Origin of the sequence: Streptomonospora wellingtoniae, from assembly GCF_031845375.1 — a bacterium.
Lineage (GTDB): Bacteria > Actinomycetota > Actinomycetes > Streptosporangiales > Streptosporangiaceae > Streptomonospora > Streptomonospora wellingtoniae.
Genome location: NZ_JAVREK010000001.1, coordinates 1 through 57,671 on the forward strand (window position 1 = coordinate 1; position 57,671 = coordinate 57,671).

General features: G+C 72.2%; 50 protein-coding genes and 1 tRNA gene (1 of these 51 running past the window's edge). 17 read left to right on the plus strand and 34 right to left on the minus strand.

Annotation, left to right across the window (positions count from 1 at the left end; genetic code table 11):
* Positions 1–172: 172 nt before the first annotated feature.
* The 9 genes from RM446_RS00005 to RM446_RS00045 all read right to left on the minus strand — a co-directional run bounded on the left by RM446_RS00005 (position 173) and on the right by RM446_RS00045 (position 13,131).
* Positions 173–2,386, minus strand: a complete 2,214-nt coding sequence (locus tag RM446_RS00005; protein ID WP_398694221.1) for an AAA family ATPase — start codon at positions 2,384–2,386, stop codon at positions 173–175.
* 167 nt (positions 2,387–2,553) lie between these two features.
* Positions 2,554–7,371: an SbcC/MukB-like Walker B domain-containing protein gene (locus RM446_RS00010; RefSeq protein ID WP_311542916.1), complete on the minus strand. Its 4,818-nt coding sequence runs from the start codon at positions 7,369–7,371 to the stop codon at positions 2,554–2,556.
* A 131-nt stretch (positions 7,372–7,502) separates the two neighbouring features.
* Positions 7,503–8,747 carry a TIGR02678 family protein gene (locus RM446_RS00015; protein WP_311542917.1) on the minus strand — a complete coding sequence of 415 codons (1,245 nt, stop codon included), beginning with the start codon at positions 8,745–8,747 and terminating at the stop codon, positions 7,503–7,505.
* A 141-nt stretch (positions 8,748–8,888) separates the two neighbouring features.
* Positions 8,889–9,563, minus strand: coding sequence for a DUF2397 family protein (locus RM446_RS00020; protein WP_311542918.1), 675 nt, complete (start codon positions 9,561–9,563; stop codon positions 8,889–8,891).
* Positions 9,564–9,838: 275 nt separating this feature from the next.
* On the minus strand, positions 9,839–10,369 hold the full coding sequence (locus RM446_RS00025; protein WP_311542919.1) for a hypothetical protein: 531 nt from the start codon (positions 10,367–10,369) through the stop codon (positions 9,839–9,841).
* Between the two features lie 229 nt (positions 10,370–10,598).
* A complete protein-coding gene (locus RM446_RS00030; RefSeq protein ID WP_311542920.1) occupies positions 10,599–10,874 on the minus strand; it encodes a hypothetical protein in 276 nt (91 codons plus the stop codon).
* Positions 10,875–10,927: 53 nt separating this feature from the next.
* Entirely contained in the window at positions 10,928–11,221 is a 294-nt protein-coding gene (locus tag RM446_RS00035) for a hypothetical protein (protein ID WP_311542921.1), read from the minus strand.
* Between the two features lie 355 nt (positions 11,222–11,576).
* Positions 11,577–11,849, minus strand: a complete 273-nt coding sequence (locus tag RM446_RS00040) for a hypothetical protein (RefSeq protein WP_311542922.1) — start codon at positions 11,847–11,849, stop codon at positions 11,577–11,579.
* Between the two features lie 1,200 nt (positions 11,850–13,049).
* Positions 13,050–13,131 (minus strand) — tRNA-Tyr (locus tag RM446_RS00045).
* Positions 13,132–13,395: 264 nt separating this feature from the next.
* On the opposite strand from RM446_RS00045, the gene RM446_RS00050 reads away from it, so the two are divergent.
* Positions 13,396–13,893 (plus strand): YajQ family cyclic di-GMP-binding protein, encoded by a 498-nt coding sequence (locus tag RM446_RS00050; RefSeq protein WP_311542923.1) that lies wholly within the window; start codon positions 13,396–13,398, stop codon positions 13,891–13,893.
* A 122-nt stretch (positions 13,894–14,015) separates the two neighbouring features.
* Here the strand turns inward: RM446_RS00050 and RM446_RS00055 are convergent, their stop codons facing one another.
* Positions 14,016–14,879: a M48 family metalloprotease gene (locus RM446_RS00055; RefSeq protein ID WP_311542924.1), complete on the minus strand. Its 864-nt coding sequence runs from the start codon at positions 14,877–14,879 to the stop codon at positions 14,016–14,018.
* A gap of 633 nt (positions 14,880–15,512) precedes the next feature.
* Between RM446_RS00055 and RM446_RS00060 the strand changes: the two genes are divergently transcribed.
* The 5 genes from RM446_RS00060 to RM446_RS00080 all read left to right on the plus strand — a co-directional run bounded on the left by RM446_RS00060 (position 15,513) and on the right by RM446_RS00080 (position 21,669).
* A complete protein-coding gene (locus RM446_RS00060; RefSeq protein WP_311542925.1) occupies positions 15,513–17,360 on the plus strand; it encodes a 2-oxoacid:acceptor oxidoreductase subunit alpha in 1,848 nt (615 codons plus the stop codon).
* Positions 17,361–17,433: 73 nt separating this feature from the next.
* Entirely contained in the window at positions 17,434–18,423 is a 990-nt protein-coding gene (locus RM446_RS00065; protein ID WP_311543262.1) for a 2-oxoacid:ferredoxin oxidoreductase subunit beta, read from the plus strand.
* A 234-nt stretch (positions 18,424–18,657) separates the two neighbouring features.
* Entirely contained in the window at positions 18,658–20,199 is a 1,542-nt protein-coding gene (locus RM446_RS00070; protein ID WP_311542926.1) for a fatty acyl-CoA synthetase, read from the plus strand.
* A gap of 120 nt (positions 20,200–20,319) precedes the next feature.
* Positions 20,320–20,982: an SDR family oxidoreductase gene (locus RM446_RS00075; protein WP_311542927.1), complete on the plus strand. Its 663-nt coding sequence runs from the start codon at positions 20,320–20,322 to the stop codon at positions 20,980–20,982.
* Positions 20,983–21,132: 150 nt separating this feature from the next.
* Entirely contained in the window at positions 21,133–21,669 is a 537-nt protein-coding gene (locus RM446_RS00080) for a hypothetical protein (protein ID WP_311542928.1), read from the plus strand.
* A gap of 200 nt (positions 21,670–21,869) precedes the next feature.
* Here RM446_RS00080 and RM446_RS00085 read toward each other — a convergent pair whose 3' ends face one another.
* A complete protein-coding gene (locus RM446_RS00085; protein ID WP_311542929.1) occupies positions 21,870–22,358 on the minus strand; it encodes a potassium channel family protein in 489 nt (162 codons plus the stop codon).
* Positions 22,359–22,608: 250 nt separating this feature from the next.
* Between RM446_RS00085 and RM446_RS00090 the strand changes: the two genes are divergently transcribed.
* The 5 genes from RM446_RS00090 to RM446_RS00110 all read left to right on the plus strand — a co-directional run bounded on the left by RM446_RS00090 (position 22,609) and on the right by RM446_RS00110 (position 27,485).
* A complete protein-coding gene (locus tag RM446_RS00090; protein ID WP_311542930.1) occupies positions 22,609–23,148 on the plus strand; it encodes a pyridoxamine 5'-phosphate oxidase family protein in 540 nt (179 codons plus the stop codon).
* 117 nt (positions 23,149–23,265) lie between these two features.
* A complete protein-coding gene (locus RM446_RS00095; protein ID WP_398694224.1) occupies positions 23,266–24,105 on the plus strand; it encodes a helix-turn-helix domain-containing protein in 840 nt (279 codons plus the stop codon).
* 265 nt (positions 24,106–24,370) lie between these two features.
* Positions 24,371–25,405 (plus strand): iron-siderophore ABC transporter substrate-binding protein, encoded by a 1,035-nt coding sequence (locus RM446_RS00100; RefSeq protein ID WP_311542931.1) that lies wholly within the window; start codon positions 24,371–24,373, stop codon positions 25,403–25,405.
* Entirely contained in the window at positions 25,402–26,442 is a 1,041-nt protein-coding gene (locus RM446_RS00105; protein ID WP_311542932.1) for a FecCD family ABC transporter permease, read from the plus strand. Before RM446_RS00100 ends, RM446_RS00105 begins: the two co-directional genes overlap by 4 nt.
* Complete coding sequence (locus RM446_RS00110; RefSeq protein WP_398694225.1) at positions 26,439–27,485, plus strand: FecCD family ABC transporter permease; 1,047 nt, start codon at positions 26,439–26,441, stop codon at positions 27,483–27,485. The genes RM446_RS00105 and RM446_RS00110 overlap by 4 nt, the downstream gene beginning before the upstream one ends.
* 151 nt (positions 27,486–27,636) lie before the next feature.
* Here RM446_RS00110 and RM446_RS00115 read toward each other — a convergent pair whose 3' ends face one another.
* Positions 27,637–28,386 (minus strand): TetR/AcrR family transcriptional regulator, encoded by a 750-nt coding sequence (locus RM446_RS00115; RefSeq protein ID WP_311542933.1) that lies wholly within the window; start codon positions 28,384–28,386, stop codon positions 27,637–27,639.
* Positions 28,387–28,471: 85 nt separating this feature from the next.
* On the opposite strand from RM446_RS00115, the gene RM446_RS00120 reads away from it, so the two are divergent.
* Both RM446_RS00120 and RM446_RS00125 read left to right on the plus strand, forming a co-directional pair.
* Positions 28,472–29,437, plus strand: a complete 966-nt coding sequence (locus tag RM446_RS00120) for an ATP-binding cassette domain-containing protein (RefSeq protein WP_311542934.1) — start codon at positions 28,472–28,474, stop codon at positions 29,435–29,437.
* Entirely contained in the window at positions 29,434–30,219 is a 786-nt protein-coding gene (locus tag RM446_RS00125) for an ABC transporter permease (RefSeq protein ID WP_311542935.1), read from the plus strand. Before RM446_RS00120 ends, RM446_RS00125 begins: the two co-directional genes overlap by 4 nt.
* An 84-nt stretch (positions 30,220–30,303) precedes the next feature.
* Here the strand turns inward: RM446_RS00125 and RM446_RS00130 are convergent, their stop codons facing one another.
* Complete coding sequence (locus RM446_RS00130) at positions 30,304–31,062, minus strand: hypothetical protein (protein ID WP_311542936.1); 759 nt, start codon at positions 31,060–31,062, stop codon at positions 30,304–30,306.
* Positions 31,063–31,256: 194 nt separating this feature from the next.
* Positions 31,257–31,919: a peptide-methionine (S)-S-oxide reductase MsrA gene (msrA, locus tag RM446_RS00135; protein ID WP_311542938.1), complete on the minus strand. Its 663-nt coding sequence runs from the start codon at positions 31,917–31,919 to the stop codon at positions 31,257–31,259.
* 103 nt (positions 31,920–32,022) lie between these two features.
* Here msrA and rarD point away from each other — a divergent pair, with 103 nt between their 5' ends.
* On the plus strand, positions 32,023–32,988 hold the full coding sequence (gene rarD, locus RM446_RS00140; RefSeq protein WP_311542939.1) for an EamA family transporter RarD: 966 nt from the start codon (positions 32,023–32,025) through the stop codon (positions 32,986–32,988).
* Positions 32,989–33,116: 128 nt separating this feature from the next.
* Here rarD and RM446_RS00145 read toward each other — a convergent pair whose 3' ends face one another.
* The 18 genes from RM446_RS00145 to RM446_RS00230 form a co-directional block, all read right to left on the minus strand.
* Entirely contained in the window at positions 33,117–33,788 is a 672-nt protein-coding gene (locus RM446_RS00145) for a hypothetical protein (RefSeq protein ID WP_311542940.1), read from the minus strand.
* Between the two features lie 225 nt (positions 33,789–34,013).
* On the minus strand, positions 34,014–35,027 hold the full coding sequence (locus tag RM446_RS00150; protein ID WP_311542941.1) for a polyprenyl synthetase family protein: 1,014 nt from the start codon (positions 35,025–35,027) through the stop codon (positions 34,014–34,016).
* Positions 35,028–35,165: 138 nt separating this feature from the next.
* Complete coding sequence (gene nuoN, locus RM446_RS00155) at positions 35,166–36,806, minus strand: NADH-quinone oxidoreductase subunit NuoN (RefSeq protein WP_398694267.1); 1,641 nt, start codon at positions 36,804–36,806, stop codon at positions 35,166–35,168.
* A 109-nt stretch (positions 36,807–36,915) separates the two neighbouring features.
* On the minus strand, positions 36,916–38,487 hold the full coding sequence (locus RM446_RS00160) for an NADH-quinone oxidoreductase subunit M (RefSeq protein ID WP_311542943.1): 1,572 nt from the start codon (positions 38,485–38,487) through the stop codon (positions 36,916–36,918).
* Complete coding sequence (gene nuoL / locus RM446_RS00165) at positions 38,488–40,434, minus strand: NADH-quinone oxidoreductase subunit L (RefSeq protein ID WP_311543265.1); 1,947 nt, start codon at positions 40,432–40,434, stop codon at positions 38,488–38,490.
* Positions 40,435–40,457: 23 nt separating this feature from the next.
* A complete protein-coding gene (gene nuoK, locus RM446_RS00170; RefSeq protein ID WP_311542944.1) occupies positions 40,458–40,757 on the minus strand; it encodes an NADH-quinone oxidoreductase subunit NuoK in 300 nt (99 codons plus the stop codon).
* Positions 40,745–41,695, minus strand: a complete 951-nt coding sequence (locus RM446_RS00175) for an NADH-quinone oxidoreductase subunit J (protein ID WP_311542945.1) — start codon at positions 41,693–41,695, stop codon at positions 40,745–40,747. Before RM446_RS00175 ends, nuoK begins: the two co-directional genes overlap by 13 nt.
* Positions 41,692–42,240, minus strand: coding sequence for an NADH-quinone oxidoreductase subunit NuoI (gene nuoI, locus RM446_RS00180; RefSeq protein WP_311542946.1), 549 nt, complete (start codon positions 42,238–42,240; stop codon positions 41,692–41,694). The genes RM446_RS00175 and nuoI overlap by 4 nt, the downstream gene beginning before the upstream one ends.
* Positions 42,233–43,597 (minus strand): NADH-quinone oxidoreductase subunit NuoH, encoded by a 1,365-nt coding sequence (nuoH, locus tag RM446_RS00185; protein ID WP_398694227.1) that lies wholly within the window; start codon positions 43,595–43,597, stop codon positions 42,233–42,235. The genes nuoI and nuoH overlap by 8 nt, the downstream gene beginning before the upstream one ends.
* Entirely contained in the window at positions 43,594–46,122 is a 2,529-nt protein-coding gene (locus tag RM446_RS00190) for an NADH-quinone oxidoreductase subunit G (protein WP_311542947.1), read from the minus strand. The genes nuoH and RM446_RS00190 overlap by 4 nt, the downstream gene beginning before the upstream one ends.
* A gap of 52 nt (positions 46,123–46,174) precedes the next feature.
* Positions 46,175–47,473 (minus strand): NADH-quinone oxidoreductase subunit NuoF, encoded by a 1,299-nt coding sequence (nuoF, locus tag RM446_RS00195; RefSeq protein WP_311542948.1) that lies wholly within the window; start codon positions 47,471–47,473, stop codon positions 46,175–46,177.
* Entirely contained in the window at positions 47,470–48,174 is a 705-nt protein-coding gene (gene nuoE, locus RM446_RS00200) for an NADH-quinone oxidoreductase subunit NuoE (protein WP_311542949.1), read from the minus strand. The genes nuoF and nuoE overlap by 4 nt, the downstream gene beginning before the upstream one ends.
* Positions 48,171–49,469, minus strand: coding sequence for an NADH-quinone oxidoreductase subunit D (locus RM446_RS00205; RefSeq protein WP_311542950.1), 1,299 nt, complete (start codon positions 49,467–49,469; stop codon positions 48,171–48,173). Before RM446_RS00205 ends, nuoE begins: the two co-directional genes overlap by 4 nt.
* Positions 49,466–50,245, minus strand: a complete 780-nt coding sequence (locus tag RM446_RS00210) for an NADH-quinone oxidoreductase subunit C (RefSeq protein WP_311542951.1) — start codon at positions 50,243–50,245, stop codon at positions 49,466–49,468. The genes RM446_RS00205 and RM446_RS00210 overlap by 4 nt, the downstream gene beginning before the upstream one ends.
* Positions 50,242–50,802 (minus strand): NuoB/complex I 20 kDa subunit family protein, encoded by a 561-nt coding sequence (locus tag RM446_RS00215; protein ID WP_311542952.1) that lies wholly within the window; start codon positions 50,800–50,802, stop codon positions 50,242–50,244. The genes RM446_RS00210 and RM446_RS00215 overlap by 4 nt, the downstream gene beginning before the upstream one ends.
* 87 nt (positions 50,803–50,889) lie before the next feature.
* On the minus strand, positions 50,890–51,249 hold the full coding sequence (locus RM446_RS00220; protein ID WP_311542953.1) for an NADH-quinone oxidoreductase subunit A: 360 nt from the start codon (positions 51,247–51,249) through the stop codon (positions 50,890–50,892).
* 151 nt (positions 51,250–51,400) lie between these two features.
* The gene (locus tag RM446_RS00225) at positions 51,401–52,711 is read right to left on the minus strand and encodes a geranylgeranyl reductase family protein (protein WP_311542954.1); all 1,311 of its coding nucleotides are present in this window, start codon (positions 52,709–52,711) and stop codon (positions 51,401–51,403) included.
* Between the two features lie 389 nt (positions 52,712–53,100).
* Positions 53,101–53,811 (minus strand): demethylmenaquinone methyltransferase, encoded by a 711-nt coding sequence (locus RM446_RS00230; RefSeq protein ID WP_311542955.1) that lies wholly within the window; start codon positions 53,809–53,811, stop codon positions 53,101–53,103.
* 286 nt (positions 53,812–54,097) lie between these two features.
* Here RM446_RS00230 and RM446_RS00235 point away from each other — a divergent pair, with 286 nt between their 5' ends.
* Positions 54,098–55,357 carry a hypothetical protein gene (locus RM446_RS00235; RefSeq protein ID WP_398694268.1) on the plus strand — a complete coding sequence of 420 codons (1,260 nt, stop codon included), beginning with the start codon at positions 54,098–54,100 and terminating at the stop codon, positions 55,355–55,357.
* A 58-nt stretch (positions 55,358–55,415) separates the two neighbouring features.
* Here RM446_RS00235 and RM446_RS00240 read toward each other — a convergent pair whose 3' ends face one another.
* Positions 55,416–55,856 (minus strand): DUF4229 domain-containing protein, encoded by a 441-nt coding sequence (locus tag RM446_RS00240; RefSeq protein ID WP_311542957.1) that lies wholly within the window; start codon positions 55,854–55,856, stop codon positions 55,416–55,418.
* Between the two features lie 377 nt (positions 55,857–56,233).
* On the opposite strand from RM446_RS00240, the gene RM446_RS00245 reads away from it, so the two are divergent.
* Together RM446_RS00245 and RM446_RS00250 are read left to right on the plus strand one after the other, a co-directional pair.
* Entirely contained in the window at positions 56,234–56,434 is a 201-nt protein-coding gene (locus RM446_RS00245) for a BldC family transcriptional regulator (RefSeq protein ID WP_040275033.1), read from the plus strand.
* 117 nt (positions 56,435–56,551) lie between these two features.
* Positions 56,552–56,902 (plus strand): PLD nuclease N-terminal domain-containing protein, encoded by a 351-nt coding sequence (locus tag RM446_RS00250; RefSeq protein WP_311542958.1) that lies wholly within the window; start codon positions 56,552–56,554, stop codon positions 56,900–56,902.
* Positions 56,903–56,963: 61 nt separating this feature from the next.
* Here the strand turns inward: RM446_RS00250 and ccsB are convergent, their stop codons facing one another.
* Positions 56,964–57,671 carry the 3' portion of a c-type cytochrome biogenesis protein CcsB gene (gene ccsB, locus RM446_RS00255; protein WP_311542959.1) on the minus strand. It continues 345 nt past the right edge of the window, so the window shows 708 of its 1,053 coding nt (coding positions 346–1,053); its start codon lies off the right edge, out of view — the gene reads right to left on this strand; the stop codon is at positions 56,964–56,966.

A 57,671-nucleotide genomic window follows, 5' to 3' on the forward strand; every position in this document is an offset into this window, starting at 1 on the left:
CCCGGGGCCGGGGCCCTGGTGGAGCGGTTGGAGCCGTCCAAGGGCAAGCGGGGCGCCTACCGGGTACTCAAACGCCATCTGATCGATGTGATCTACCGGGCCATGGTCCGGGACCGGGCGGGGTGGGACCATGCCGCGATCGAGCATCATCTCGCCGCTTGACATAGAAGGGTCAACGGCGATGTGCCGCCCTCTGCGGGTTCTCCACCCCGGGCTGGGGTGCCGCGGGCGCCCCCGCGGCACCGCGGTCCTCCGCGCCCCCGGGGGGCCCCGCCTCGCCCGTCCGGCCGGACTCGGCGACCCACACGTTGGACATCGCGTCGCGCTGGATGCGCCGGATGTCCGCGGGCAGGCCGATCCGATACAGCGCGTCGGGCAGCCGCGTGTCGTGGGTGAAAACCACCAGTTGGCGGTGGCGGCCCACCTCGGCCAGGACGTCGGCCAGCCCTTCGACCGTCTCGGTGTCCATCGCCTGCACCGGGTCGTCCAGCAGCAGGAAGCCGAAGGGGTTGTCGGGCACCGTCGTCCGCGGCAGGCAGATCGACAGCGCGAGCGCCTGGAACTCCCCCTGGCTGAGCAGCCCGGGCGCGTTGCCGTCGTTCTCGGTGCCGTCCACGGCCACGTCAACCGCGACGCGGCGCCGCGCCCCCCGGCCCACCAGGCGCAGCGCCTCCAGGTCGATGCGGCGCTCCTGGCGCAGCCGGTGCCACACCTGCTCGGCGTGCGAGGCCAGCGGACGCAGCCGCTCGGCGCGAATCTCGCGGGCGATCGCGGTCAGCCACTCCAGGCCGCGCTCGGCCGGGCCCAGGGTCTCCGCCGCACCGGCCGCGGCCCGGGCGTCGGCGACCCACGCGCCCAGCTGGTCGGCCAGTTCCGCCCACCCGTCGGTGGGATCGTCCAGCTGCTCCCCTGCGGCCTTGCGCGCGGCGACGGCGGTCGAGCGCAGCCGGCGGCCCACGGTCTCGATGTGCTCGGCGAGCTGGGTCAGGTCGCTTATCTGCGCACCGGCCTCCCATTCCTCCCACACCCGGCCGAGCTCGCTGTCGGGCGGCAGCCACGAGGGCATCGGGGCCATCAGGAACCGGGCCTGGTCGCGGGCGCTCTCGGCACGCTCGTAGGCCGCCGAGGCGTTCGCCGCGATCGGTTCCAGGCGCCTGATCTCCGCGCGGGCGCGCTGCTCCCACTCGGGGCCGAACGCGCCGCCGGTCCCGCATGTGGGGCAGTCGTCCTCGGAGGGATGGCGTTCGCGGTGCTCCATGGCGCGGCGAAGCAGGTCCACGACGCCGCGCGCGTGGTCGCCCTTGGTGCCGGCGGCCATCGCCAGCTCCATGGCGGCGCCCCGCAGCTCGTTGACGACGTCGGTGAGCAGGCCGCGCTCGGGCACCGACAGCCGGCGCAGGCGGCGCAGCACCACGTGCTGCCGGCGGTCGGCCGGGCCGTCGTCGGCCGCGATGGACGCGAGCCGGTCGAGATCGATCTTCTCGGCGCCGAGCAGCTCCGCGGCCGTGCGGGCGCGCCGGTCGTCGCTGGCGTGCAACCGCTGCACGAGGTAGCCGTGCTCGTGGCCCGGGCGGTCGCGCTGCTTGGCGAGGCGGTCGCAGGACTTGGCCAGGCGGCGCTCGGCCGCGGTCAGGTCGGTCAGGCCCAGCAGGGCCGTCAGCGTGTCGTAGAGCTCGGCGGCGCGGCCGGTGACGGCCCGGCCGAGTTCGTCGTAGGACAGGAACGGCCGGTAGCGGGAGAGTTCGGGGTCCCAACCCAGGCTGCGCAGCGGGGCGGTGGTGCCGTCGGGCGAGACCACCTCGCCCCGCGCCGAGCGCACGCTCTCGCCGGTCCAGGCGCGCGTCACGCGCGTGGGCCCCGGATCGGCGGGCGACTGCAGCTCGACGGTGATCTCGGTGCGCTCGTCGAAGTGCAGATTGCGCCAGCCGTCGCGCCAGTCGGCCGGCATGGCGTCCCAGCGCAGGTTGCGGCCGGTCAGCGCGGCCTCGGCGGCCTCGGCGAAGCTGGACTTGCCCGAGCCGTTGCGGCCCACGATGACCGTCAGGCCGGGCCCCGGCGGGAACTCCAGCGCGCTGGGGCTGCCGATGCCCCGGAACCCCTGGACCTCGATCCGGCGCAGGAAGCTGCGGCCGCCGCGGGCAGCAGCGCCGCCGGGAACCGGCTCGGCGCCCTCTCCCGGCGGTTCGGGCACCTCTTCGCCGCGGGCGCAGGCGGCCACCGCCTCGTCGCCCTGCAGGGCCGCCCACACCCACCGTCGCGCGGCGGGATCGAGGCCGGACTCGGCCAGGCGGTCCAGGAGGGAACGCGCGGCGTCCGCGCTGCTGTCGTACCGGCGCGGGGCAGCGCCGGTGGAGGTCCCAGGACCCGTCGTCACTGTCCTCACCACACCCGCTCAGTTGTTGGCCACGCACAGCAGACTAGGACAGGACGGGTCAAAGCAGTAGCGCGGCCCGTGAACGGCGCAGGTGCAGCGCTGTACCCGCCGATCCGCAGCGGTCATGGGAGCCGCGCGCGGGCACCGGTGACCGGGCGGCCCGGCCGGCACGCGCACCCTCACACCCCCACGAGCCTGCGCCTGCTGCCGTCCCAGGTGAAGTGGAGGGTGGCGATCCCCGGCACGGCCGGATCGCGCAGGCACTCGTAGATGTGCAGGCTCGGCACGCTCTCGAAGCACCCCCAGACGCGCTCGGAGGTGAGCACGAAGTCCAGGTCGAGCTCGACCAGCAGTCCCAGCAGGCGCCCGTGCGTGGGCTCGTCCACCTTGGCGAAGGCGTCGTCGAGCAGGATCAGCCGCGGCGCCACCGGGGCCTGGGCGGCGAGCGAGCCGAACTGCGCCGCCGCGGCCGCGAACAGCACCAGGTAGGCCACGACGCGCTGCTCGCCCTGGCTGAGGGCGGTGCGGTGGCTCAGCCGCCGCTCGCGGCCAGGGTGGGCGGCGTCGGTCACGTAGACGGTGAAGGCGAACCAGGACCGGTAGTCCAGGGCGGCGCGCAGCTGGGCGCCGCCGGTGGCGGTGGGGTCGAGGCGGCGGATCGCCTCGATGCAGCGCCGCAGTGCGTCGCGCAACCGCGTGGTCTCGACGCGGGTGCGCTGCTCGGGCGGGCGGGCCAGCAGCGGGACGACCGCCTGGATGTCCTCGTCGGCGTCGGGGGCCAGCTGCCAGTCCAGGCGCACACCCAAGCCCTGGGAGGTGGTGGTGTCGCCCAGGACGTCGTTCATGGTCGAGATGAGCGCGCGGGCCTCCTCGATCTGCCGGCGCAGGTGGCCGGCCAGCTCGCCGAGCAGGTGGCGCTCGAAGGCCTCCTCCTCGCGCAGCAGCGCGTCCTCCTCCGCCGCGGCGACCGCCTCGTCCAGGTGCCCGGCGTAGCCGGTGATGTCGTGGCTGCCGTCGTCGCAGTGGACGGTGAGCCGTTTCAGCCCGGCGGGCTCGGTCAGCTCGGTCCAGGCGCCCACGGCCTCGCTGGCGGCGAGCATGCCGTGCAGCTCCTCGCGGCGGCGCAGGATGCCGCTGTCGTCGAGCTCTCCGTCGGCCGCGGGCTCGGGGTCGAGATTCTCCTTCAGCGAGGCCAGCAGCGCGTCGAGGGCGGCGACCCGCGCGGCGAGCGCGTCGTGGTCGGCCTCGGCCGCGGCCTCGGCGGGGTCGCCGGCCGCCTGCGGCTCCCCTTCCTTCCCGTGCTCCTCCTCGGCTTGTGCGGCGCGGTCGGGCTGCGGTTCCGCTTCGGCTTCCGGCCGCTCGGACGGTTCGCTCACGGCGTCTGCCACCGCGGCCTCCGGGGCAAGATGCCCGGCCACGGCTTCGAGCCCGGCGGCGGCCAGCAGCGCGGGGTCGGGGCCGCCGTCGTCGCGGGCGAGCATCGAGCGCAGTACGCGGCCGGAGTCGAGAGCGCGGCGGGCCTGCTCGGCGCGTTCGAGCACCGCGGTGTCCAGCCGGGTCTCCGCGCCTACGCGGTCGTCGCGGGCGCGCTGGGCCTCGCGCTCGACCCCGGGCAGCCGGTCGGCGGCGTCGTCCATCCGCTCGCGCACTTGGCCCACCGCACCGGAGATCTGGTCGGGAGCGGCTGCGCGGGCCCTGTCGGTGAGCTCGATCTCGCGCCGCACGGTGATCATGTCGGTGATGGCGGCGGTGCGGGCGTCCTCGGCGAGGATGCGCCCGGAGCGGGCGTCCTCCCAGGCGGCGCTGTGGCCGCGGTAGTCCTCCAGCAGCACCGCGAGCTCGTCGAGGTCGCTGTGGGCGGCGGCCAGTTCGGTGCGCAGCCGCTCCAGCGCGGTGCGCGTGGCGGCGAGCTCCGCGGGGCCGGTGGACAGGCCGCGGCGGTCGGCGGGGTCGGCCAGCTCGGCGCGGCGGCTCAATGTGGTCTCGCGTGCCTGGGCGAGCTCGTCGCACGAGGCGTTGTGGGCACGCTGGGTGCCGGCCAGCCAGGCGCGCGCGTTGTCGAGGGCGGACCAGGCCGCGAGCACACCCGAGGGGTCGGGCAGCGCCCTGTCGGTCTCGACGAGGGCTGCGTGCATCCGCTCGATGTCGCCGCGGCGTTCCCCGGCCTCGGCGAGCAGGGCCTCGGCTATGGCGATGCGGCGGTCGATGTTGGCGAGGGTGCGGTCGCCCGTCTCGGCGCGGGCCTGCTTGCCGATGTACTCGGCGCCGGACTTGCTGTGGGCGCCGGAGGCGGCGCCCAGGCGCCACCGGCCGTCCAGCGACACGGCGCTGGCCGCGGGCGGCGGGCTGTCGCGCCGGTGGCGGGGCTCGGGCTCCTCCTCGCCGGGCGGCGGCAGCAGCCCGACGGAGTCGAGCAGCGCCGAGACCGCCCCGCTGGTGACACCGCCGGGGACGGGGTCGACGGGCACGAGTACGTCGCGCAGGCTGCGGCCCTTGACCGGACGGCCCGGGGCCAGCAGCAGGTCGCGGCTGGTGCCGTCGGTCAGCGAGCCGTCGGCGGCGATCCACCCGGACAGCACGCCGGAGGCCTCCAGCGCCGCCTCCAGCCCGGCGCGGTCCTCGTGGGAGAGATCGGAGGCGAAGTCGACGGCGAGGTAGAAGGGGGCGCCCGCGGCGTCGTCGCGGCCCGCGGTGGCCCAGGCGGGGCGATCGGGTGCGATGTGTCCGGAGGCCGCGCTGCGGCGCTCGGAGAGCTCGTCCAGCTCGGTCGAGAGCTCCCGCTCCTCGCCGACGGCGGTGTCGCGGCGGGTGCGCAGCTCGCGCAGCAGCGGGTCGACGATGCCGTGGGCGTGGCGGGCGACGCGTTCGGGCACGTCGGCGTCGAGGACGCGCAGGCTGTCCTCCAGCGGCAGCTCGACCAGCGACTCCAGCTCCGCCAGCTGCGCGCCCAGGTCGGCGTCGGGTGCGGTCTCGCGCAGCCCGGCGCACCAGCCGCGGACCCGATCGGCGTAGTCGGCGCTGGCGGCGCGGACCGCGTCGATGTCGGTCTGCTCGCGCTCACGGGCGCGCTCCAGGGCGGCCTCGGCGGCCTCGGCCTCGCCGGCGAGCGCGGCCTCGCGCTGCTCAGCAGCGGTGCGGCGCTCGGCGCGTTCGGCGAGGTCGGCGACCGCGGCCTCGCGCTCGGCGGCGCTCTGGTCGGCAGCGGACAACCGGTCGTGCAGCTCGGCCAAGCGCGAACGCAGGTCGTCCGCGTCGACACCGGTGACCGGTTCGCGCTCGACGGCCTGCTCCAGGCCCTCCAGGTTCACGCGGGTGACGCTCTCCCGCGGTGCGAGCGTGGTCGGTACGGGGTCCGGCACCTGGCCGAGGCAGCGGGGGTCGACTCCGGCGGTCTGGGCGGTGGTGCGCAGCCGCTCGTGGAGGCCGCCGAGCGCGTCCAGGGCGCGTCCGATCGCCGCGATGTCGGCGCCGACGCGGTGCTTGGCCTGCTCCTCGTTGGTGTTGGCGTAGCCCGCGGCGGCCGACGCGGCCTCGGCGGCGCGGATGTAGGCGGAGACCGCGGCGTCGCGAGCCTGCTGTTCGAAGTCGGACGCATGCTCGGGGGCGTCGCCGCTCCTGGAGAGGGTGGCGGCGTCGGAGGCGGCGGTGTCACGGGTGCGGCGCAGCCGGTCGCGCTCCTCCTGCACGGTGCCCTCGGCCGTGACAAGCTCCTCCAGCTCGCCGGTGAGCCGCTCGACCTCGGAGTCGCGACGGCGGTAGGCCTCGACCTGCTCCCGGACGGCCCCGGACTGGATCCGCAAGGCGCGGTGCAGGTAACCGCGGTAGTCGCCGAGGAATCCGGCGACCTGCTCGCGCGCCGTGCGCAGGGCCTCCAGCCGCGTGCGGGCCTGCTCCAGGTCGGTGATGTTGCGCGCCATCTCGTCCAGGACGGTCTCGTCCATGGGCGGCAGGGCCTCGGCGAGCACGGACACGAGCTCGCCCGCCTCCAGGCGCTCGCCGATGGTGGGCCGGCGCAGCCGGTAGAGCAGGTGGATCAGGTTGCGGTAGCGCACCGGGTCGTCGATGCCGAACAGCTCCCGCATGACGCGCGCCCGGTAGTCGACGGGGGTGTCGTAGCAGTTGCCCGGGCCGACCTCGGTGCGCAGCCGGTCGATGGGCATCGGGCGGCCGTCGGAGACCAGCGGGAGGTCGGTGCCGGCTTCGCGTTCGGTGATGAAGAACACGCTGCGGGCGTCGGTCCCGGGGGACGCGGTCACGGCCGCACCGAGGGTGATGCGGCGGGGGCCGGGGGCGTCCGCGTCGGCCCGGCCGCCCGCCTCGGCCGGGGCGGCGCCGCCGGAGCGGGTGAACTCCACCCACAGGTAGCCGAGGGTGGCCGTGGGGCCGTCCTGCTCAGCGGGTTCCGCAGGGTCGCCGGCGCCGGCGGCGGGGTCGGAGGGGTCGGCGCCGCGCCGCCGGGAGGTCTCGCCGTCGCGGCCCTCCAGCAGCAGCCAGCGCAGATTGGTCCGGCTGCTTCCGGTGGTGTCCAGCCGGCGGGCGTCGCCGTCGAGCAGGAACGGCAGCAGCATCTCCAGTGCCTTGGACTTGCCGGCGCCGTTGCGGCCGCGCAGCAGCAGGCGGCCGTCGGCGAAGTCGAAGACGTGGTCGTCGTAGTGCCAGACGTTCTGAATCCCGGCGCGGTTGAGCCGGTAGCGGCCGCTGACCGCGTCGCCGCCCCGCTCGCTCGGCCCGGTCGCGGGTTCGGCGGCGCCGCCGCCCTCCGCACGCGTGGCGGCGGGGGTGCCGGCCGCAGGCGTCGGCGCGGCGGCACCGAGCAGGTCGCCGGCGGGGACGGACCCGGCGGCGCGCCCCTGCTCGCCGGGCAGGCGTGCGGCGTCCCCGCTGCCGGACCCGTCTACCGGTGGGGACTCCTGGGCGCCGATGGCGCCGCCCGGCCGCTCGTCGCCGCCGCCGGGCGGCGACGGCTCCGTTCGCCCGTGGGCGTTGGCGACGGTCATCGCCCGTCCTCCGCTCTGTACCGTCTCGCGCACCGCCGGAGGCTCCGGCGGCGGGCGATGCTGACATTCTTCCGGATGCCGCGAGTGCCCGGCGTCCGCTCCCCGCCTCGCGGGGAGCCCGGGCCGCCCGGTCATCGCCCGGTGCCCGCCGGCACCTCCGCGGAGCCCGCCTGGGCGGGGGGTGTCGGCGGAGCACCGGAGGGCCGCCCGCAGTAGCGCGCGGCCGCGGCCCGCAACCGCCACCCGGAGCGCGGTGCGCCCGGGGGATCGGTGTGGTGGAGCAGGGCGGTGTCGTACAGCAGTCGCAGTGCCCGGGCCGCGAGGGTATCGGGGTCCGGCTCATGGCGCAGCGCCGAGCGGGCGCCGTGGCCGGGCCGGGCCCCGCCGTCGGCGTCGAGCACCTCGGCGAGTTCCGCGGTCAGCACGTCTTCGGGCACCTCCACCCCGCTCTCGGGCACGTGGGCCGGGGCCAGCCTGGCCACCAGGCGCTCCAGCAGCAGCAGGGCCGCCTGGCCGACCGGATCGGCTCTGGGGAACGCCGAGACGCCCTCGGCCGCGGCGTCGGCGGACATGATGAGGGCGACCCCTTCGGCGCGGACCTCGGCATCGCAGCCGAGCAGCTCGCCGAGCTCGGCCGCCGCCCGCCACTGGTGGTTAGCCAGTCGGCGGCGCTGGCGCTCGGTGAGGTCGGCCCGGTAGACGACGGCGGTCTCGGCGAGGGCGCGGCGCAGGGCGATCTCGCCCGCGTCCTCCCCCGCGGGGTCGGCGGCGTCGTGCTCGTCGACGAAGGCGCGCGCGTCGGCCGCTGCGTGCGGCGGATGGGCGACCACGCGGCGCACGGCCTCCTGGCGCACTGTGAGCACCACCTCTTCGGCCGGGTCGTCGGCGTAGGCTGCGAGCGCCCCTTCCTGCTCGCCGATCGCGCCCCATTCGGCGAGCTTGCGCAGCGCGGCGCTGAAGGCCCGGCGCTCGGCCATCCGCTCGCGCGGGTCCAGGGCGAGCCCGGCCTCAACGGCGGCAGCGCTGACGTCGTCGGCCAGGCGGGCCGCCGTGAGCGTTTCGGGGGCCTCCACGAGCACGGCCAGGCACAGCGCGAGGTAGCTGTAGGTGCGCGGCGTGAAGTCGGCGCCGCTGGGCCGGGTGAGGGGGCGGGCGGCGGGCCGCGCGAGCCCGGTCTTGGCCAGGCGGGCATGGTCGGCGGCGACGGTCAGCTCGTAGCCGAGGACCCGCCGGAAGCGCTGGATGAGCCAGTCCGAGTGGGCGCGGATGAGGGCGAAGTCCTCGGGATGGGTGCGGTCGGTGACGATCGGGGCGGCCAGCAGCCGCCGCGCGGCGGCCTGACGCTCCCCGGTGAGAGCGAAGTCCTCTGACGTCACGGGCGTCGCCACCTCCTTCGTCGGGTTCTCCGTCGCTGTTCGTGGATTGCTCGTGCCCGCTGTCCCGCGCGTCGCGGCCGAGGGGCGGTCCGAAGGGGCGGTCGGCCGACGCGCTCGTACCGGGAGCCCCGGAGGAGCGTCTCAGGCCTCGCGCGCGAACGGCAGGGCGGTGCCGGAGGCGGGTGTGGGGCTGTGGTGGGTGTCGGAGGGTTCGCGGGAGGCGGCGGCTTCGTCGGGCTCGCCGGCGGCGTCGAACGGGGTCACCCGCAACCGCAGTCCTTCCAGGCTGAGGTCGCCGCCGGAGCCGCGGAGGGTGATGGAGGCCTCGGGGTCGTGGCGTACGTGCAGGCGGATGCCGAGCTCCAGGTCCCCCGCCGAGACGGCGCGGCGTGTGGCGTCGCCGGACCCCAGAGCGGCGGTGAGCAGTTCCATCAGGACCTCCATGGCGGGATTGGAGAGCCGGATGCGGGAGTCGCCGCCGGTGGCCTCGGCCAGCACGCGGTGCAGCTCCTGGGCGGCCGAGCGGCGCCAGTGCACGGAGGACTCGGCCGCGTCGCGCAGCCGGGCCCGCTGCTCGGCGTGGTCGCGTACGGCGTCGGCCGGCAGTGCGCTGGCCAGCCGCGCCGCGGCGACACTGGCCAAGGGTGCCTCCCACCAGCTGACCGTGGCACCGGCGGGCTCGTCGCAGGGGCCGCCGAGGTGGGTGGCGCCGTGGACCGCGAAGGCCGCGGTGTAGATCTCGTCGGCCGAGCGGGGGTCGGCATCCTCGAACCAGGCCGCCAAGCGCAGGAGGGCGGCGCGGCCGTGCCGGGGCACCGGCCCCTCCGCACGCGTGCGCCCGGACCGTCGTCCCCCGGGGCCCGGGGCCTCGCCGCCGGGGCCCGCCGCAGTCACCTGTTCCGCTGAGACACCCACAACTCAGCAGACTAAAGACCCCCGGCCACCAACGCGGACGGAACCCGGCGATCCGGGGCTGCGAACAGGCCAATCGTACTCCTGTGACCTGCAAATACTCCGAGATCTGCAATTCTTGGCCGGCGCTGCCGAGAACCGGTCGGCCCGAGGGCGCGCGGGCGGCCCGCAGCGAGGGCTCACCATGCGGTGGGCAGCATGAGCCGGCCGCTGCCGACGTCGCGAACGCGGCCGCGCATCTCCTCGGGGAAGCCGCTGCGCCCGGTGAACGTGTAGCCGGTGTAGAACGCGGTCCCGTCGACCGTCTCGGCCCCGCTTAGTTCGACGGTGACGGGATAGGGGGAGTCCTGGCAGTCGGGCAGGCACCACGTGCCCTGCACATCGCCTTCTGCGACAGCGGGGCCGCCGCCCCAGGCCAGCCACTCCAGCCCGGTGAAGGTGGTCGACTGCGAGGCGACGAGGTTCTCAGGTCGCTGGTCGGCCTCGCCCTGTTCGTTGCCGTGGGTGTTGAAGACGTAGACGGTCTCGGGCGCCGTAGTCGGGTCGGCCTCGGCATCCATGCCCGCGGTCGCCGACGGCGGCGGCCGCACGGGCTCTTCGCGCTCGGCACCGTCGTCCGCTTCCGGAGCCGCTCCGCATCCGCCGAGCAGCGCGAACACGCACATCGCCGCCCCCCGCACGGTGAGGGCGGCCGGTTCTGCGACTGGCATGGCACCTCCGGACTACTCGTGCTCGCGACGGCGCCGCGGCCCACAACGACCGGATCACCGCGCCGCCGTCCCGGGAGGGGGCAGGGAGGCCGGGCGTGCTGTACGGAGCACAACCGCGAGGCGCTCAAGACCTGCCCCGGCCAATGCCAAAGTGGCAGCCGTCCGGCCGGGACGCCGGGAACCCGGCCGCACAGGGCGGCCGGGTTCCCTCACGCGGGGCGCGGACTGGTCAGAGCAGGTCACCCAGGTCCGCAGAGACCTCGAGCAGGCCATCGGCCACGGCCTCGGCCTCGGCTTCGGCCTCGTTGTCGTTGACGTTGAGGTTCTCGCTGGTGGCCTCGGCGTTGGCCTCCTGGGTCTGCTTCTGAGCGTTGATGATGGTCACCGGCGGCTGCTCGTCGTGACCATTGCCGCTGTAGTCGCTGGCGTGGGCGGGGGCGGCGGACAGCGCCATCCCAATTGCAGCACCCGCGACAAGACCGGCGACACTGAGCTTACGGAACATGAAACCCTCCCTAAAAGGAACCAAGAAAATCAGGATGTGGTGCGGATCAGGAATCAGATCTCGGGAGCCGGGATCTCTTCCTCAGCGGGGCCGATGATGATCTCGATCAGGCCACCGTCCTCGGCCACGGCCTCGGCCTCGGCCTCGTTCTCGTTGACGTTGGCGTTCGCGCTGGTGGCCTCGGCTTCGGCCTCCTGGGCCTGCTCTTGAGCGTTGACGATGGTCGCCGGCGGCTGCTCGTCGTGACCATTGCCGTTGTGGTCACTGGCGTGGGCGGGGGCGGCGGACAGCGCCATCCCGACTGCGGCACCCGCGACAAGGCCGGCGACACTGAGCTTGCGGAACATGGAAACCCTCCATGAAAACGAATTGCATAAGAGACGTGAATCGTCCCCTACACGGATCTTGCTAGACCTAAGGGAATTCTTCCAAGGCGGCACACCGGGCGCCCGGCATTGATATCTCCGCCGAGCCGCACCCAAGCGATAGTTCCGAAGGAGAATGGATTCGTTCTCCGGTGTACAGCGGCCGGAAACCCTCGTTCGGAAATTCGCGACTTCCGGGAAGCCCTAGGCGGACAGGCAGTCGAACGTGTGGCAGCGGTGGCCGCATGCCGAGAGTCCAACTGTGACCCGTGCCCCGCTCAGAGCGGAAGGGCCGGCCCCTCGAACGGTGATGGACGAGGGGCTCTTCAGAGCAGCGTCAGAGAAGGCCCAGGCTCACGTCGAGGCCCAGCAGGCCCCCGGCCTCGGCCACGGCCTCGGCCTCGGCCTCGTTCTCGTTGACGTTGACGTTCTCGCTGGTGGCCTCGGCGTCGGCCTCCTGGGTCTGCTCCTGCGTGTTGATGATGGTCACCGGCGGCTGCTCGTCGTGACCATTGCCGCTGTAGTCACTGGCGTGGGCGGGGGCGGCGGACAGCGCCATCCCGACTGCGGCACCCGCGACAAGACCGGCGACACTGAGCTTACGGAACATGAAACCCTCCATGGAAACGAACGCGGAAATGCCCCGAAATCGCCTTGAAGTGCGGGGCCCTCTCATGTCGACCGGACCGCGCGAACAGGCACCGATATTTCACGGTCTACCACCCGGACCGAATGGGAACGGAACCGGAACCGCTCCCGGTATCCGACCTGCCCGCACTGATCGATCGACCCTTGACCGGGATGAATCCGTCGGATCCCTGAACACCCCCTCAATGGCGACAGCCCTCCGAAGGGCCTCTGAACGGGCTGCTCAGAACCCGACCGGAACTCAACCCCCGGCCGACGGTCACAATCTTTACGGTCACTCGGATCGCTGTCAACAACAAAACCCACGACTCCAATATGTCCGATTCGCGCCATACCAAGCAATTTATTCAGCTAGATGTGGAGATGGCGAAAGGTAATTTGAGCACAATATTCCGCACCCTTGTGACTCGGTATAACTTCACCGAAGCCTCCTTGATTGGAGCGATTCGGCGCTTGAGTCGAGGCTGCGAGCGCCCACTGCGAAGCTCGCGATGTTTCTCCAGGTCAGCGGGTTCCGCGATCTTCGAGTGACCGAAGGCCGGCGAGGATCCCATGCGGCGCGGCGATCCGGTCGGGCATGCGTGGGCGCCGACCGCGAAGGCGTTTTTCCGGGCGTGTCGTACCTCCGGCACCGGCCGGTGGAAGCCACCCGGACCGCGCACCACCGGATTGGCCCACGCGGCGAGCTTCGCGAACGCCGCCGAGACATGCCGCTGGACCACCTGGACGCACGACCCGGTTCATTCGGCTTGTTCGCGGCTTTGCTGACCGCGGACCGAAACGTCGACGGCAGTCGTCCATCGCGGGTGAGTGCTACCGGCGCCGGAACTCGACGGACCCGGAAAGGCAATGGACCGGGACCGGCCCGTCCCACTGTTTGGCCTGGTCCCACCCGCTGTGCACGGTGTCCGCTTCTTCGGGGCAGCGCCAGCTCGACGGCGCACAGTCGCACCGGATTCGGCCGCTCCCATAGAGCGATGAGGGGTCCCAGGGCGACACGCCCGCAATGAGCGGCCAGTCGTGGCAGCTCGCAGCGGGCTCGATGCCGACACCGAGAACCTTCGTCGCGCTTTCTTCGCGAGCGGCCGAACACAGCGGAACGCGGCCGGACGCGAACGGCCCCTGACCGCGGATACGCGGATCAGGGGCCGTTTCTCCTGGGTGGCAGGTGAAGGATTCGAACCTTCGAAGGCTGAGCCGGCGGTTTTACAGACCGCTCCCTTTGGCCGCTCGGGCAACCTGCCTGGGCTGCGGCGGCTCCTCGCCGCGACGCATCAGTGAGAATAGCGGACATCCGCCCCCGATACGAAATCGGTTCTGCGGGCGGGGACCTCGCGGCGCGCGGAGCGGGCGGTCGCGCGGGTGGCACACGCCGGGTCACGGCGTACCGGGCTAAGCTCGGTGCCTGTCGCAGCCCGACCCTCCGGTACCCGGTGCTGCGCCGACGAGTACGCGGGCCGCGGACGGCGCGGCCCAGAAACCGCATTTGTTCGAAGGTGTGAGCGCACGTGGCCGCTGAATCCAGTTTCGACGTCGTGTCCAAGCTCGACCGGCAAGAGGTCGACAACGCGCTGAACCAGGCAGCCAGGGAGCTCTCGCAGCGCTTCGACTTCAAGGGCACCGGCGCCACCGTCGCCTGGCAGGGCGAGCAGGGGGTCGAGGTCCGCGCCAACGCCGAAGAACGGGTCAAGGCCGCATTGGACGTGTTCAAGGAGAAGCTCGTCAAGCGTGGCGTCTCGCTCAAGGTCCTCGACACCGACGGCGAGCCCAAGGCTTCGGGCAAGGAGTACCGGCTGGCGATCGCCCTCAAGGAGGGCATCTCCACCGAGGACGGCAAGAAGATCTCCAAGATCGTCCGCGACGAGGGCCCCAAGGGCGTCAAAGCCCAGATCCAGGGCGACGAGCTGCGCGTCAGCTCTAAGAAGAAGGACGACCTGCAGACCGTGCAGACCCTGCTCAAAGAGAAGGACCTCGACATCCCCCTGCAGTTCACCAACTACCGGTGACCCGGTCTCCGGCGCGGGGCGGGCCGGCGCGCCCGCTCACCCCTCCCGCGCCTCCTGCGCCTCCCCGGAGCGGCCGAGGGGCGCACACGCGCCGGAGCGGTGCCGCGGGGGCGCCGTCGCGGCTACTCGGCACCCCAGCGGCGGGCGAGGCTGCGCAGGCGGCTGATGCGCTCCTGGACGGGCGGGTGCGCCGCGAAGAGCTTGTTCAGGCCCCGCCGCGGGAACGGGTGGGCGATCATCAGGTGGCCCGCCGCCAGTAGCGGGCGCTCGGGCGGTAGCGGATGCGTGCGCGTCCCGACGTCGATCTTGCGCAGCGCACCGGCGAGCGCCAGCGGGTCGCCCGTCAGCTCGGCGGCGGCGCGGTCGGCGCGGTACTCGCGCGAGCGGCTCACCCCCAGCCGGATGACGCCCGCCGCCAGCGGCCCCAGGGCCAGGAACAGCAGCGCGCTCAGCAGGCTGGGGACGTCTTCGTCCTCGGAGTCGCCCAGCGGCAGCAGCAGCGCCAGCGCCGTCAGCGAGGTGATGGCCGCCGCGATCGCGCCCGCGACCGAGCACAGCAGGGTGTCGCGGCTGCGTACGTGGGCCAGTTCGTGGGCGATCACGCCGCGCAGCTCGCGCTCGGTGAGCGTGCGCAGCAGACCGGTGGTGCAGCAGACGGCGGCCCGGCGGGGGCTGCGGCCGGTCGCGAACGCGTTGGGCGCCGGCGTGGGCGAGAGGTACAGCCGCGGCATCGGCTGGCGGGCCTGCGTGGCCAGCTCGCGCACGATCCGGTAGAGCTCGGGCTGCTCGATCTCGCTGACCGGGCGGGCCCGCATAACACGCAGGGCCATGCCGTCGCCGAAGAAGAAGACGACCGCGTTCAGGCCGACGACGGCGACGATGCCGATCTGCAGCCCCTGCGCGCCCGCCAGGATCCAGCTCACGACCACGACCAGAGCCGAGACCCCGCCGAGCAGGGCCGCTGCGCGGATCGTGTTGAGCTGCACGGCTCACGGCCTCCCTTGGTTCCCGGGCCCCCTCCAGGCCACTTCTGGGTAGCAAACGCGCGAATCGATCCCGGTCGTTCCCGTTTTGCCAGGCGAACCCGCCGCAGCCGGCTTCCGGACCGTCGTCCTGGCGCCCCGCGGGCCGCCGCAACCCGCTTCCGCGGCCGCATGTGTGCTGATCGGGCCGCTCCGGCTGTGATATCGCCCACTCGCTGCGATGGCGCGGGGAGCGACCGCCTATAGTTGCGAGAGTGGCCGCTTTCGCTTCGACGCCCGCCCGACCGGTAGCACCGCTCACCGGCAGGCGGCACGTGGACCTCGTGCGCATCGCACGCGAGCCTTGTTGTCCTTGACACAGCGTCATTCCACGCACCGGCCACCGCCGACCGAACGGTCCCCCGGCGAAGAAGCCGGGGCCGCTCGGATCCCCGTTGCCCCGTCGGCGGGCGCGCACCGCGCACCCACTCCGGAGCAGCCCCACGGCCGCGCGCCGGTGCCCAGGCCAGGTCCCCGCTCGAAATCCCGTGTCCGGCCACCCTCCGGCCCCGCCGGTGCACACCATGGTGGTGAGGACTCTGCCAACCTGAACCGCCGACCCCGTACGGCGGTTCAACGAGGAGGTCGTCGATCCCCGTGACCAAGCAGGTCCAGCAGATCGATCGCGTCATCATCCGCTTCGCAGGCGACTCCGGCGACGGCATGCAGCTAACCGGAGACAGGTTCACCCAGGAGACAGCGTCCTTCGGCAACGACCTGTCGACCCTGCCCAACTTCCCTGCGGAGATCCGCGCCCCGGCGGGCACCCTGCCGGGCGTGTCCAGTTTCCAACTCCACTTCGCGGACCACGACATCATGACCCCCGGCGACGCCCCCAACGTCCTGGTCGCCATGAACCCCGCCGCGCTCAAGGCCAACGTCGACGACCTGCCGCGCGGCGCGACGGTCATCGTCAACACCGACGAGTTCACCAAGCGCAGCCTGGCCAAGGTCGGCTATGAGGCCGACCCGCTCGCCGACGACTCCCTGTCGGAGTTCAAGGTCAGCCGAGTGCCGCTGACCTCGATGACGGTCAAGGCGCTCGAAGAGTTCGACATCTCCAAGAAGGACTCCCAGCGCGCGAAGAACATGTTCGCGCTCGGGCTGCTCTCGTGGATGTACAACCGGCCCACCGAGGGCACACTCGGCTTCCTGAAGTCGAAGTTCTCGGGCAAGCCCGAGATCCTGGCCGCCAACGTCGCCGCGTTCGAGGCCGGGTGGAGCTTCGGCGAGACCACCGAGGACTTCGCCGTCTCCTACGAGGTCAAGCCCGCGAGGCTGCCCTCCGGCACCTACCGCAACATCACCGGCAACGCGGCGATCTCCTATGGGCTGGTCGCCGGATCGCAGCTGTCGGGGCTCCCGCTGTTCCTGGGCTCCTACCCCATCACCCCGGCGTCGGACATCCTGCACGAGCTCTCCCGGCACAAGCACATGGGCGTGCGCACGTTCCAGGCCGAGGACGAGATCGCCGGGGTGGGCGCGGCGCTGGGCGCCGCGTTCGGCGGTTCTCTGGGCGTCACGACCACCTCGGGTCCGGGCATGGTGCTCAAGGCCGAGTCGCTGGGCCTGGCGGTGATGACCGAGCTGCCCCTCCTGGTGATCGACGTGCAGCGGGCCGGACCCAGCACGGGCATGCCGACCAAGACGGAGCAGGCCGACCTGTTGATGGCGATGTTCGGGCGCAACGGCGAGTCCCCGGTGCCGGTAGTGGCACCGCAATCCCCATCGGACTGCTTCGACGTCGCGATCGAGGCCACGCGGATCGCGTCGAAGTACCGCACCCCGGTGATCGTCCTCTCCGACGGCTACCTGGCCAACGGCTCCGAGCCCTGGCGCATCCCCGCGGTAGCGGACCTGCCCGACCTGTCCGTGGACTTCGCCTCGCCCTCCGAGGACGGCGGCGAGTTCCGGCCCTACGACCGCGACCCCGAGACCCTCGCCCGCCCGTGGGCGGTGCCGGGCACGCCCGGGCTGGAGCACCGCATCGGCGGCATCGAGAAGAGCGACGGCACCGGCAACATCTCCTACAGCCCGGCCAACCACGACCTGATGGTGCGCTCCCGCCAGGCCAAGATCGACGGGATCGCGCGGGACATACCGGAGCTGGAGGTCGACGACCCCACCGGCGACGCCGAGGTCCTCGTCCTCGGCTGGGGAGGCACCTACGGGTCGATCGGCGCAGGCGTGCGCCGCGTGCGGCGCGCCGGCGGGAAGGTGGCCCAGGCCCACCTGCGCCACCTCAACCCCTTCCCCCAGAACCTGGGCGCGGCACTGCGGTCCTACGACCGCGTGCTGGTGCCCGAGATCAACCTCGGCCAGCTTGCGATGCTGCTGCGCAGCAAGTACCTGGTCGACGTCATCGGCTACACGAAGGTCCGCGGCCTGCCGTTCAAGGCCGAAGAGCTGGCGGGCGTGGTGCAGGAGGTCATCGACCGTGTCTGAGAGCAACGGGAACGGCGCGGGGGCGGGCTTCAAGAGCCTGCGGCTGGTCCCGCGCACCGACACCGAGTACAAGATGAAGGACTTCAAGTCCGACCAGGAGGTTCGCTGGTGCCCCGGGTGCGGCGACTACGCCATCCTGGCCGCGTTCCAGGGCTTCCTCCCGGAGCTGGGGGTGCCCCGGGAGAACATCGTCATCGTCTCGGGCATCGGGTGCTCGTCGCGGTTCCCCTACTACCTGAGCACCTACGGCATGCACTCGATCCACGGCCGTGCGCCCGCGATCGCGACCGGGCTGGCCGCCAGCCGGCCGGACCTTTCGGTGTGGGTGATCACGGGTGACGGCGACGGCCTGTCCATCGGCGGCAACCACCTCATCCACGCGCTGCGCCGCAACGTCAACATCAACGTGCTGCTGTTCAACAACCGCATCTACGGGCTGACCAAGGGGCAGTACTCGCCGACCTCGGAGGCGGGCAAGGTCACCAAGTCCTCGCCGATGGGGTCGCTGGACACGCCGTTCAATCCGGTGTCTCTGGCGCTGGGCGCCGAGGCGGGCTTCGTCGCGCGCACCGTCGACTCCGACCGCAAGCACGTCACCAGCGTGCTGCGCGCGGCCGCCGACCACGAGGGCGCGTCGTTCGTCGAGATCTACCAGAACTGCCCGATCTTCAACGACGACGCGTTCGAGCCCCTGAAGGACCCGGGCGAGCGCGACATGCGCCTGCTGCGCATGGAGCACGGCGAGCCGCTGCGCGTCGGCGGCGACCGGGGCGTGGTGCAGGGCGACTACGGCGAACTCCAGGTGGCCGACGTCGCCGAGGTCGGCGAAGACGCGCTGCTGCGCCACGACGCGCACCGCGCCGACCCCGGGTACGCCTTCGCGCTGTCCCGCATGGACTACCCCGCGTTCGAGCACGTGCCGATCGGAGTGTTCCGCGACGTGGACCGGCCCACCTACGACGGCCGGATGGCCGAGCAACTCGCCCAGGCCCGGACCGAGCGCGGCGGGCAGGACGAACTGGCCGCGCTGCTGTCCAGCGGCGACACCTGGACGGTGGACTGAGGCCGGGCCCGCACACGGGCCGGGCGAAGGCGGGGCGGCCGCGCTGCGGCGCGGCCGCCCCGCCTTTCCGCCTCGCGGCCTTGGGTCCCGGAACGGCGCAGCCCCCGCCCGCGGGTCGCGCGTACACAGGTGCGGTTCGCGTCTGGCCTCGCGGTGGTTCCGCGGCCTAGGTTGGTTCGTGCGCCGTGCCGCAGGAGGGGCGGCGGGGCGCCCGACACGGCTGCGGGAGGCGGTATGGGAGCCGGGGACTCGGCACTGACCAGAGCGAGCACGGTCGACGGCGTGCTGCGCAGGACCGCGGCGCGGGTTCCGCACCGCGTCGCGCTGCGCTTCGGCGACCGCGAGTGGACTTTCGCCGAACTCGACCGGGGCGCGACGCGGGTGGCGGCGTGGCTGCTGGGCCTGGGTCTCACCCGCGGCGATCGGGTGGCCGCCTACGGCCACAACTCCGACTCCTATCTACTGGCGTTCCTGGGTTGCGCACGGGCCGGCCTGGTGCACGTGCCGGTGAACCAGAACCTCGGCGGTGCCGAGCTGAGCTACCTGCTATCGCAGTCGGGCAGCATCGTGGTGCTGGCCGATCCCAAGCTCGCGGGGCGCGTCGAGGAGGTCCGCTCGCAGATCCCCGCGCGCGAGGTGCTGGCTCTGCGCGGGGCCGAGGAGTCGGTGCTGGAGGTCGCGCGCGATCCCGACGCCCCCGACGAGGTCTTCACCGACGTCGGCGACACCGACGTGGTCCAGCTGCTCTACACCTCCGGCACCACGTCCGCCCCCAAGGGGGCGATGATGACCCACCGGGCGCTGGTGCACGAGTACCTCAGCTGCCTGCACGCCCTCGACGTCTCCGAGGGCGACCGGATGCTGCACGCCCTGCCGCTGTACCACTCCGCCCAGATGCACGTGTTCCTGATGCCGGCGGTCGCGGCGGGTGCCTACAGCGAGGTGGTCGAGACCCCGGAGCCCGCCGACCTGCTGCGGCGCATCGAGGCGAACGGCATCACCTCGTTCTTCGCGGCCCCCACGGTCTGGGCGGCGCTGTCCAACCACGCCGATTTCGCCACCCGCGACCTATCCGGACTGGCCAAGGCCTACTACGGAGCGGCGATCATGCCGGTGCCGGTACTGGAGCGGATCCGCAAGCGGCACCCGGGCATCGGCTTCTACAACTGCTTCGGCCAGAGCGAGATCGGTCCGCTGGCCACGGTGCTGCGGCCCGAGGAGCACGTCGAAGGCCGCATGGAATCCTGCGGGCGCCCTGTGCTCTTCGTCGAGGCGCGCCTGGTCGACGATCAGGGCGCCGACGTCGCGCCGGGCGAGCGCGGCGAGATCGTCTACCGGTCCCCGCAGCTGTGCGAGGGCTACTGGGACAAGCCCGAGGAGACCGAGGAGGCGTTCCGCCACGGGTGGTTCCGCTCGGGCGACATCGCGCGGCGCGACGCCGAGGGCTACTTCACGATCGTGGACCGGGTGAAGGACGTCATCAACACCGGCGGAGTACTGGTGGCGCCGCGCGAGGTCGAGGACGTGCTCTACCGGCACCCCTCCGTCGCCGAGACGGCCGTGATCGCGGTGCCCCACCCCGAGTGGGGCGAGGCCGTCACGGCGGTGGCCGTGCTGAAGGGCCCGGCCACGGAGGACGAGCTGATCGCGTTCGTACGCGAGCGGCTGGCGGGGTTCAAGACCCCCAAGCGTGTGCAATTGGTCGACGACCTGCCGCGCAACGCCAGCGGCAAACTCCTCAAGCGGGTGCTGCGGGAGCGCTTCGCAGCCGAGTGAGACGCGCTGCTCCCGGCGCGCGGTGCCCGCCCGCGCGCCGGCCCCGCCCGTGCGCGGGTCCTTCGGTGCGGCGCCGCGGGGCCGCATGCCGCATCCGGTCGCAGCGCATAGCCTGCGGGTATGCGTATTGTCATCGCCGGAGGACACGGCAAGATCGCGTTGCGGCTCGAACGGCTCCTGGCCGCACGCGGTGACACGCCGGTAGGCCTGATCCGCAACCCCGCCCACGCCGCCGACGTGCGCGAGGCCGGCGCCGAACCGGTCGTGATCGACCTGGAGGACACCACCGTCACCCAGCTCACCGAGAGGGTGATGGGTGCCGACGCGGTGGTCTTCGCGGCGGGCGCCGGCCCGGGAAGCGGCGCGGAGCGCAAGGCGACGGTCGACCGGGACGCGGCCCGGCTGCTGGCCGACGCGGCCTCTCTGGCCGGTGTGCGGCGCTACATCATGGTTTCGGCGATCGCAGTGGACGAAGGGCCGCCGCCCGGCTCGGAGCCCGTGTGGGCAGCCTACGTCGAGGCCAAGCGCGCCGCCGACGACGAGCTGCGCCGGCGGAGCCTGGAGACCGACTGGACGATCCTGCGCCCGGGGCGCCTCACTGACGGGTCCGGAACCGGGAGGGTGTGGCTCGCGCCCAAGGTGGAGCGGGGGGAGATCCCGCGCGAGGACGTCGCCGCGGTCATCGCCGCCCTGCTCGACGAACCCGCCGCGATCGGGCGGGTTCTGGAGTTGGTGGGCGGGTCCACGCCGATCAGGGACGCGGTCGAGGCGCTAGGAGCGTAGCCGTTCCGGGACTTCTGGCTAGAAGCCCCTCAAAGAAGGCATCATGGGTGCGGACGTGCCCGGCGGAGCGGCTCCTCGGCTGTCGCGAATGGCCGGCGACGAGCAACGGGCAGGCGAGTGCCGCACAGAGCAGATAGGTACGGTTGACAAATGAGCGTCACGCAGGTCGTGAGGGACAGCACCGTCGTCGAGCACGCGAAGGTCGCCGCGCAGCAGAAGCGCCGGATGTTCATCGTGCAGCTGGACATCAACAGCTACGACGAGGCGTCCAGCAAGGTCCGCCCCGGCCTGACCCGCATCCTCGAGGGGATCGAAGAGGCCGGGTGGCGGCTGGAGCAGATCACGCCGAGCGCCGGCGAGGACGGGGAGTCCTCACGGCTGTGCATCTTCCGGCCCGACGCCGGGGGCGGCGCGCAGCCGCCGGGCGGCCAGCACGCCGCCGACCACAGCACGGGACAGCAGCAGGCCTACCAGCAGCCCACCGGCGGCCAGCAGCAGGACCCGTACGCGGGCTACCAGTACCAGACCGGGCAGCAGTACAGCCAGGGCTACCAGCAGTACCAGCAGCAGTACCCGGGCTATGGGCAGCAGCAGTACCCCGGTTACGGACAGCAGCAGCAGCCGGGGTACGGGCAGCAGCCCGGCTACGGGCAGCAGTACCCGGGCTACGGCCAGCAGGGCTGGTAACCCGGAGTACGGCGGAATCCGCGCCGGTCCGACGCCGTTGCGCGCCCCGCGCTCCCGGAAGCGCCGCTTCCGCAGCCCGCGAGGCGTAGGCGAGACTTCCGTTCTGCGCCGAAGGCCGGATCTACGCATTTATGAGCAGAATAAGGCCCGGGCGCGACGGCCGCCCGGGCCTTCGCGTTGGAGCGCTGGCCGACACGCTCTCAGCCACGGTCCAGCCTTCGTCGGCGCTGGCGGGCGGTCTCCATGACGAGGCGTAGAACGGCGCCGATCAGCAGCAGGTTGAGCAGCATCTGGGACGTGACCAAGGCGCGGGCCGTCTGTGTCAGCGGGACGATGTCGCCGAATCCGACTGTCGCGAACACGGTCACCGCGAAGTACAGCGCGTCGATGCGGTTCAGCCGCTCGGTGAACGCGGCCGGGTCCGCGGCGGAGTGGAGTACGTAGACCGCGGCCCAGCCCAACAGGTAGACCGCAGCGAGCAAGCCGAGCGCCGCTCCGGCACGCAGCTCCGGCCGGGGCGCGCGTGAGACCGCGTGGACCTGCCAGACGACGAGGACCGCGAACAGCAGCAGTGCGCCGATCGAGCGCAACATCAGGTGCCGGTCGACCGACGGGGTCAGCGGTGCGAGTGCGTAGACCGCGATCAGGGCGACATCGGCGATGGCCGTCACCAGCACGTCCTTGACCATCGGCCACGGGCTCCGGCGCCGAGAGGGGTCCGGACTACCCGGCGCACCGGAGTGACCGTCGCCGCCTCCACCGAACGCGTTCACCCCACCAGTCCACCACCCGCTGCCTCGACCGCGGTGGCCGCCACACCGAGGCGGGGGATGCCGACCGCGCAGCTCACGCGAACGGGGGGACTCCGCCCTAGCGCTCGGCGTCGTGTTCCCGCGTTCCTGACGGACTATGTCAGGATTCCGGTGCAGAATCGCGCACATGTACGAGACCCGCACCGAACTCGGCGACCTCCAGGAACTGCTCGACCGCTCGCTGGGCGCCGCGGGCGCCCACCTGCGCTCGATCTACCAGGCCGACGGGGAGAGCCCCAACACCCTCACCGCCGAGCAGCTCGCCCGCGCACTCACCGGGATGAGCACGCTGGCGGTGTCGACGGTGGCGGCCTCAGGCGAACCCCGCGTCAGCGGGGTCGACGGGCACTTCCTGCACGGGCGCTGGATCGTCGGCACCGAGCGGTCCTCCGCCAAAGCCCGCCACCTGGCGGCGCGGCCCGCTGTCAGTGCCGCCCACATCCGCGGCGACGACCTGGGCGTGTTCACCCACGGCACGGCGGTGCCGATCACACCGCCCGAGGCTGCCGACGCGGAGGCCGCGGGCTGGCCGCCCGTTCTGGAGCACCTCGTGGCCCACTACGGCGAGACACCGATGAACTGGGGGGACGTGATCTACTACCGCATCGAGCCGCACTGGATGACCGCCTACTGCGCCGACCCGGCCAAGGTGCTCACCGAACCGTAGGCGCCGCGCGCGCCCGCGCCCGCCGCAGCGCCCGCTCGGGCGGCGGCGCCGGCAGGCGCGGGTGTGCAGGCCGGGCCGCCTTCAACCGGTTTCCGAGCGGCTCCTAGCCTGGATGACGTGGCCGAACGAGACATCGCGCCGAGTACGGCGGCTCCGCTGCGCGATGCCGGGGCGCCGCAGGACCGTGCGACCGACCGGCGCAGGCTCCCCCTGTACGGCGCCGGCGAGATCGACGTGCCGTTCGTCGTCCAGAGCTCGGTGGAGACCATCCCCGGCGACACGTTCTGGGAGGTGCATTCGCACCCGACGCACGAGCTCCTGTGGAACGAGCGGGGCGCCTCGTCGGCGGCCATCGGCGGGAGGGTCTGGACCATCACCGCGACCGCCGCCCTCTGGGTACCGGCCGGCACGCCCCACTCGGGGCGGGCGCCGGCCGGTATCCGCCATCGCGCCGCGCATTTCGCCTTCGACGCGGTGCCGTCGATCTCCGACGTGCCAGTCGCGGTGGAGCTCACCACGCTGCTGCGGCTGCTGCTGGACCGGCTGGAGGCCGAGCGCCTGTCCCCGGGCGCGCGTGCGCGGACGGAGGCGGTGGTGCTCGACCTCCTCGTGCCCGCCCGCCACGAGCTCACGCTGCGGATCCCGGACTCGCCGATGCTGGCACCCATCGCCGCCGCCGTGCGCGACGACCCGAGCGACGCGACGACGCTGGCCGTGTGGGCGTCCCGGCTCGGCGTCAGCACACGCACCATCACGCGGACCTTCCGCTCGGAGACCGGTCTCGGGTTCAGCCGGTGGGTGGCCGCGGCGCGCATGCAGCAGGCGGCCGCGATGCTCGCGCGCGGCGACAGGCTCGACGAGGTGGCCGAGCGTGTCGGATACCACTCGGCGAGCTCCTTCGGCGCCGCCTTCCGGCGGAGCACGGGGATGAGCCCGGGCCGGTTCCGGGCGCAGTGACGCGGCATCGCGGGACACGCGCGCGGCGCGTGTCCGCTCTGCGATGAATGCTGTCGTTTCTGCGCGATTGCGCACCCGACACACACGCCTCTAACTTTGGCTAGGCAAACCTAAGCTCTCTATCGCAGCGGTCGCGCGATCGAGCGCCGTAGCGAGACCTGCCGTCCGGCCGGCCCTCCACCTGACGGGACGTCTCACAGGCGCGGCAGGCGGGAGAACCGGGCGGGGCCACGCCGCGCGGCCCGCCACGACCGGGAAGGAAGCCATGCCCCGCGTTTCACGGCTGTTCGCACTCGCCACGGCCGCACTGCTCGCTGCCGGGACCGCAGCCTGTTCTTCGCCGTCTTCCGACGAAGCGCCGGGTGGATCCGGCGGCTCCGGCGACTGGAGCCCCGTCACCGTCGAGCACGCGTTCGGCAAGACCACGATCGAGACCGAGCCCGAGCGCGTCGCGACGGTCAACTGGGCCAACCACGAGGTTCCCCTGGCCCTGGGGGTGGTTCCGGTCGGGATGGCCGCCGCCGACTTCGGCGACGACGACGGCGACGGGGTGCTCCCCTGGGTCGAGGAGCGCCTCAAGGAGCTCGACGCCGAAACGCCCGAGCTGTTCGACGAAACCGACGGCATCGACTTCGAGGCCGTCGCGGACACCGAACCGGACGTGATCCTCGCCGCCTACTCCGGACTGACCCGGGACGACTACGACACGCTGAGCGAGATCGCCCCCGTCGTCGCCTACCCGGAGACCGCTTGGGGCACCCCGTGGCGGGAGCTGATCAGGATGAACAGCAAGGCCGTCGGCATGGCCGACGAGGGCGAGAAGCTCGTCACCGACCTTGACGAGCAGATCGGCGAGGCGGTCGCCGAGCACCCGGCGATCGAGGGCGAGTCGGCGATGTTCTTGACGCACGTCGACACCACGGACCTCAGCGAGGTCAGCTTCTACACCGCCCACGACACGCGCGCCATGTTCTTCGAGGACCTCGGGATGGAGACCCCGGAGAGCATCGCGAACGCCTCAGCGGAAACCGACGAGTTCTCCCTCACACAGAGCGCCGAACGAGCGGACGCCTTCGACGACGCCGACATCATCGTCACCTACGGCGGCGACGAACTCGTGGACGCCCTGGAGGACGACCCCCTGCTGTCGCAGATGCCGGCCGTGGAGAACGGCGCGATCGTCAACCTTCCCGGTGACAGCCCGCTGGGCACGGCCGCGAACCCGACGCCGCTGTCCATCTCGTGGGTCCTCGAGGACTACCTGTCGCTCCTGTCCGAAGCCGCCGACGCGAAGCCGTGACGGCGGGCGCCGCGCCCGCGGCGGGCGCCGCCGCCGGACGGCGCCCGCCGCGGGGCACTCCCCTCTGGCTGCTCGTCCTGTCCGGAATCCTGGTCGCGCTCGCGGCGACGTCGGTCACCGTCGGCTCCCGCGACGTCGAGTGGGCCGACGTCCTGGCGGCCCTGTCCGGCTCGGTCGACGGCTTCGACCAGGCGGCGGTCGCCAAGCGGATCCCCCGGACGCTCCTCGCCGCCGCCGCGGGCGCCGCCCTCGGCGTCGCGGGGGCGGTGATGCAGGGGGTGACCCGCAACCCGCTGGCGGACCCGGGGATCCTCGGCGTGAACATGGGAGCCTCGCTTGCCGTCGCGTCGGGCATCGGCTACTTCGGCCTGACCTCGGCGACCGCCTACACCTGGGTGGCGATCGCGGGCGCGGGCGCCACCGCCGTGTTCGTCTACGCGGTCGGGTCCATGGGGCGGGGCGGAGCGACCCCGCTCAAGCTCGCCCTCGCCGGAGCGGCGACCTCGGCCGCCCTGGCCTCGTCCATCAGCGCCGTCGTGCTTCCGCGCGGCGACATCGCCGACAGCGTCAGGTCCTGGCAGATCGGCGGTGTCGGCGGCGGCACGTTCGACAGCATCGGACGGGTCCTCCCCTTCCTCGCAGTCGGCTTCCTGGTCTGCCTGCTGTCGGCCCGCCGCCTCAACCTCCTGGCCCTGGGCGACGACGTCGCCGCGGGCCTGGGGGCGCGCGTCGCGGTCGCGCGGACGACGTCGGCCTTCGGCGCCGTCGTGCTGTGCGGGGCGACCACCGCCGTCACCGGTCCGATCGGCTTCGTCGGCCTGGTCGTGCCGCACGTGTGCCGACTGCTCGTCGGCGTCGACCACCGGTGGCTGCTGCCGTTCTCGGCAGTCGGCGGCGCCGTCCTCCTCACGGCGGCCGACGTGGTGGGCCGTATCGCGGCGCGGCCCGGAGAGGTCGACGTCGGCATCGTTACCGCTCTGGTGGGCGGCCCGTTCTTCATCTACATCGTCCGCCGTCAGAAGGTTCGCGACCTGTGAGCACCCCCACCGCCGAGACCACCGGGACAGGCGTCGGCCCCGTCCGCAGGCGCAGTCTGCGCCGGAGGCGGACCGTGATCACCGTCCTGGGCGCCCTGATCGTCCTCGTCTTCGCCGCGACGCTGATGGTCGGGCGGACCTTCTACCCGCCCGGCGACGTCCTGGGTGTGGTCGTGGGACAGGACGTGCCGGGCGCCTCGTTCACCGTGGGACGGCTGCGGCTGCCGCGGGCCGTGCTCGCGGTGGCGGCGGGCATGTGCTTCGGTCTGGCGGGCGTCACCTTCCAGACCATGCTGCGCAACCCGCTCGCCAGCCCCGACATCATCGGAATCAGCTCGGGAGCCAGTGCGGCGGCGACCTTCGCGATCGTGGTGCTCTCACTCGACGGGACCGGGGTCTCGGTCTTCGCGATCGCCGCCGGACTGGCCGTGTCCCTGGTCGTGTACGTGCTGTCGTTCAAGCGCGGGGTCACCGGCACCCGGCTCATCCTGATCGGCATCGGCATCGCCGCCATGCTCGACAGCGCCACCGCCTACATCCTCGACCGCGCGGCCCGGTGGGACCTGCTGGAGGCGATGCGCTGGCTCACCGGCAGCCTCAACGGCGCCGGCTGGGAGGAGACCCTCCCGGTCGTCGCCGCGCTGGCCGGAGTCGGGCCCGTACTGCTGTCCATGTCACGCGACCTCACGGTGCTCCGGCTGGGCGACGAGGCCGCGTCGGCTCTGGGCGTCCGCGTCGACCGGACCCGGCTCATCGCCACCACGGGGGCGGTGGGACTCATCGCCTTCGCGATCGCCGCGACAGGACCGATCGCGTTCGCGGCCTTCCTTTCGGGCCCGATCGCGGCGCGGGTCCTCGGGCCGAACGGCTCCCTGCTCGCCCCCTCCGCGCTTGTCGGCGCCCTGCTCGTGCTGGTGGCCGATCTCTGCGGGCAGTTCGCCTTCGGCACCCGCTACCCGGTGGGGGTCGTCACCGGTGTGCTCGGGGCGCCCTACCTCGTCTACCTGATCGTGCGCACCAACCGCGCAGGCGGGGCCCTGTGAACACCTCCGGCGGCGGGCCATTGACAGCAGGCTGCCCGCCGGTTTCGCCCCAGCCCGTCGGTCGTGTAGCCATCGTGAGAGAAAGCGATTTCCGTTTGCGATGGCTACCCGATCGGCGGGGTTCGGCGGCTCGGGAACGGTGATCCTCTGGCTACCCGGACGCGTGAGCGAGGACGCCGTCGACGATCCGGGCCAGCCCGAACTCCAGCTCCCGCGCGGGTGAACCGGCCGCCTGGTAGGCCTCGCCGACGACCTGCCCGACCCGGCCCGCCAGCGGGTAGGACCGGCCCGCCATCAGCTCGCCGAGTGCCGGGGAGTTGGCGTCCCACCACTCGCGGTCGGTCACCCCGGACTCCTGCTCGGCCTGCCGGACCCGGTGTTCGGCGCGGGCGATGCTGCCGGCGAAACCGACCAGCAGCGCCACGGTCTGGTCCATCTCGATGTCGCCGAGTCCGAGCCCGTCCACCGCCGAGAGCTGCCACTCGTACCGGTCGGCCGCGTGGGGGCCGAGCCACGCCCGCACGCCGGCGACGTCGAGCAGCCAGGGGTGGGCTCGGCAGTCGTCGTACTGCACCCGGGCGACGAGTTCGAGCCGCCGCCGCGGGTCGTCGGGGAGCTCGGGCAGGGCGGTGCGGCCGAGCGCCTGATCGACCATCAGCACGACCAGGTCTTGGCGGCTGGGCACGTAGGTGTAGAGCGTCATCGGCGCCAGGCCGAGCCGCCCGGCGAGTCCGCGCATCGTCAGGGCGTCAAGGCCTTCGGCGTCGGCGAGCCCGATCGCCGCGTCCACCACCTCGTCGACCGAGAGGCGCTGCTTGGGGCCGCGGCGGCGCGGGGGCTCCTGCCCGGGGGCCGCGTGGCGCCAGAGCAGGCGCAGCGAGGGGTCGGGGTCTCGGGTCACGGCACCCCACCCTACTTCTTCGTACGCCGTACAGAGTTCATGTTACACTCGGCCTCCAATATTCCGTACGACGTACAAAGTTAGGATGGCCATGACCGGCGCCACGCCCCTGCTCGCCCGCGGGTTACACAAGCGCTACGGCCGGACCCGGGCCCTCGACGGCCTCGACCTGGAGGTCGCACCCGGGACGGTGCACGCCCTGCTCGGCCCGAACGGGGCCGGCAAGAGCACCGCGGTCAACGTCTTCACCACCCTCACCCGCCCCGACTCCGGCGATGCCCGCGTCGCCGGACACGACGTGAGCCGCTCTCCCCGCGACGTGCGCGCGGCCATCGGCCTGGTCGGCCAGACCAGCGCGCTGGACGAGAAGCTCCACGGGCGGGAGAACCTGGTGATGTTCGGCCGACTGCACAACCTCGCCAAAGGGCATGCCCGCGCCCGCGCCGGCGAGCTGCTCGACGCCTTCGGGCTCTCCGCGGCGGCCGACCGCAAGGTCTCCACCTACTCGGGCGGGATGCGCCGCCGAATCGACATCGCTGTCGCCCTGGTGACGCGGCCGCGACTGCTCTTCCTCGACGAACCGACCACCGGCCTCGACCCCCGCGGTCGCAACGAGGTCTGGTCGGCCCTCAGGCGGGTGGTCGGCGAGGGGACCACGATCCTGCTCACGACCCAGTACCTGGACGAGGCCGATCAGCTCGCCGACCGGCTCACCGTCCTCGGCGCCGGCCGGGTCGTCGCGGAGGGCACCTCGGCGCAGCTGAAGGGCTCCCTCGGCGGCGACCGCGTCATCGTCACGCCGCGCGACCCGGGCGAGCTCCACCGGACCGCCGAGGTGCTCGGCGGGACACCGGACCCCGAGACGCTGCGCGTCACCGTCGAGGCGGGGCCGGCCGGCGGCACCGCCGCCCTGGTGGCGGCGGTGCGCGCCCTCGACGCCGCTTCCGTCGACGTCGACGACGCCGTCCTGCGCCGCCCGACCCTCGACGAGGTCTTCCTCCACCTCACCGAAGGCGGCGACGCCGCCGAGCACGAAGGAGCCCTGCGATGACCCTCCAGAGCCTCCGCCACGGGTGGGTCCTGACCCTGCGGGACCTCAAGCACTGGCAGCGCGAACCGTGGGCCCCCGTGGTCGGGATCGCCTTCTCGGTGATGCTGCTGCTGATGTTCGGCTATCTGTTCGGCGGCGCGATCGACCTGCCCGGCGGCGGTGGCTACCTCCCCTACCTGCTGCCCGGCATGTTCGCCCTGGCCATGCTCTTCGGCGTCGAGAGCACGATGGGCGCGATCACCGAGGACACCAGGCGCGGGATCACCGACCGGTTCCGCTCCATGCCGATCTCCGCCGTCGGCGTCCCGCTCGGCCGTGCGTCAGCCGACCTGATGAACTCCGCCGTCCAGCTCGCCGTGCTGATGGCGGGCGGGCTGGCCATCGGCTGGCGCATCGACGCGTCGATCGGGTCGGCGCTCCTCGCGGCGGGACTGCTGCTGTGGCTGCGCCTGGCGGTGCTCTGGGTGGGCGTCTACCTCGGGTTGGCGATCCGCGGCGAAGGGGCGCTGGTGACGGTCCAGGTGCTGGTGTGGCCGTTCGGATTACTGTCCAACGTCTTCGTGGCTCCCGAGACGATGCCGGGCTGGCTCGGCTTCCTCGCCGGCTGGAACCCGGTGTCGGCGACCGCGGCCGCCTGCCGGGAGCTGTTCGGCAACCCGACCGGGACCACCGGCGGCGTCCTCGCCGAGCACGCGGTGGCGCTGGCCTTCGCTTGGCCCGCACTCCTTCTGGCGGTGTTCGTTCCGCTCTCCGCCCGGGCCTACCGCAACCTCGCCCGCTGAACGGCCCTTGCGAGGAGGCCGTCCGCGCGGCGGGCCGGCGCTCCCGCCGCGTGCGGCGGCGCTCGCCGGGCCCGGGCCGGCCGATCAGCTCCGCGGCCGTGTGCGGGCCGCGTTCCGCAGGCCTGCGGACGCGCTCCGCAGCGCCGCTCGCAGCCTCGCCCGGCGCTCCCGGCGGCGGTGGGCTCCTGCGCCCACCGCGCCGGTCGGGCACAGCCGGCACAGCTCCGGCACGCGGCTGCGGTGCTCCAACCAGGCGGCCGCCTCCGCGTCGATCCAGCGGGCGGCCTCGAAGACCCTGCGCGCCTCGAAGGGGACGTCCACCCCGAGCATGGAGTCGTGGTGGGCGAGGCGGTTGCGGAACGCGCGGATGCCGTCCAGCGCTTCGTACACCTTGCGGCGCCGCCCCGGCGCGTTGGGGAACGCCCTGTGCAGGCACTCCCGCCACAGGTCCGCGTACTCGGCGCCGAGCAGCCCCGACCAGTAGCCGAAGGTGAGCCCCGCGACGATCTGGTCCCGGGACTCCTTGCCGTCCTCCCGCAGGCGCTGACGCACGGACCGCACCGGTGCCGCGGCGCCCTCGCCGCCCGGAAGCGGCATCAGGAACCACGGGATCCCGCGCTCGTCCTCGCGGAAGTGGCGCCGGAGACAGGAGTCGACGGCATTGCGCAGCAGCACCTCGACGTGGCCGACGTCCTCGAAGGCCGCCGCCGCGATGCGCGTGCTCCACTCGTAGAGCGCGAGCGCATCGCCCTTGTCGCCGCCCGCCCTGTCCAAGTAGGGAGCCATGCGGGGCTCCGAGAGCCGGTTCCAGACGATGCCGGCATCGTGCTCGGGGTGTGGCATGCCGAGAGAGTAGCCCACGGCCCCCCTGACCGCCCGTCAGGCAGCGGGGCGACGCGGGATCGGGGATCGGTCGGATCCGCGTCCCGCGCGTGCGCGGGCCGCTCCTGCTCCTGCACGTGCAGACCCGGCATCCCGCCCGCCGCGGAGTGCGCCGGACGCGATCGAATGCCTGGCGCCGCCCGCGGCTGTCCTAGCTAGCCCGTGCGGGCGACTCCCACCGGGCAGGTGGCGCCGGTTCCCCCGAGGCCGCAGTAGCCGTTGGGGTTCTTGGCGTCGGAAAGGTACTGCTGGTGGTAGCCCTCGGCGAAGTAGAACGGGCCGGCGGCGGCGATCTCGGTGGTGATCGTGCCGTGGCCGGACCCGGTCAGCACCTGCTGGAAGGCTTCGCGCGAGGACTCGGCGGCGGCCTTCTGGCCGTCGCCGCGGTAGAGGATCGCGGAGCGGTACTGGGTGCCCAGGTCGTTGCCCTGGCGCATGCCCTGGGTGGGGTCGTGGCCCTCCCAGAAGACCTTGAGCAGGTCCGTATAGGAGATGACGCGGGGATCGAAGACCACCCGGACGGCCTCGGTGTGGCCGGTGCGGCCGCTGCACACCTCTTCATAGGTGGGGTTGGGCGTGTGGCCGCCGGCGTAGCCGACGGCCGTGGTGACGATGCCGTTGCCGGCGCCGATCTCCCAGAAGGCGCGCTCTGCGCCCCAGAAGCAGCCCATGCCGAACTCGGCGATCTCACTACCCTCGGGGTAGGGCGGAGCCAGTGGCGTGCCGAGCACCTCGTGGCGCTCGGGCACCGGCATCGCGGCGTCCCTGCCGGGCAGGGCCTGCTCCGGAGTGACCATGGTCATCTGCTTGCCGAACATGTCTCCAGGCTACCCGCGGGGCGCTCCTCCGGGCGGTCGAAGGCGGCCCGATCCGAGCGGATTCGGATGCTCATCGGATGAATCCTGGCCTAGTCTTGCCAGCGTGCCTGATTCCAATCGCGGTGTACTTCTCGGGGCCGGCGCCTATCTGATGTGGGGCCTGTCCACTCTCTACTGGCCGCTGGTCTCCGCGGCCGGAGCCACCGAGGTGATCGCCCACCGCATGGTGTGGTCCCTGCTGACGGTGCTGGTGCTGCTGGCGCTGCGCGCGCACTGGCGGTGGCTGGCCGCCCTGCTGCGCCGGCCCGACCGGCTGGCGATGCTCGCCGGGGCCGCCGCGGTGATCTCGGTGAACTGGGGGCTGTTCGTTTACACGGTCAACAGCGGGCAGACGAGCCAGGCCGCACTGGGGTACTTCATCAACCCACTGGTGAGCGTACTGGTGGGGGTGCTGTTCTTCGCCGAACGGCTTCGCCGCGCCCAGGCGGCGGCGGTGGCGTTGGGCGCGGTGGCCGTGGCGGTGCTGAGCGTGGCCTACGGGGGCGTGCCGTGGCTCTCGCTGGGGATGGCGTTCTCGTTCGCCACCTACGGCGCTCTGAAGAAGCTCGCCGGGATGGCCGGGGTGGAGAGCCTGGCCGCGGAGACGCTGCTGCTGTTCCTGCCCGCCGTCGGCTACATCGTGTTCCTGCAGGCGAGCGGCGCCGGAACGTTCACCGCGGTGTCCCCCTGGCACAGCGTCGCGCTGGTGGGGTCGGGGGTCGTCACCGCACTCCCCCTGCTCGCCTTCGGCGCGGCCGCCCGCCGGATCCCGCTGAGCATGCTGGGGCTGCTGCAGTTCATCGTCCCGGTGATGCAGTTCCTGTTCGCCTGGCTGCTCTTCGCCGAGGAGATGCCGCCCAGCCGCTGGGTCGGGTTCGCGATCGTGTGGTGCGCGCTCGTGGTCTTCGTCACCGACATGCTCCGCCACAACGCCCTCAGCGCACGCGCGGCCCGCGGCGCCGAACGGTCCGACCGCACCTCAGGGGAGCCGGGGGTCCCGGCCTCCGCGGCCGAACGCCGGGAGCCCTAGCGGGCCCGCCGCGGGGCCAAGACGCCGCGCCGCCGACTCACGCCCGATCGCTCGCCGACCGCGGAGCCCGGGGCCGCGGCCGGCGAGCGGGAGCGCCGCCGCCCTGCCCCGGGCCGGAAGTCCCGGTTTCAGGCGCCGGTGCCCTGCTGGTGCCGCGAGGGCGGAGCCGCGTCCCAGCCCCACTCGTCTCCGAGGAGCCTCGTCGGTTCACTCCGGCCGCTCGGCTCCCACATCGGCCGCGGCGCCTCCTCCGCCTGGCGTACCGCCGCGCTCGGGGCGCTGCGGGCGAGCGCGGCGTCCGATCCGGGCCGCTCAGCCGGTGGAGCGGACCTCTCCGTCGGAGCAGCGGACCTCTCGGTGGGAGGGCCGGGGCTCTCCGTCGGCGGAGCCGGCCTCTCGGCCGGCGCGCCGGCCCGCCCGGCGGGTTCGGGCCGCGCGTGCCTGCCGCGCGGGCGCTCGTACTGCTCGGGAACGCGCTGTCCCGGGATCTCCGGACTCAGTCCGTAGTGCGCATAGACCTGGTCCTCCTGCTCCACCGATATGTGCTGGTCGACGTCGAAGCTCGGCGCGCTCTTGATCCTGCTTCGCGACCACGGCACCTGCAACGCGTCGTAGACCATCTCAGCGCCGGACAGCGGCACGAGATTCTCGCGCGAGCCGAACAGGCCCGTGCGCACGGTGATCCACTTGGCCGCGTCGGTCTGGTCGTCGTAGAAGACCTGCCCGATCTTGCCCACTGCCGCGCCGTCCTTGTCGACCAGGCGATGCCCGATCACCTGCTGGGTCCCCTGCGGTGCCACGGCGACTCACTTCCCCCCGTATCGCCTGCGAGCGTGCTCGGCCCAGCGCAGCGCGCGGCTGCGCATCGGGGCCGCCAGTCGGCAGATTCCCGCAAGTGAACAGGACATGCAAGGACACGGGGGGACATTGCCGACAGATGACTGATTCGGTACCCGCGCTTTGCGCCCCACCGCTCCGACCGCCCGGCGAGGCGGCCGCCCGTCCGAGGCGGAGGGGGCGCCGGGTCAGCCGGAGCGGAGCACGGCGTAGTCGCAGAGGGCCTCGAAGGCCTCGCGCGTGCGGCCCGACGGCAGGGTGGCCAGCTCCTCGCGGGCCTGGTCGGCCCACCGGCGGGTGGTGGCGCGTGCCTCGTCGATGGCGGTGTGCGAGCGCAGCAGGCCGAGCGCCTCCTCGGTCTCGGGCTCGCTCAGCGCGCGGCCGAGCAGCTCGCGCAGCCGCGTGTCGGCGGCGTCACCGGTGGGTTCCGGACGCAGCGCGTAGAGCATCGGCAGGGTCAGCACCCCTTCGCGCAGGTCGGTGCCGGGCACCTTGCCCGACTCGCTGGACTCACCCGCGACGTCCAGGATGTCGTCGGCCAGCTGGAAGGCCATGCCCAGCGCGTCGCATGCACGGGTGATGGTGCTCGTGACCTCCGGCCCGGCACCGGAGAACATCCCGCCGAACTCAGCGGAGGACGCGATCAGAGAGGCGGTCTTGTCGGAGATCACCCGCAGGTAGTGCTCCAGCGGATCGGTGCCTCCCTGGGGCCCCGAGGTCTCCAGGATCTGGCCCTGCACCAGGCGCCCGAAGGTGCGCGCCTGCATCCGCACCGCGTCGGTGCCGAGGTCGGCCAGGATCTCCGAGGCGCGGGCGAAGACGTAGTCTCCGGTGAGAATCGCCACGCTGTTGCCCCACCGCTGGTTTGCGCTGGGCTCGCCGCGGCGCAGATCGGCCTCGTCCATCACGTCGTCGTGGTAGAGCGTCGCGACGTGGGTCAGCTCGACCACGGCGGCCGCGCGCACCAGCTCGGGCGCCGTGGGATCGCCGAAGTGCGAGGCGAGCAGCACCAGCGTGGCTCGGAACCGCTTGCCGCCGGCCGAGAGCAGGTGCGACGCGGCCTCGGTCAACAGGGGATCGCTGGCGGAAACGGACTCGCGCAGCAGGTTCTCGACCTCGTCAAGAGCTTCCTGGACCTCCTTGGCCAGGCCCGCGTCGATACTCGGCAGAGCGAGGAAATCGCTCGGGACAGCACCGCTCACCTGGAAGCTCCACACGTCAGCAGGCGCGCGACACCTCCAAAAACGGACGTATCGCGCGCTCTCGGGATGAACAAAACCGACTAGCCAAGTTATCTGACCCGGATTCGGCTGCCAAAGCCACCCACCAAGAGGCGCCGGCTACCGAGCGCCCCCGTCCGCCGCCAGTAGCGACTCGCCCTGCTCCTGCCCCGGCTGGGGGATCAGGTTGTCCAGCACCGGCGAGGGGAACACGCCGAGCAGGAACGTGGCCGCCACACCGATCGCGATGGCCGAACCGGTGAACGCGCCCGCGCGCACGACCGTCGGGCCGCCGTCGGCCGGCTCGGCGAAGAACATCAGCACGATGATGCGCACATAGAAGAACGCCGTCACCGCGCTGCTGAGCACACCGACCACCACCAGCGGGGTCGCCCCCGCCGCCATGGCGGCCTCGAACACCGCGAACTTTCCGATGAACCCGCTGGTCAGCGGGATTCCGGCGAACGCGAGCAGGAAAACCGCCAGCGCACCCGCCAGCAGCGGCGACGTGCGGCCCAGGCCGGCCCACTGCGACAGCTCGTTGGCCTCGGGCCCGGTCTCGTGCGTGCGCACCAGGGTCACCACCGCGAACGCGCCGATCGTGGTGAACCCGTAGGCGGCCAGGTAGAACATCGCGCCGGCCAGGCCCTCGGCGCTGGCCGCGACGACCGCGGTCAGCACGAACCCGGCGTGGACGACCGAGGAGTAGGCCAGCAGCCGCTTGATGTCGCGCTGAGTCACGGCGATCACTGCCGCCAGCACCATGGTCAGCACGGCTACGACCCACAGCATGGGCGCCCAGTCCGCGGAGGAAGGGCCGAAGGGGACGTAGAAGACCCGCAGCAGCGCGCCGAAGGCGGCCACCAGGGTGCAGGAGGCCATCAGAGCGGTGATAGGCGTGGGCGCGCCCTGGTAGACGTCGGGCTTCCAGTTGTGGAAGGGCACCGCGCCGACCTTGAACAGCAGTCCGACCGCGACCAGCCCGATCCCGAGAAGCAGCAGCGGCCGCCCGCCGCCGTCGGGGAAGAGCGGGCCGCCGCCCTGCTCGACGGCCGCGGCCACCTCGGCGAAGTTCACCGAACCGGCGTAGCCGTAGACCATGGCGATCCCGAACAGGAAGAACGCCGAGGAGAACGCGCCGAGCAGGAAGTACTTCACGGCCGCCTCCTGGGAGAACAGCCGGCGGCGGCGCGCGAGCCCGCACAGCAGGTAGAGCGGGAGGCTCATCACTTCCAGGGCGACGAACATCGTCAAGAAGTCGCCGGCGGCGGGGAAGAGCTGCATGCCCAGCAGGGCGAACAGCACGAGCGGGTAGACCTCGGTGTGCTGGGAGCCGGCCATGACGTGCTCGCGCTCCTCCTCACTGCCGGGGACCGCCGCCGCCTGCGCGGCGAACGCGCTCTCGCCGCGGCGGTTCTCGGCGATCAGCAGGAGGCTGATGAACCCGAGCACCAGAACCGTGCCCTGGAGGAACACCGCGACGCGGTCGACGGCGATGCTGCCGAACGCGATTCCCACGCCCGCCTCGCCGGACGGCAGCGAACCGGTGACCAGGATGGTGAGGACGAACGCCGCGCCGACTGCGGCGAGGGCGAGCCCCAGCTGGATCGGGCGGCGCCGGGACGGCGCCACGAACGCCTCGACCAGCACGCCCACGACAGCGGCGCCGAAGACCACGAGCATCGGCGACAGCAGCCAGTAGTCGATGTCGGGCGGGTTCTCCGTGATGACCGGAGCCGCCATCAGCTGCAGAGGCGCCATCATGCGTGCTCCCTCTCCCCTGTCGTCGTCGCAGTCGTCTCGGTCGGCTCGGGGCCTGTGCAGCACGCCCGGGAAAGGGCCTCCCGGCGGGTGCTCCGCTCGTCCGCCATCAGTGGCCTCCTCCTTCGTGCCCGGATTCGCCGCCGTCGCCGGCCGCCTCCGCCTGGCCGAACGCCGGCTCCGGGTCGGTGGCGCCGACGGACTCCATGGTCGCCTCGACGGCAGGGTTGACGACGTCCAGCAGCGGCTGGGGGTACACGCCGAAGACCACCAGCAGCGCGACCAGCGGCGCCACGGCCAGGGTCTCCCGGCGGGACAGGTCGCGCAGCCGCGCCAGCCCTTCGGGCAGCGGCCCGGTCATGGTGCGCTGGTACATCCACAGGATGTAGAGCGCCGCCAGCACCACCCCGACCGAGGCGATGATCGCCGGGACCGGGTGGAAGGCGTAGGTACCGATGAAGACCAGGAACTCGCTGACGAACGGCGACAGCCCCGGCAGCGCGAGCCCGGCCAGTCCCGTGACCAGGAACACGCCGGCCAGAACCGGCGCCCTGCTCTGCACGCCGCGGTAGTCGGCGATCGCTGAGGAGCCCCGGCGGGCGATGAGGAACCCGACCACCAGGAACAGCGCTCCGGTCGCGAAGCCGTGGTTGACCATGTACAGCGCCGCGCCCGACTGGCCCTGGGAGGTCATGACGAACACGCCCAGGGTGATGAACCCGAAGTGCGAGACCGAGGTGTAGGCGATCAGGCGCATCATGTCGCTCTGCGCGATCGCCAGCACCGCGCCGTAGACGATGCTGACCAGGCTGAGCACCACCACCGGCCACACGAACCAGGTGGCCGCGCCCGGGAACATCTCCAGGCAGTAGCGCAGCATGCCGTAGGTGCCGACCTTGTCCAGCACGCCGACCAGCAGCACCGCCGTTCCCGGCCGCGAGGAGCCGGCCGCCGAGGGCAGCCAGGTGTGCACCGGCCACATCGGCGCCTTGATCGCGAAGGCGACGAAGAAGCCGAGGAACAGCCAGCGCGCGGCCGCAGGGTCCACTCCGGCAAGCGCGCCCCCCGGGCCCGCCAGCTCGCTCCACAGGAACGTGCCGCCGTAGACGTAGACGCCGATGACGGCCACCAGCATCAACAGCCCGCCCAGCAGGCTGTAGAGCAGGAACTTGACCGCCGCGGCGCGTCGCGCGTCCCCGCGGCCGTACCGGCCGATCATGAAGTAGACCGGGATCAGCATGGCCTCGAAGAACACGTAGAACAGGAAGACGTCGGTGGCGGCGAACACTCCGATCATCATCGCTTCGAGGGCGAGGATCAGCGCGAAATAGCCCTTGCCGCCGTCGGGGGCGTCGTCGTTCTCCCGCCAGGCCGCCAGGACCACGAGCGGCACGAGCACCACCGACATCAGAATCAGCACCAGCGCGATGCCGTCGACGCCGACCGCGTAGTTTACGCCGAAGCGCGGGATCCACGGGTAGACCTCGGCGAACTGCAGCCGGTCCCCGCCAGCGGGGGCGAACTGCGCGGCCATCGCCGCGACCACCAGCAGGGTCGCCACCGTCACGCCCAGGGTCGCGCGCTTGGCGGTCTCGACCCGCTCGCGCGGGAGCAGCGCCACCGCAGCGGCGCCCAGTGCGGGCAGCGCGATGGCGAGGGTGAGCCAGGGGAAGTCGGTCATCTAGATCCTCACAGCCAGCGTTGCGACGACGATGGCGGCGCCGAACAGCATCGTCAGCGCGTAGGTGCGGGCGAAGCCCGTCTGCGCACCGCGCAGGCCCCGGGAACTGTCGCGCACACCCGTGCCGACCCCGTCGACCAGGCCGTCGACCACCTTGGCGTCGAAGGCCGACAGCGCCGCGGCGACGGCCTGCCCCGGGCGCATGAGCAGCCCTTCGTTGAGGGCGTTGCCGTAGAGTTCGTTGCGGGCGAAGGCGGTGACCGGGCCGGGGCGCGGCGCGGTGACCGGGACCTCGCGGCGCCCGTACATGAACCAGGCCACGGCCGCCCCGGCCACCATCAGCCCCAGCGCCGCCAGGCTCGGCGCGCTGGTGAACATGGCGGCCAGATGGAACTCGTGGGCCTCCTCGGGTGCGCCGACGACCGGCTCCAGGAAGTGCGCGAAACGGTAGCCGAAAACCAGAACGGCACCGAGGAAGACCGACCCCGCAGCCAGCACGATCATCGGCACGGTCATGGAGGCGGGCGACTCGTGCGGGTGCGCGTCGTCGGCCCAGCGGCGCTCGCCGAAGAACGTCAGGATCATCACCCGGGTCATGTAGAACGCGGTGAGCCCGGCGCCGACGAGCGCGGCCACGCCCAGGGCGGTGCCCGTCGCGCCGCCGGACGAGAACGCGGCCTCGATGATGCCCTCCTTGGTCCACCAGCCCGACAGCAGCGGGAACCCGATGATGGCCAGATACCCCAGGCCGAAGGTGGCGAAGGTGATCGGCATCGCCTTGCGCAGGCCGCCGTAGCGGCGCATGTCGACCTCGTCGTTCATGCCGTGCATCACCGAGCCGGCGCCCAGGAACAGCCCCGCCTTGAAGAAGCCGTGCGTGATCAGGTGCGCAATGGCGGCGGCGTAGCCGATGGGGCCGAGCCCGGCCGCCAGGGTCATGTAGCCGATCTGGCTCATGGTGGAGCCGGCCAGCGCCTTCTTGATGTCGTCCTTGGCGCACCCGATCACGGCTCCGGCGAGCAGCGTCGCGGCGCCGACGACGGCGACCGTCGTCTGGGCCGCGGGCGCGGCCTCGAAGACCGGGCCGGCGCGCACGATCAGGTAGACGCCGGCGGTGACCATGGTCGCGGCGTGGATCAGCGCGGAGACCGGGGTGGGACCCTCCATGGCGTCCAGCAGCCACGACTGCAGGGGCAGCTGCGCGGACTTGCCGCAGGCGCCCAGGAGCAGCAGCAGGCCGAGCGCGGTCGTCAGCCCCGCGCCCGCCTGCTCGACGGCGCCGAAGACGCCGGAGAAGGCGACGGTGCCGAAGGCGGAGAACATGATCATGACCGCGATGAGCAGACCCATGTCGCCGACCCGGTTGACCAAGAACGCCTTCTTCGCCGCGACGGCGGCCGAGTCCTTGTGCTGCCAGAAGCCGATCAGCAGGTAGGACGCCAGGCCGACGCCCTCCCAGCCCAGGAACAGCAGCACGAAGTTGTCGGCGAGCACCAGCACCAGCATCGCCGCGACGAACAGGTTCAGGTAGGCGAAGAACCGGCGCCGCCGCTCGTCGTGGGCCATGTAGCCCACCGAGTAGATGTGGATGAGCGAGCCGACGCCGGTGATCAGCAGCGCGAAGCTGATGGAGAGCGGGTCCAGCAGCAGGCCGACCTCGGCATCGAAGCCGCCCACCTTGAACCAGGTGTAGACGGGGACCGCGAAGCTCCGCTCCTCGGGCGCCGCGGCCAGGATCTCGAACAGGGCCGCCACCGCCCAGCCGAAGCTCGCCAGCGGCAGGGCGGTGCCCAGCCAGTGTCCCCAGCTGTCGGTGCGCCGACCTCCCAGCAGCAGAACCGCGGCGCCGACCAGCGGAAACGCGATCAGAAGCCAGGCATTGGCCAGGATCGCCCCGCTGGCCTGGGAGGTGACAGCGGTCGCGTGCTGCTCGGCGGCGAGGGTTATCTCAGACACAGCCACGTCGCCTTCTAGTGCTTGAGCAGGTTGGCGTCGTCGAGCGACGCCGACCTGCGGGTCCGGAAGATCTGCATGATGATCGCCAGGCCCACCACGACCTCGGCCGCGGCCACGATCATCACGAAGAACGCGATGACCTGGCCCTCGATGTCGCCGAGCATGCGGGCGAAGGCGACGAACGCCAGGTTGCAGGCGTTGAGCATCAGCTCGACGCACATGAACACGATGATGGCGTTGCGCCGCACCAGCACGCCGATGGCGCCGATCGTGAACACGACCGCGGCCAGCACGATGTAGTTCATCGGGTCCATGTGTGCTCGGCCTCCTGTCCGTTGGCGTCGCCGTCGCCGCTGCCGTCGTCCTCGGGACCGGAGGCGCTGCCGGTCCCGGCTTCGCCGTCGGCGGCGCCGAGGGGGTCGGCCTCCTTGGAGGCGGCGGAGTCGGAGGCGCCGCCGGCCTCGGGGATCGAGCCCAGCTGGAAGTCCTTGGGCACGCCGGAATGCAGGCTGGGGTCGCGGGCGGTGAGCACGGGGTTCAGCGACAGCTCCGAGACCGAGCCGTCCGGCAGCAGCGCGGGCATGTCGATGGCATTGTGCCGCGCATAGGTGCCCGGGCCCGGCAGCGGGGTGGGGTGGTCGCCGCGGATGCGCTCACGGGCCAGCGCCCGCTGCGTGCGCCGCTTCTTGATCCGGTTGACGTGGGCGAGCACGAGCGCGCCCAGCACCGCGGTGATCAGCAGCGCGCCGGTGGCCTCGAACGCGACGATGTAGCGGTAGATCACCTCGCCGGCGATCCAGGGGACGCTGCCGCCGGCGGCGGCGATGCCCGCTGCGAGCCCGACGGGCTCGGCGGCGGTGATGCGGGTCAGCCCCAGCGTCAGCGCGCCGAGGAAGCAAACCGCCACCACCGCGGTGAGTACCCGCTGCCCGCGCAGCGTCTCGACCAGCGAGTCCGCCGAGCTGACGCCGACCAGCATCAGCACGAACAGGAACAGCATCAGGACCGCGCCGGTGTAGACGACGATCTGCACGACCATGAGGAACGGTGCCTGGTTCATGCCGTAGAAGGCGGCCAGCCCGAGCATGACCATGGCCATCATCAGCGCCGAGTGCACCGCCTTGCGGCTGAAGACCACGCCGAGGGCGCCGATGACGACCACCGTGGCGAGGACCCAGAAGACGGCCGCTTCGACACCGCCGATGGGGCTGCCCGGCGCCGCGGAGGCGCCGGTGAGGACGGCGGCGTTCACTGCGCCTCACCCTCGGGCCGGGGCGCGGCCGCGGCCTCGGCCGGGGTGGCGCCGTTGCGGTAGTACTCCTCCTCGGTCTCGCCCAGGCGCATGGGGTGCGGGGGCGCCTCCATGTCCTCCAGCAGCGGCGCGAGGAGCTGCTCCTTGGTCCAGATCAGGCTCTCGCGCTCGTCGGCGGCGATCTCGTACTCGTTGGTCATGGTCAGAGCCCGGGTGGGGCAGGCCTCGACGCAGAGTCCGCACAGGATGCAGCGCAGGTAGTTGATCTGGTAGACGCGGCCGTAGCGCTCGCCCGGGGAGTAGCGCTCCTCCTCGGTGTTGTCGCCGCCCTCCACGTAGATGGCGTCGGCCGGGCAGGCCCAGGCGCACAGCTCGCACCCGATGCACTTCTCCAGTCCGTCGGCCCAGCGGTTGAGCTGGTGCCGGCCGTGGAAGCGGGGCGCGGTCGCGCGCTTGACCTCGGGGTAGTTGGTGGTCGGCACCTTCGTGAACATGGTGTGGAAGGTGACGCCGAACCCCTTGACGGGGTTGAGCCAGTCAAGCACCGGTTACCTCCTCACGCTTGTCGTCGGGGGCACGAGGGGCGTATCGCGGTCCCTCGGCCGGCACGCTGCTGCCGTAGTGGGGTGCGCTCGGCGGTGGCACGGGGAATCCTCCGTAGGCGGGGTCTTCGCGCATGAGCCGCAGTTCCTCCCGGCGCTCGGCGGCCTCGGCGCGGCGCTTGCGGCGCGCCGCGCGCGCCCAGGCGGCGAGAACGACGACCGTGGCGGCCGCGAACCCGCCCACAACGGCGGCCACCACACCGGCGGGCGCCCCCTCGTTGACGAGGATGCGCACGAACGCCACGGCGGTGATCCACACGAGCTGCACCGGGATGAGGATCTTCCAGCCGAGCTGCATGAGCTGGTCGTAGCGGATCCGCGGCACCGACCCGCGCACCCAGATGAACAGGAACATCATGAGCAGGAACTTCAGCAGCCACCACAGGGCCGGCCACCAGCCGTCGTTCGCACCTGCCCAGAACATGGTCAGCGGCGGCGGCGCGAGGTAGCCGCCGAGGAAGAAGGTCACCGAGACGGCGGCGACGGTCACCATGTTCACGTACTCGGCGAGGAAGAACATGGTGAACTTCATCGACCCGTACTCGGTCATGAACCCGCCGACCAGCTCGCCTTCGCCCTCGGCGAGGTCGAAGGGCAGCCGGTTGGTTTCGCCGATCATCGTGACGATGTAGATGAGGAACGACGGCAGCAGGATCAGCGCGAACCACACCGGCCGCTGCGCCTCGACGATGCCGGAGGTGGTCAGGGTGCCGGAGTACATGAACACCGCGACGAACGACAGTCCCATCGCGATCTCGTAGCTGATGACCTGGGCCGAGGCGCGCAGCCCGCCCAGCAGCGCGTAGGGGGACTGCGAGGCCCAGCCGCCCAGCACGATGCCGTAGACGCCGACCGCCGCGGTGGCCAGCACCACGAGCGCGGCGATGGGCAGGTCGGTGAGCTGGAGCGGGGTCTGGACCCCGAACATGTTCACCTCGGGCCCGACGGGGATCACCGAGAAGGCGATGAAGGCGGGAACGGCGGCGATCACGGGAGCCGCGATGTAGACCGTCCGGTCCACTCCCCGCGGGATCAGGTCCTCTTTGAGCGACAGCTTGACCCCGTCGGCCAGGGACTGGAGCAGTCCCAGCGGGCCGAACCGGTTGGGGCCGTGGCGCTGCTGCATGCGGCCCATGACCTTGCGGTCGGCCATGATCATCATCAGCACGCAGACCATCAGGAAGACGAAGATCACCAGCGCCTTGATCAGCGTGATCCACCAGGGATCGGTGCCGAAGGCGTCCAGCTGGGCCTCGGCGGCCACGGGTAGGGCCGCGCCGGCCTGTGCTGTCGTGGTCACAGGTCGCTCCCCGCACTCGTCGCGGACATCCTGGCTTGAAGGTCGGCTCCGCCCTCGCCCTGCTCGCCGCTCTCGCCGCTCTCGGCGGAGACGGCGACGACGGTCCCGCCCGCGGCGCCCAGGTCGCGGCGGACGTCGCAGTCGCGGGCGTTCTCCGGAAGCCACACGACCCGGTCGGGCATGGGTGCGGCGACGGCGGGAACGCTGACCGCGCCCGCAGGGCCGCTGACACGCAGTCGACCGCCGTCGGCCAAACCGATCTCGGCGGCGGTGGCGGCGGAGACGCGGGCCAGGGCGGGGCGCGCAGTCCCGGCCAGGTAGGGCTCCCCGTCCTCCATGCGGCCGTTGCCCAGCAGCTGGCGCCAGGTAGACAGCACGGCCTCGCCCTTTCCGGGCCGGGGGCGCTCGGCGCTGCGGGTCAGCGGGTCGGGAACACGCTCGCCGGACCACGCGCCGAGCCGGTCGAGCTCGCGCAGCGCGGTGGCGTCGTCGGGCAGGCCCAGGTGCACGTCCATCTCGTCGGCGACGGCGGACAGCACGCGCAGGTCCGACAGCAGTCCGGGCTTCTTGAGCGTGTCGCCGAAGGGGCGCCGGCGGCCCTCCCAGTCGACGAACGTGCCGCTCTTCTCGGCCACGGCCGCCACCGGCAGTACCACGTCGGCCCGGTCGGTGACGTTGCTCGCGCGCATCTCGACGCTGACGATGAACGGCACGCGCGCCAGGGCGGCGCGGGCGGCGGCGGGGTCGGGCAGGTCGTCGAGGTCGACGCCGGCGATCAGCAGCGCCTCCAGCTCGCCCGATGCGGCGGCCTCGACGATCTCGGCCGTGGAGCGGCCCTCACGCTCGGGCAGCGAGCCGACGCTCCAGGCGCGGGCGACCTCGGCACGGGCCGTGGCGTCGGAGACCGGCCGCCCGCCCGGCAGCAGGTTGGGCAGCGCGCCGGCGTCGGCGCCGCCGCGCTCGCCGGCGCGGCGCGGCACCCAGGCCAAGCGGGCACCGGTGCGGTCGGCCAGCCGCGCGGCCGCCGACAGCGCTCCGGGAACCGCGCCCAGCCGCTCGCCGACCAGGATGACCGAGCCGGTCCGGCGCAGCGCCTCAAGCGCCTCGGAGTCGGCGTCGCCCAGCTCACCCAGCACCTCGGGCTCGGCTCCGGGCGCCGTGGGGATCAGCCGGCCGCCCGCCTTGGTCAGCCCGCGTGTGGCGTAGGGGGCCGCGGCGAAGACGCGGGTGCCGTGCTTGCGGTGCGCCTTGCGCAACCGCAGGAACACCACCGGCGACTCGTCCTCGGGCTCGAACCCCGCCAGCAGCACCGCCGGGGCGGTCTCCAGGTCCTCGTAGGAGACTCCGAGCCCGGTGCCCGCCACCCGGGCGGCGAGGAAGTCGCCCTCCTCCTCGGAGTGCGGGCGGGCCCGCATGTCGACGCTGTTGGTGCGCAGCGCCACGCGGGCGAACTTGGCGTAGGCGTAGGCGTCCTCCAGCGTGAGCCGTCCGCCGGTGAGCACGCCGACGCGGCCGCCGCGGTCGCGCGCCCGGGCCAGGCCCTGGGCTGCGGTGGTCACGGCTTCCGGCCAGGAGGCGGTCTCCAGGGCGCGGCTCTCCTCGTCGCGCACCAGGGGGTGGGTGAGGCGGTCGGGCTGGGTGGCGTACTTGAACGCCCACCGGCCCTTGTCGCAGTTCCACTCTTCGTTGACCTGCGGGTCGTCGCCTGCCAGGCGCCGGGTGACCTTGCCGCGCCGGTGGTCGGTGCGCTGGGCGCACCCGGCGGCGCAGTGCTCGCACACGCTGGGGGTGCTGACGAGGTCGAACGGCCGGGACCGGAACCGGTAGGCGGCGCCCGTGAGCGCGCCCACCGGGCAGATCTGGACGGTGTTGCCGGAGAAGTAGGACTGGAACGGCTCGCCCTCGGCGATGCCCACCTGCTCGTCCGCCCCGCGCTCCAGCAGCTCGATGAAGGGGTCCCCGGCGATCTGCGCGGAGAAGCGGGTGCAGCGGGCGCACTGGATGCAGCGCTCGCGGTCCAGCAGCACCTGCGTCGACAGCGGGATCGGCTTGGGGAAGGTCCGCTTGACGTCCAGGAAGCGCGTTTCGCCGCCTCCGTTGGCCATGGCCTGGTTCTGCAGCGGGCACTCGCCGCCCTTGTCGCATACCGGGCAGTCCAGCGGGTGGTTGATCAGCAGGAACTCCATGATCCCGCGCTGGGCCTTCTCCGCCACCTCGGAGGTCAGCTGGGTCTTGACGACCATGCCCTCCATGACGGTGATGGTGCAGGAGGCCTGCGGCTTGGGCATGGCGCGCCCGTTGCCCGCGTCGGGGATCTCCACAAGGCACTGCCGGCACGCGCCCACCGGGTCGAGCAGGGGGTGGTCGCAGAAGCGCGGGATCTGGATCCCCAGCAGCTCGGCGGCCCGGATGACCAGGGTTCCCTTGGGCACCTGGATCTGGAAGCCGTCGATGGTGACGGTGACCAGGTCCTCCGGCTGCGCGGGCGGAGTGCCGCCCGAGGCGCTGTTGGTCGTGACGGTCACTGCTCCTCCTCTCCTGCCGGCGCCGCCGGCATTGCGGGCGCGGACGCCGCGGTCATGCCGTGCCTCCCCACACCGTCGACTTGCGGTGGTCGAACGGGCAGCCGCCCCGGGTGACGTGGTCGATGTACTCCTGGCGGAAGTACTTGATGGAACTCATCACCGGGCTGGCGGCGCCGTCGCCGAGCGCGCAGAAGGAGCGGCCCAGCAGGTTGTCGCAGATGTCCAGCAGCTTCTCCAGGTCGGCCTCGGTGCCTTCGCCTCGTTCGAGGCGGTCGAGCACCTGCACCATCCAGTAGTTGCCTTCGCGGCACGGGGTGCACTTGCCGCAGGACTCGTGCGCGTAGAACTCGATCCAGCGGCCGACGGCGCGGACCACGCAGGTGGTCTCGTCGAAGATCTGCAGGGCGCGGGTGCCCAGCATGGACCCGGCCGCACCGACGGACTCGAAGTCCAGCGGGGTGTCGAGGTGCTCATCGGTGAAGATCGGGGTGGAGGACCCGCCGGGAGTCCAGAACTTCAGCTCATGGCCTTCGCGCACGCCGCCGGCCATGTCCAGCAGCTCGCGCAGTGTGATGCCCAGCGGGGCCTCGTACTGGCCGGGCCGGCGCACATGGCCCGAAAGGGAGAAGAAGCCGAACCCGGCGGACTTCTCGGTGCCCATGGAGGTGAACCACTCGGCGCCGTTGCCGACGATCCCGGGGACGCTGGCGATGGACTCCACGTTGTTGACCACGGTGGGTGAGGCGTAGAGCCCGGCCACGGCGGGGAAGGGCGGCTTCAGCCGGGGCTGGCCGCGGTAGCCCTCCAGGGAGTCCAGCAGCGCGGTCTCCTCGCCGCAGATGTAGGCGCCGGCGCCCGCGTGCACGACCACGTCCAGGTCGAACCCGGTGCCCAGGACGTCGGGGCCGATCAGGTTGGCCTCGCGGGCCTCCTCGACGGCCCGCTTGAGGCGACGGATGACGTGCAGGACCTCGCCGCGCACGTAGATGAACGCCTGGCTGCTGCGGATGGCGTAGGCCGAGATCGCGACTCCCTCGACGAGGGCGTGCGGGTTGGCCAGCATCAGCGGCACGTCCTTGCAGGTGCCGGGCTCGGACTCGTCGGCGTTGACGACCAGGTAGCGCGGGTTGGGGTTGTCCTTGGGCAGGAACCCCCACTTCATCCCGGTCGGGAACCCGGCGCCGCCGCGGCCGCGCAGGCCGGAGGCCTTGACCAGGTCCACGATCGTGTCGGGCTCCATGGTCAGCGCGGTGCGCAGCGCCTCGTAGCCGCCGCCGTCGCGGTAGCCCTGCAGCGTAAAGGAGTCGGGGCGGTCCCAGTTGGCCGAGAGGACCGGGGTCAGGGCGGTCACTTGGCGCTCCCTTCGTCTCCGCTCGGCGCGCCCGCGGCGCCGGGCTCGGGGGCGCTCCAACCGCGCTCGCGCGCGAGCTTCAGCCCTTGCAGGGAGGGTTCGCCCGCCTGCGTTCCCTCGTCGGCGCGCCCGTCGGAGAACCCGGCGAGCAGGCGGCTGGCCTCCTTGAAGGTGCACAGCCGCTCGGGGCCGCGGGTGGGGCGCACGTCCTCGCCCAGCCGCAGGTCGTCCACCAGCCGCTTGGCCGACTCGGGGGTCTGGTTGTCGAAGAACTCCCAGTTGACCATCACGACCGGCGCGAAGTCGCAGGCCGCGTTGCACTCGACGTGCTCGACCGAGACGCGGCCGTCCTCGGTGGCCTCGTCGTTGCCCACACCGAGGTGCTCCTTGAGGCCGGCGAGGATCTCGTCGCCGCCCATGACCGCGCACAGCGTGTTGGTGCACACCCCGACGTGGTACTCGCCGGTGGGCCGGCGCTTGTACATGGTGTAGAACGTCGCCACGGCGGTGACCTCGGCGGTGGTCAGGCCCAGCTGCTCGGCACAGAACCGGATGCCCGCCTGTGTGACGTAGCCCTCCTCGGCCTGCACCAGGTGCAGCAGCGGCAGCAGGGCCGAGCGCTCGCGCGGGTAGCGGGCGATGACCTCCTTGGCGTCGACCTCCAGCCGCCCGCGGACCTCGTCGGTAAAGGTGCTGCTCACCTGTCCACCCCTCCCATCACGGGGTCGATACTGGCCACCGCGGCGATCACGTCGGCCACGGATCCGCCCTCGCACATGGCCGCGACCGACTGCAGGTGGTTGAACGAGGGGTCGCGGAAGTGCACGCGGTAGGGGCGTGTGCCGCCGTCGCTGACGGCGTGGCAGCCCAGCTCGCCCTTGGCGCTCTCCACCGCGGCGTAGGCCTGCCCGGCCGGGACCCGGAAGCCCTCGGTGACGAGCTTGAAGTGGTGGATGAGGGCCTCCATCGAGCCGCCCATGATGTGGGCGATGTGTTCGGGCGAGTTCCCCAGGCCGTCGCCGCCCAGCTCCAGCCGGGCGGGCCAGCCGATCTTGGCGTCGTCGATCATGATCGGGCCCGGCTGGAGCCGGTCGAGGCACTGCTCGACGATGCGCAGGCTTTGCTCCAGCTCGGCCATGCGCACCCGGTAGCGCGCGTAGACGTCGCCGCCGTCGGAGACGGGGATGTCGAACTCGTAGTTCTCGTATCCGCAGTAGGGCTTGGCCTTGCGCAGGTCCCAGGCCAGACCGGAGGCGCGCAGCAGCGGGCCGGTCACGCCCAGCGCCATGCACCCGGACAGGTCCAGGTGGGCGACGTCGCGGGTGCGGGCCAGGTAGAGCGGGTTGGCGTCGAGGAGCTTGCGCAGCGTGGCGATGCGCCTGGGCATCTCCTTCAGCAGCTCACGGATCTTGGCGACCGCTCCGTCGGGAAGGTCCTGGGCGACGCCGCCGGGGCGGATGTAGGCGTGGTTCATCCGCAGGCCGGTGATGAGCTCGAAGATGTCGAGGACCATCTCGCGCTCGCGGAACCCGTTGGTCATGACCGTGGTGGCGCCCAACTCCATACCGAACGTCGCCATCGCCACGAAGTGGGAGGACATCCGGTTGAGCTCCATCATCAGCACGCGGATGACGTCGGCCCGCTCGGGGATGCGGTCGGTGACGCCCAGCAGGCGCTCGACCGCCAGGCAGTAGGCGACCTCGTTGAACATCGGCGTGAGGTAGTCCATGCGGGTCACGAACGTGGTGCCCTGTGTCCACGTCCGGAACTCCATGTTCTTCTCGATGCCGGTGTGCAGGTAGCCGATGCCCACCCGCGCCTCGGTGCAGGTCTCGCCGTCCAGGGTGAGGATGAGCCGGAGCACGCCGTGGGTGGAAGGGTGCTGCGGGCCCATGTTGACCACGAGGCGCTCGGCGTCGCTGCTCTGCGCCTTGGCGACGACCTCCTCCCAGTCGCCGCCGGTGGCGTCGATGTAGTCCTCTGTGACGTTCGTCATTGGTATGACCTCCGCTCGTCCGGCGGCGGAATGGTTGCACCGCGGTATTCGACCGGGATCCCGCCGAGCGGGTAGTCCTTGCGCTGGGGGTGGCCGTGCCAGTCGTCGGGCATCTCGATACGGGTGAGCGCGGGGTGCCCGTCGAAGACGATCCCGAAGAAGTCGAAGGCCTCGCGCTCGTGCCAGTCGTTGGCCGGGTAGACGGCGACGACCGAAGGAATGTGCGGGTCGGCGTCGGGGCAGGCCGTCTCGACGCGGATCTCGTTGTTGTGGGTCAGCGAGCGCAGGTGGTAGACCGCGTGCAGCTCGCGCCCGCTGTCGTCGGGGAAGTGCACCCCGCTGACACCCGTGCACAGCTCGAACCGCAGGCCGGGGTCGTCGCGCAGGAGGCGGGCGACCTCGCGCAGGTTCTCCCGGCGCACGTGGAAGGTGATCTCGCCGCGGTCGACCAGGACCCGTTCGACCGCCCGGGTGCCCGGGGCGCCCTCAGCGCCCAGGGCCCGCTCAAGGGCGTCGGCGATCCCGTCGAAGGACTCCGTGCGGGGGTCGTCGGGGTCGGTGAAGGGGCGCCGGGAGGAGGCGCGGGGGGTCTTCCGCACCAGCAACCCGCCGTAGCCGGAGGTGTCGCCGCTGGTCTTGGCGCCGAACATCCCGGTTCGGGCGACGGGCGCGCTGAGGCGCTCCTCGCCGGCGCGCGCCGGAAGGTTCTCCTCCTGGTCGGCGTGCTCCTCGCCGCGGTCGGGACCGTTGCCGTTGCCGTTGCCGTTGAGACTCACCGTCCCGCCACCTCGCTCGGGTCCAGCAGGGGGAGCTCGCGGCGCAGCCGGCGCTCCTCCTCTTCCTCGATCTCGGCCTTGCGGTGCGCGCCGAGCTTCTCGTTCTGCACCTTGTCGTGCAGTTTGAGCACGGCGTCGAAGAGCATCTCGGGCCGCGGCGGGCACCCGGGCAGGTACATGTCGACCGGCACGATGTGGTCGACACCCTGGACGATGGCGTAGTTGTTGAACATGCCGCCGCTGGAGGCGCACACGCCCATGGAGATGACCCACTTCGGCTCGGGCATCTGGTCGTAGATCTGGCGGAGAACGGGGGCCATCTTCTGGCTGACCCGGCCCGCCACGACCATCAAGTCGGCCTGGCGCGGCGTGGCGCCGAACTTCTCCATCCCGTACCTGGCGATGTCGTAGTGCGGTCCGCCCGCCGACATCATCTCGATGGCGCAGCAGGCCAGTCCGAACGTGGCCGGCCACATCGAGCTCTTGCGCACCAGCCCGGCGATCTGCTCGACCGTCGTCAGCATGATGCCGCTGGGCAGTTTCTCCTCAAGCCCCATCCGGCGAACCCCCTTTCTGGTGCGTCGTCTGCGTGCGTCGGTCCGCGGCCTCGCGGTGCCGGGGCGCCGCTCGGCGCTCCCGGGTGCTCACTCCCACTCCAGTCCGCCGCGCCGCCATTCGTAGGCGTAGGCGATCGACACGTTCACCAGGAAGAGCACCATCGCGATCAGCCCGAAGACGCCGAGCTCGTCGAAGTGAACCGCCCACGGATAGAGGAAGATGATCTCGATGTCGAAGACGATGAACAGCATCGCCGTGAGGTAGTACTTGATCGTGAAGCGCCCGCCGCCGGCAGGCTGGGGCGTGGGCTCGATGCCGCACTCGTAGGCCTGCATCTTGGCGCGGTTGTAGCGCTTGGGCCCGGCGATGGAGCCGACGAGCATCGAGACTCCGACGAACGCGGCTCCGATGGCGGCGAGGACGAATACCGGTGCGTACAGCTCCATTGCTAGGCGTTCTCCTCAATGCCGGCGCGGCGTGCCGGCTCCGGCGCCCGGCGCGCGGGCGCGGCGTTTGCACGCTCGCTTGTGAATGCGTTCACGTACTCGCGCGAACCGTGCGATGGCTCAACGGTGTGCATGTGTCCGCCCCTTCGCCTCAGGCTGCCGGCGCCATCTTGGACAGACCGTTGATCACGCGGTCCATGGCGTCGCCGTGGCTGGGCTCGGTGAGGTTCGCGAGCATCTTCAGCGCGAACCGCATCAGGGTGCGCTGCGGCAGCCCGTACTTGGTGGCGTACTTCATGAGCTCCGGGTTGCCGATCATCTTCACGAAGGCGCGGCCCAGGGTGTAGTAGCCGCCGTAGGTCTCCGAGAGGATCCGCGGGTAGCTCAGCAGCGTGCGCTCGCGGGCCTGCTGGGTGGGCCGGGCGTGCGCCTGGACGACGACGTCGGCGGCGATGCGGCCGGCCTCCATCGCGTAGGCGATGCCCTCACCGTTGAACGGGTTGATCATCCCGCCGGCGTCGCCGACGAGCATCAGCCCGCGCGTGTAGTGCGGCACGCGGTTGAAGCCCATGGGCAGCGCGGCGCCGCGGATCTTGCCGTCCTGGTTCTCCTCGGTGAAGCCCCACTCGGCGGGCATGCCGGCGGTCCAGCGCCGCAGCAGCGAGCGGTAGTCGACGTCCTGGAAGGAGGAGGTGGAGTTGAGGATGCCCAGCCCGACGTTGCTCCGGCCGTCGCCGACGCCGAACACCCAGCCGTAGCCGGGCAGCAGGACCTCGCGCCCCTCGCTGTTGTCCCACAGCTCCAGCCAGGACTCCAGGTAGTCGTCCTCGTGCCGGGGGCTGGTGAAGTAGGTGCGCACGGCGACGCCCATGGGGCGGTCGTCGCGCTTGCGGATGCCCATGGCCACCGAGAGCCGCGAGGAGTTGCCGTCCGCAGCGACCACCAAGGGTGCGCGGTAGGTGACGGGTTCCCGGTCGGGGTTCTTGGCGGTGACGCCGACGATGCGGTTGCTGCGCGGGTCGACAACCGGACCGGTGACGTTCGTGCGCTGCAGCAGGCGGGCTCCGGCCGAGACCGCGCGCTCGGCGAGGATCTCGTCGAAGTCCTCGCGGGTGCGCACCAGGCCGAAGCCGGGGTACTCGGCGAGGTCGGGCCAGGGCAGCTCGATCCGCACGCCGCCGCCGATGATGCGCAACCCGTGGTTGCGGATCCAGCCCTTGTCCTCCAGCGAGACGCCCATCGCGGTGAGCTGCTTGACGGCGCGGGGCGTCAGGCCGTCTCCGCAGACCTTCTCCCGCGGAAACGCCGTCTTCTCCAGCAGGAGGACGTCGAGGCCGGACTGGGCGAGGTAGTAGGCGGCCGTGGATCCGGCGGGCCCGGCTCCGACGATGATGACGTCGGCCTCGGCCTCGGCCGCAGGCCGGCCCCGGACGGACAGGGGGGCGGGTGCTGTCTCGGTCACGAGTTGGTCCTTGGCGTGCATGGCGCGGTGCTGCGCCTCGGGGGTGCGCTGACGGCGCTTCGCGGCTGGTTTGCGGCTGGTTCGCGGCTCGGTTTCGGCTGAGCACGAGCTCTATGTACGACTCGTCTGTTTGTGAAGGGCTTCACAAGCCCCTGTGATCCAGAGTCTAGACCTTTCGTGCTGCTGGGGCGACCCCCAAGGCGCATTCATCTTGTTTCGCCGCTTTCGCCGACAAAAGCGGCGTTCGGCTCACTACCAGGAAAAGTAAGGCAAACCTACGTCCGTTTTATTGTGGTTGGTCGCAAATTACCGATACACGAAAAAACGCAGCGAACGAGGCGTTCGCGGCGCTGGCGGCGCTGAGGCGGATGCTGCGGTCGGGCGGCCGGTCAGCGGCGGCGGTGGCCGCGGTGCAGCGCGACGACCCCGAACGTGAGGTTGCGCCAGGCCACCGACTCCCAGCCGGCTCCGATCAGCCGCTGAGCGAGCGCGCGCTGGTCGGGCCAGTCCATAATCGACTCGGAGAGGTACTCGTAGGCCTCCGTCCTGTCGGTCGCCAGCCGGGCGATCTTCGGCAGGGCACCCATCAGGTAGGTGCCGTAGACGCGGTCCAGCGCGCCGACCGGAAGATGGCTGAACTCGCAGACCACCAGGCGGCCGCCGACCTTGGTCACCCGGCGCAGCTCGCGCAGGGCCTGGTCGCAGTCGTTGGTGTTGCGGAGCCCGAAGGACACGGTGACGGCGTCGAAGGTCTCGTCGGCGAAGGGGAGCGAGAGCGCGTCACCGGCGACGAAGGTGACCCCGCGGCGCGAGGCGCCGCCGCGGCGGCGGGCGCCGACCCGGAGCATCCCCTGCGAGAAGTCGCAGGCGACGACGCGGGCGCCCTTGCGCGTGAAGGACTCCGAGGACGTACCGGTGCCCGCGGCCAGGTCCAGCACCAGCTCGCCGCTGTAGGCGTCGACGGCCTGCACCGTGGCGCGCCGCCACAGGCGGTCCTGGCCCAACGAGATGACGTCGTTGACGAGGTCGTAGCGGTCGGCGATGCCGTCGAACATGGTCGCGACGTCGGCGGGCCGCTTGTCGAGCTCAGCGCGGGTCATGCGTCCACTCTAGGGCCGGCGCGGAGCGGGCGGCGCCGCGCGGGAGGTGTCCTGTGCGCGGAACCGCCCATAGGAGTTACTCTTTGTTACCGAACGATTCCTTTGTGTTTGCCCGGACGGCGCGCCGATCCGCTGTGGCGGCACCCGCCCGCGTCCGCGTGCCGCCGCACCCCGATCCCGCAGCCGATCCTGGAGGTCTCCCGTGCCCACCAAACGCCGCGCCGGCGGCCCCGCGCCCGGCCACGCCCGCAGGGGCGGCAGGGCCCCGTCCCGACGGGCCGGCGCCGTGCTGACCGCCGCACTCGCGGCCGCCGCGCTGGCCGCGCCGCCGACTCTGGCCCAGCCCGCCGCCTACGCAGGCGTGCTCCACCCCGGCGTCGTCGGCGAGCACCCGGTCGCCTGGACCCCGCACGTCCTGGACGGCCGGGTCAAGGCGGTCGCGCCGGTCGGCGACCTCGTGGTGGTGGCCGGGCGGTTCGACCGCGTGGCCGCCCCCGACCGCAGCGGCACCGTCGAGCGGCACAACATCTTCGCCTTCGAGCGCGGCTCCGGCGCCATCAGCGACGACTTCGCGCCCGCGGTCGACGGCACGGTCACCAGCCTGGTGCCCGGCCCCGGCGACAGCGTCTACATCGGCGGCGGCTTCGACCGCGTCGAGGGCGAGGACCTGCCGGGCGTCGCCCTGCTCTCCACCGGCGAGGGCGAGCCCGCACGGAACTTCGACGCCGCGGTCGCGGGCGGTTCGGTCTACCGCATCGACGCCCGCGGCGGGGCCCTCTACCTCGGCGGCGCCTTCGACAGCGTCGGCGGCGAGCGGCGCAGCGGCCTGGCGCGGGTCGACGCCCGGACCGGCGCGGTCGACCCCTCGTTCGACATCGCGCTCGCCGACTCCCGGCGCGGCGGCCTGCGGGTGCAGGAACTGGCGCTGAGCCCGGGCGGCGACCGCCTAGTGGTCGCGGGCACCTTCACCCGGGCCGAAGGCAGGAGCCGCCCCCAGATCGCCGTCGTCGACACCGGCGCACGCCCGGCCGCGCTCGCCGACTGGTCCACCGACGCCTACGCGAAGCCCTGCGACTACAGCAGCATGCACACCTACATGCGCCAGATCGACTTCGCTCCGGACGGATCGTACTTCGCGGTGGTCACCGCGGGCGGACCCGAGCGCAAGCCGGGCCTGTGCAAGACGGCGGCGCGATGGGAGACCGGCGCCGGCTCCGGCGCCGAGCCGACCTGGGTCAACCGCACCGGCGGCGACTCGCTGTACGCGGTGGAGGCCACCGGCGCGGCGGTCTACATCGGCGGGCACCAGCGCTGGATGGACAACCCGGAGGGCGACCACGACGCCGGGCCGGGCGCCGTGGAGCGCAGCGGGATCGCCGCCGTAGACCCGCACACTGGGCGGGCGCTGCCGTGGAACCCGGGCCGCAGGCCGCGCGGCCACGGCGTCGAAGCGCTCACATCGACGCCCGAAGGGCTCTACGTCGGCAGCGACACCACGGGGCTGGCCGGCACCTACCGGGGAAGGCTGGGCATGTTCCCGCTGTGACCCGACCGGGCCGGCGACGAGGGGCAAGCGGTGCGGGACCGGGCCGGGCGCCAGGCGCTCAGCCCGCTTCCTGGCGGGCGTCCGTGCGGGGAGCCGGGTCGGGACCGCCTCCGGCGCTGTCGCCGGCCGCCGGCTCGTCCGGCTGCCCGGCGTCTTCGTCGGCCCCGGCCGGGGACGGCGCTCGGCTCCCGCCGCCGTCCTCCTCGGCGGCCGCACCGTCCGCGGCGGCGTCCGCCGGCTCGGCGCGCTGCGCCTCGTCCTCCTTGGCGGCGCCCTCCTCAAGACGCCGCCCCATCCCGCGGACGCGGCCGATTCCGCCGGCGAGGGCGCCGGACACCGCGTCGCGCTGCCGGGACAGCAGTACGTAGCTCACCAGCCCGCTGATCAGTACCGCCATGGCCGCGGCGAGCAACCCGCGGGCGCCCAGCAGGTAGAGGATCGCATAGGTCACCGCGAACAGCAGCAGGCGTGCCGCGGTGTAAGCGAGGACGCTACGCATGAAAACCGCCTCACAACGGATCATTCGGCAATAGATTGAGGACCGGGCGATGCGGCCGGATCGTCGGCACCCGCGCAGGCCTTGCGCGCGTGCCGACGGTCCGGCTCATTGCCAGGGTACGGCCCTGACACCGGCGGCCCTGCGCACCCCGGTGCGGGGGTGCGTCCGCGGCGCCCTTGGCGGCACGGAACCGGTCATGGGATCGCTGCGATCCGGCCTTCCGAATTGAAGGTTACGTTCCGATCACATATCGGGTACCCACCCCCAGTTCCTCTCCGTTTTTACGAAAACTAGGGAGGAAACGGACTAACTCATGCACACTAGGGGATCAAACGCCCGCCTCCCCCCAAGTCGACTGGCGGGCCCGAAGGGGGATTGTGAAGGTGGAAAGAGGAAGCGAACGCTTGCTGACCCCTGGAGAGGTGGCCTCCCTCTTCCGAGTCGATCCGAAGACCGTGACTCGGTGGGCCGCATCGGGACGGATCAGCAGCATCCGCACCCCCGGAGGCCATCGCAGGTTCCGGGAGTCCGAAGTCCGCGCCCTGCTGCACGGAGAACCGACAGAGTCCACGCCCTGACCGCCGTCCGCACCGCCGCATGCGCGTCGGAGCCCACCAGGCGGCCCCGCTCCCGCCACTACCGGGCTCCCGCGTTCGTGCGGAGCGTCCTCGGACGATCCCGGATAGGCTGAAACCATGGTGTGGCTCGCTGGCCTAATCACGCTGCTCACGATCGTGGTCTGGGTGTACGCGTTCTTCGACGCGCTCACCAGTCCCGCAGCGGGAGTACGCAATCTGCCCAAGATCCTCTGGCTGATCATCATCGCGCTGTTCACGCCCGTCGGCCCCTTGCTCTGGCTGTTCCTGGGCCGCCCTCGGGAGCCGGATGCGCCCGAACCCGCGGCGCCGACCGCCCAGACCGCTTCGCTGGACCACCTCGATCCCTCGGACTTCAACCAGGCGTCCGACCGTGATCGACCACTCGGCCCGGACGACGACCCGGAGTTCCTGCGCAAACTGAACCGGCGCATCGACCCCGAGGAGTAGCTCTGCACCGCAAGCGTGCGGCGCGCCCGTCAGGCGCGCCGCACGCTCCCTAGCCCGCGGTTCAGGCGTAGCTGTGCAGGCCGCTGAAGACGAAGTTCACCGCGAAGAAGTTGAACAGCAGGCAGGCGAAGCCGGCCAGCCCGATCCAGGTGGCCGTCGAGCCGCGCCAGCCCGCGGTCGCGCGGGCGTGCAGGTAGGCCGCGTACACCACCCAGGTGATGAAGGACCACACCTCCTTGGGATCCCATCCCCAGAAGCGTCCCCAGGCCTCATCCGCCCAGATCGCGCCCGCGATGATCGCGAACGTCCACAGCGGGAACGCCAGCACGATGAAGCGGTGCGACACCCGGTCCAGCAGTTCGGCCGCCGGCAGCTTGGCCACGACGCCCGCGACCCGCTGGCCCGCTGCGCGCTGGAGCTCGGCGCGGTTGGCCAGGAGATGGGCGACCGCTGCGGCACCCGCCACCATGAACCCGCCGGTGGCGATGATCGCCGCCGAGACGTGGATCGCGATCCAGTAGGAGTGCAGCGCCGGGATCACCGGGCCGGCCTCGTTGTAGAGCCACCGCGCGGCGATCCCCAGCAGCAGCACCACCGGAACCAGCACGAAGGTCCCCAGGAAGCGGGCCTGGTAGCGCACGACCGCGAACAGGAACGCGGCGACGCTGCACAGGCAGATCGCCACCACGAACTCGAACATGTTGCCCCACGGCCAGCGGTCGGCCGCCAGGCCGCGAGTGGTGATCTGGGCGGCGTTGAGCAGGAAGCC

Coding starts and splice junctions, on each gene's coding strand:
- RM446_RS00130 (WP_311542936.1), bottom strand. CDS start 31,062: ATGCCACACCCCGAGCACGATGCCGGCATCGTCTGGAACCGGCTCTCG.
- RM446_RS00240 (WP_311542957.1), bottom strand. CDS start 55,856: ATGCGTAGCGTCCTCGCTTACACCGCGGCACGCCTGCTGCTGTTCGCG.
- RM446_RS00070 (WP_311542926.1), top strand. CDS start 18,658: ATGGGAGCCGGGGACTCGGCACTGACCAGAGCGAGCACGGTCGACGGC.
- RM446_RS00030 (WP_311542920.1), bottom strand. CDS start 10,874: ATGTTCCGTAAGCTCAGTGTCGCCGGTCTTGTCGCGGGTGCTGCAATT.
- msrA (WP_311542938.1), bottom strand. CDS start 31,919: ATGTTCGGCAAGCAGATGACCATGGTCACTCCGGAGCAGGCCCTGCCC.
- RM446_RS00220 (WP_311542953.1), bottom strand. CDS start 51,249: ATGGAGCTGTACGCACCGGTATTCGTCCTCGCCGCCATCGGAGCCGCG.
- RM446_RS00205 (WP_311542950.1), bottom strand. CDS start 49,469: ATGACGAACGTCACAGAGGACTACATCGACGCCACCGGCGGCGACTGG.
- RM446_RS00080 (WP_311542928.1), top strand. CDS start 21,133: ATGAGCGTCACGCAGGTCGTGAGGGACAGCACCGTCGTCGAGCACGCG.
- RM446_RS00230 (WP_311542955.1), bottom strand. CDS start 53,811: ATGACCCGCGCTGAGCTCGACAAGCGGCCCGCCGACGTCGCGACCATG.
- RM446_RS00085 (WP_311542929.1), bottom strand. CDS start 22,358: ATGGTCAAGGACGTGCTGGTGACGGCCATCGCCGATGTCGCCCTGATC.
- RM446_RS00125 (WP_311542935.1), top strand. CDS start 29,434: ATGACCCTCCAGAGCCTCCGCCACGGGTGGGTCCTGACCCTGCGGGAC.
- RM446_RS00040 (WP_311542922.1), bottom strand. CDS start 11,849: ATGTTCCGTAAGCTCAGTGTCGCCGGTCTTGTCGCGGGTGCCGCAGTC.
- RM446_RS00035 (WP_311542921.1), bottom strand. CDS start 11,221: ATGTTCCGCAAGCTCAGTGTCGCCGGCCTTGTCGCGGGTGCCGCAGTC.
- RM446_RS00120 (WP_311542934.1), top strand. CDS start 28,472: ATGGCCATGACCGGCGCCACGCCCCTGCTCGCCCGCGGGTTACACAAG.
- RM446_RS00065 (WP_311543262.1), top strand. CDS start 17,434: ATGAAGGACTTCAAGTCCGACCAGGAGGTTCGCTGGTGCCCCGGGTGC.
- nuoN (WP_398694267.1), bottom strand. CDS start 36,806: ATGGCGCCTCTGCAGCTGATGGCGGCTCCGGTCATCACGGAGAACCCG.
- RM446_RS00160 (WP_311542943.1), bottom strand. CDS start 38,487: ATGACCGACTTCCCCTGGCTCACCCTCGCCATCGCGCTGCCCGCACTG.
- RM446_RS00075 (WP_311542927.1), top strand. CDS start 20,320: ATGCGTATTGTCATCGCCGGAGGACACGGCAAGATCGCGTTGCGGCTC.
- RM446_RS00250 (WP_311542958.1), top strand. CDS start 56,552: ATGGTGTGGCTCGCTGGCCTAATCACGCTGCTCACGATCGTGGTCTGG.
- RM446_RS00090 (WP_311542930.1), top strand. CDS start 22,609: ATGTACGAGACCCGCACCGAACTCGGCGACCTCCAGGAACTGCTCGAC.
- RM446_RS00025 (WP_311542919.1), bottom strand. CDS start 10,369: ATGCCAGTCGCAGAACCGGCCGCCCTCACCGTGCGGGGGGCGGCGATG.
- RM446_RS00215 (WP_311542952.1), bottom strand. CDS start 50,802: ATGGGGCTTGAGGAGAAACTGCCCAGCGGCATCATGCTGACGACGGTC.
- RM446_RS00100 (WP_311542931.1), top strand. CDS start 24,371: ATGCCCCGCGTTTCACGGCTGTTCGCACTCGCCACGGCCGCACTGCTC.
- nuoK (WP_311542944.1), bottom strand. CDS start 40,757: ATGGACCCGATGAACTACATCGTGCTGGCCGCGGTCGTGTTCACGATC.
- RM446_RS00010 (WP_311542916.1), bottom strand. CDS start 7,371: ATGACCGTCGCCAACGCCCACGGGCGAACGGAGCCGTCGCCGCCCGGC.